Annotated in this window: 60 protein-coding genes, 1 pseudogene and 1 other annotated feature (1 of these 62 running past the window's edge); of the genes and pseudogenes, 34 read left to right on the top strand and 27 right to left on the bottom strand. The window is 50.8% G+C overall.

From position 1 onward, the window contains the following. From trpD to trpL, 3 genes are all read right to left on the bottom strand, one after another. Positions 1-1,059, bottom strand: the 5' portion of a protein-coding gene (gene trpD / locus OGY08_RS04560) for a bifunctional anthranilate synthase glutamate amidotransferase component TrpG/anthranilate phosphoribosyltransferase TrpD (RefSeq protein WP_125363577.1). The gene continues 537 nt to the left of window position 1, outside the view; 1,059 of the gene's 1,596 nt are visible here — the first part of the coding sequence; the start codon lies at positions 1,057-1,059; its stop codon lies beyond the left edge, outside the window. Beyond that, positions 1,059-2,621 (bottom strand): anthranilate synthase component 1, encoded by a 1,563-nt coding sequence (locus OGY08_RS04555; protein ID WP_032943611.1) that lies wholly within the window; start codon positions 2,619-2,621, stop codon positions 1,059-1,061. The genes trpD and OGY08_RS04555 overlap by 1 nt, the downstream gene beginning before the upstream one ends. 23 nt (positions 2,622-2,644) lie before the next feature. Continuing rightward, positions 2,645-2,739: a sequence feature (Trp leader region), on the bottom strand. Continuing rightward, the gene (gene trpL, locus OGY08_RS04550) at positions 2,716-2,760 is read right to left on the bottom strand and encodes a trp operon leader peptide (protein ID WP_012905981.1); all 45 of its coding nucleotides are present in this window, start codon (positions 2,758-2,760) and stop codon (positions 2,716-2,718) included. It overlaps the preceding feature by 24 nt. A gap of 135 nt (positions 2,761-2,895) precedes the next feature. Between trpL and rnm the strand changes: the two genes are divergently transcribed. From rnm to rluB, 3 genes are all read left to right on the top strand, one after another. Then, entirely contained in the window at positions 2,896-3,774 is an 879-nt protein-coding gene (gene rnm / locus OGY08_RS04545) for an RNase RNM (protein ID WP_060682125.1), read from the top strand. Beyond that, on the top strand, positions 3,771-4,391 hold the full coding sequence (locus OGY08_RS04540) for an L-threonylcarbamoyladenylate synthase (RefSeq protein ID WP_003833336.1): 621 nt from the start codon (positions 3,771-3,773) through the stop codon (positions 4,389-4,391). The genes rnm and OGY08_RS04540 overlap by 4 nt, the downstream gene beginning before the upstream one ends. Before the next feature lie 100 nt (positions 4,392-4,491). Continuing rightward, positions 4,492-5,367: a 23S rRNA pseudouridine(2605) synthase RluB gene (gene rluB, locus OGY08_RS04535; RefSeq protein WP_003020625.1), complete on the top strand. Its 876-nt coding sequence runs from the start codon at positions 4,492-4,494 to the stop codon at positions 5,365-5,367. Positions 5,368-5,450: 83 nt separating this feature from the next. On the opposite strand, the gene cobO is transcribed toward rluB, so the two are convergent. Together cobO and OGY08_RS04525 are read right to left on the bottom strand one after the other, a co-directional pair. Then, positions 5,451-6,041 (bottom strand): cob(I)yrinic acid a,c-diamide adenosyltransferase, encoded by a 591-nt coding sequence (gene cobO, locus OGY08_RS04530; RefSeq protein WP_032943609.1) that lies wholly within the window; start codon positions 6,039-6,041, stop codon positions 5,451-5,453. Continuing rightward, entirely contained in the window at positions 6,038-6,799 is a 762-nt protein-coding gene (locus OGY08_RS04525; protein ID WP_008784935.1) for a YciK family oxidoreductase, read from the bottom strand. The genes cobO and OGY08_RS04525 overlap by 4 nt, the downstream gene beginning before the upstream one ends. A 221-nt stretch (positions 6,800-7,020) precedes the next feature. On the opposite strand from OGY08_RS04525, the gene sohB reads away from it, so the two are divergent. Further along, positions 7,021-8,067, top strand: coding sequence for a protease SohB (gene sohB / locus OGY08_RS04520; RefSeq protein ID WP_286565743.1), 1,047 nt, complete (start codon positions 7,021-7,023; stop codon positions 8,065-8,067). A 108-nt stretch (positions 8,068-8,175) separates the two neighbouring features. On the opposite strand, the gene OGY08_RS04515 is transcribed toward sohB, so the two are convergent. Continuing rightward, complete coding sequence (locus tag OGY08_RS04515) at positions 8,176-8,427, bottom strand: YciN family protein (RefSeq protein WP_003020616.1); 252 nt, start codon at positions 8,425-8,427, stop codon at positions 8,176-8,178. Between the two features lie 398 nt (positions 8,428-8,825). Between OGY08_RS04515 and topA the strand changes: the two genes are divergently transcribed. From topA to acnA, 5 genes are all read left to right on the top strand, one after another. Further along, entirely contained in the window at positions 8,826-11,423 is a 2,598-nt protein-coding gene (gene topA / locus OGY08_RS04510) for a type I DNA topoisomerase (protein WP_003833325.1), read from the top strand. Between the two features lie 208 nt (positions 11,424-11,631). After that, complete coding sequence (cysB, locus tag OGY08_RS04505) at positions 11,632-12,606, top strand: HTH-type transcriptional regulator CysB (RefSeq protein WP_003020610.1); 975 nt, start codon at positions 11,632-11,634, stop codon at positions 12,604-12,606. Between the two features lie 311 nt (positions 12,607-12,917). After that, positions 12,918-13,058, top strand: coding sequence for a YmiA family putative membrane protein (locus OGY08_RS04500; RefSeq protein ID WP_213732144.1), 141 nt, complete (start codon positions 12,918-12,920; stop codon positions 13,056-13,058). 2 nt (positions 13,059-13,060) lie between these two features. Further along, complete coding sequence (locus tag OGY08_RS04495; RefSeq protein WP_164079415.1) at positions 13,061-13,231, top strand: YciX family protein; 171 nt, start codon at positions 13,061-13,063, stop codon at positions 13,229-13,231. Positions 13,232-13,539: 308 nt separating this feature from the next. Beyond that, the gene (gene acnA / locus OGY08_RS04490; RefSeq protein WP_125363573.1) at positions 13,540-16,215 is read left to right on the top strand and encodes an aconitate hydratase AcnA; all 2,676 of its coding nucleotides are present in this window, start codon (positions 13,540-13,542) and stop codon (positions 16,213-16,215) included. Positions 16,216-16,264: 49 nt separating this feature from the next. Here the strand turns inward: acnA and ribA are convergent, their stop codons facing one another. Beyond that, the gene (ribA, locus tag OGY08_RS04485; protein ID WP_003020601.1) at positions 16,265-16,855 is read right to left on the bottom strand and encodes a GTP cyclohydrolase II; all 591 of its coding nucleotides are present in this window, start codon (positions 16,853-16,855) and stop codon (positions 16,265-16,267) included. A 201-nt stretch (positions 16,856-17,056) separates the two neighbouring features. Here ribA and pgpB point away from each other — a divergent pair, with 201 nt between their 5' ends. From pgpB to yciH, 5 genes are all read left to right on the top strand, one after another. Beyond that, on the top strand, positions 17,057-17,821 hold the full coding sequence (gene pgpB / locus OGY08_RS04480) for a phosphatidylglycerophosphatase B (RefSeq protein WP_125363572.1): 765 nt from the start codon (positions 17,057-17,059) through the stop codon (positions 17,819-17,821). Between the two features lie 149 nt (positions 17,822-17,970). Then, positions 17,971-18,279, top strand: a complete 309-nt coding sequence (locus OGY08_RS04475) for a LapA family protein (RefSeq protein ID WP_003020595.1) — start codon at positions 17,971-17,973, stop codon at positions 18,277-18,279. Positions 18,280-18,285: 6 nt separating this feature from the next. Next, the gene (gene lapB, locus OGY08_RS04470; RefSeq protein WP_008784929.1) at positions 18,286-19,455 is read left to right on the top strand and encodes a lipopolysaccharide assembly protein LapB; all 1,170 of its coding nucleotides are present in this window, start codon (positions 18,286-18,288) and stop codon (positions 19,453-19,455) included. A gap of 190 nt (positions 19,456-19,645) precedes the next feature. Further along, entirely contained in the window at positions 19,646-20,383 is a 738-nt protein-coding gene (gene pyrF, locus OGY08_RS04465; RefSeq protein WP_125363578.1) for an orotidine-5'-phosphate decarboxylase, read from the top strand. After that, the gene (gene yciH, locus OGY08_RS04460) at positions 20,384-20,710 is read left to right on the top strand and encodes a stress response translation initiation inhibitor YciH (protein WP_003833315.1); all 327 of its coding nucleotides are present in this window, start codon (positions 20,384-20,386) and stop codon (positions 20,708-20,710) included. 91 nt (positions 20,711-20,801) lie between these two features. Here yciH and osmB read toward each other — a convergent pair whose 3' ends face one another. The 7 genes from osmB to fabI all read right to left on the bottom strand — a co-directional run bounded on the left by osmB (position 20,802) and on the right by fabI (position 28,931). Further along, the gene (gene osmB, locus OGY08_RS04455; protein ID WP_003020583.1) at positions 20,802-21,020 is read right to left on the bottom strand and encodes an osmotically-inducible lipoprotein OsmB; all 219 of its coding nucleotides are present in this window, start codon (positions 21,018-21,020) and stop codon (positions 20,802-20,804) included. Between the two features lie 268 nt (positions 21,021-21,288). After that, positions 21,289-22,041, bottom strand: coding sequence for a DNA-binding transcriptional regulator YciT (gene yciT / locus OGY08_RS04450; RefSeq protein ID WP_003020580.1), 753 nt, complete (start codon positions 22,039-22,041; stop codon positions 21,289-21,291). Positions 22,042-22,136: 95 nt separating this feature from the next. Next, positions 22,137-22,319 (bottom strand): YciZ family protein, encoded by a 183-nt coding sequence (locus OGY08_RS04445; RefSeq protein WP_003833313.1) that lies wholly within the window; start codon positions 22,317-22,319, stop codon positions 22,137-22,139. A gap of 183 nt (positions 22,320-22,502) precedes the next feature. Then, positions 22,503-24,494 (bottom strand): cyclic di-GMP phosphodiesterase, encoded by a 1,992-nt coding sequence (gene pdeR / locus OGY08_RS04440; protein WP_008784927.1) that lies wholly within the window; start codon positions 24,492-24,494, stop codon positions 22,503-22,505. Between the two features lie 265 nt (positions 24,495-24,759). After that, entirely contained in the window at positions 24,760-26,694 is a 1,935-nt protein-coding gene (locus OGY08_RS04435; RefSeq protein ID WP_125363571.1) for an exoribonuclease II, read from the bottom strand. 89 nt (positions 26,695-26,783) lie between these two features. Further along, the gene (locus tag OGY08_RS04430) at positions 26,784-27,929 is read right to left on the bottom strand and encodes a carboxymuconolactone decarboxylase family protein (RefSeq protein WP_103015355.1); all 1,146 of its coding nucleotides are present in this window, start codon (positions 27,927-27,929) and stop codon (positions 26,784-26,786) included. A 213-nt stretch (positions 27,930-28,142) separates the two neighbouring features. Next, positions 28,143-28,931 (bottom strand): enoyl-ACP reductase FabI, encoded by a 789-nt coding sequence (gene fabI, locus OGY08_RS04425; RefSeq protein ID WP_020996373.1) that lies wholly within the window; start codon positions 28,929-28,931, stop codon positions 28,143-28,145. 442 nt (positions 28,932-29,373) lie between these two features. On the opposite strand from fabI, the gene OGY08_RS04420 reads away from it, so the two are divergent. Beyond that, positions 29,374-30,066, top strand: coding sequence for an EAL domain-containing protein (locus tag OGY08_RS04420; protein ID WP_032943595.1), 693 nt, complete (start codon positions 29,374-29,376; stop codon positions 30,064-30,066). Between the two features lie 38 nt (positions 30,067-30,104). Here the strand turns inward: OGY08_RS04420 and sapF are convergent, their stop codons facing one another. From sapF to sapA, 5 genes are read right to left on the bottom strand one after another with little or no spacing between them, the layout of a single operon-like run. Next, a complete protein-coding gene (sapF, locus tag OGY08_RS04415; RefSeq protein ID WP_003020558.1) occupies positions 30,105-30,911 on the bottom strand; it encodes a peptide ABC transporter ATP-binding protein SapF in 807 nt (268 codons plus the stop codon). 1 nt (position 30,912) lies between these two features. Next, the gene (gene sapD, locus OGY08_RS04410; protein WP_003020556.1) at positions 30,913-31,905 is read right to left on the bottom strand and encodes a peptide ABC transporter ATP-binding protein SapD; all 993 of its coding nucleotides are present in this window, start codon (positions 31,903-31,905) and stop codon (positions 30,913-30,915) included. Further along, positions 31,905-32,795, bottom strand: a complete 891-nt coding sequence (sapC, locus tag OGY08_RS04405) for a peptide ABC transporter permease SapC (protein ID WP_003833291.1) — start codon at positions 32,793-32,795, stop codon at positions 31,905-31,907. The genes sapD and sapC overlap by 1 nt, the downstream gene beginning before the upstream one ends. Further along, positions 32,782-33,747 (bottom strand): peptide ABC transporter permease SapB, encoded by a 966-nt coding sequence (gene sapB, locus OGY08_RS04400; protein WP_003020545.1) that lies wholly within the window; start codon positions 33,745-33,747, stop codon positions 32,782-32,784. The genes sapC and sapB overlap by 14 nt, the downstream gene beginning before the upstream one ends. Then, a complete protein-coding gene (gene sapA, locus OGY08_RS04395) occupies positions 33,744-35,387 on the bottom strand; it encodes an ABC transporter substrate-binding protein SapA (RefSeq protein WP_003833288.1) in 1,644 nt (547 codons plus the stop codon). Before sapA ends, sapB begins: the two co-directional genes overlap by 4 nt. A gap of 534 nt (positions 35,388-35,921) precedes the next feature. Here sapA and OGY08_RS04390 point away from each other — a divergent pair. Next, positions 35,922-36,374 (top strand): SgcJ/EcaC family oxidoreductase, encoded by a 453-nt coding sequence (locus OGY08_RS04390; RefSeq protein ID WP_003833285.1) that lies wholly within the window; start codon positions 35,922-35,924, stop codon positions 36,372-36,374. A gap of 41 nt (positions 36,375-36,415) precedes the next feature. Here OGY08_RS04390 and OGY08_RS04385 read toward each other — a convergent pair whose 3' ends face one another. Beyond that, positions 36,416-37,060 carry a quinolone resistance pentapeptide repeat protein QnrB13 gene (locus OGY08_RS04385; RefSeq protein WP_063865782.1) on the bottom strand — a complete coding sequence of 215 codons (645 nt, stop codon included), beginning with the start codon at positions 37,058-37,060 and terminating at the stop codon, positions 36,416-36,418. Between the two features lie 94 nt (positions 37,061-37,154). Further along, positions 37,155-38,144, bottom strand: coding sequence for a phage shock protein operon transcriptional activator (gene pspF, locus OGY08_RS04380; protein ID WP_161495982.1), 990 nt, complete (start codon positions 38,142-38,144; stop codon positions 37,155-37,157). Between the two features lie 155 nt (positions 38,145-38,299). Between pspF and pspA the strand changes: the two genes are divergently transcribed. Genes pspA through pspD form a run of 4 tightly spaced genes read left to right on the top strand, consistent with a single transcriptional unit; the run spans position 38,300 to position 39,845 of the window. Beyond that, positions 38,300-38,968 carry a phage shock protein PspA gene (pspA, locus tag OGY08_RS04375; protein ID WP_003020532.1) on the top strand — a complete coding sequence of 223 codons (669 nt, stop codon included), beginning with the start codon at positions 38,300-38,302 and terminating at the stop codon, positions 38,966-38,968. A gap of 54 nt (positions 38,969-39,022) precedes the next feature. Continuing rightward, complete coding sequence (gene pspB / locus OGY08_RS04370) at positions 39,023-39,247, top strand: envelope stress response membrane protein PspB (protein ID WP_003020509.1); 225 nt, start codon at positions 39,023-39,025, stop codon at positions 39,245-39,247. Next, entirely contained in the window at positions 39,247-39,606 is a 360-nt protein-coding gene (gene pspC / locus OGY08_RS04365) for an envelope stress response membrane protein PspC (protein WP_003020497.1), read from the top strand. The genes pspB and pspC overlap by 1 nt, the downstream gene beginning before the upstream one ends. Before the next feature lie 8 nt (positions 39,607-39,614). Continuing rightward, positions 39,615-39,845: a phage shock protein PspD gene (gene pspD, locus OGY08_RS04360; protein ID WP_003833267.1), complete on the top strand. Its 231-nt coding sequence runs from the start codon at positions 39,615-39,617 to the stop codon at positions 39,843-39,845. Positions 39,846-40,010: 165 nt separating this feature from the next. On the opposite strand, the pseudogene OGY08_RS04355 reads toward pspD, so the two are convergent. Further along, positions 40,011-40,136 (bottom strand): annotated as a pseudogene (locus OGY08_RS04355) (LacI family DNA-binding transcriptional regulator); the annotation flags it as partial. A gap of 155 nt (positions 40,137-40,291) precedes the next feature. Here OGY08_RS04355 and pspE point away from each other — a divergent pair. The 4 genes from pspE (at position 40,292) to tyrR (ending at position 44,899) form a co-directional block, all read left to right on the top strand. Further along, positions 40,292-40,609, top strand: coding sequence for a thiosulfate sulfurtransferase PspE (gene pspE / locus OGY08_RS04350; protein ID WP_008784913.1), 318 nt, complete (start codon positions 40,292-40,294; stop codon positions 40,607-40,609). A 142-nt stretch (positions 40,610-40,751) separates the two neighbouring features. After that, a complete protein-coding gene (locus OGY08_RS04345; RefSeq protein ID WP_125363826.1) occupies positions 40,752-42,149 on the top strand; it encodes a YcjX family GTP-binding protein in 1,398 nt (465 codons plus the stop codon). Further along, entirely contained in the window at positions 42,146-43,207 is a 1,062-nt protein-coding gene (locus OGY08_RS04340) for a YcjF family protein (protein ID WP_125363827.1), read from the top strand. The genes OGY08_RS04345 and OGY08_RS04340 overlap by 4 nt, the downstream gene beginning before the upstream one ends. Positions 43,208-43,354: 147 nt before the next feature. Continuing rightward, complete coding sequence (gene tyrR / locus OGY08_RS04335; RefSeq protein WP_008784910.1) at positions 43,355-44,899, top strand: transcriptional regulator TyrR; 1,545 nt, start codon at positions 43,355-43,357, stop codon at positions 44,897-44,899. A gap of 53 nt (positions 44,900-44,952) precedes the next feature. Here the strand turns inward: tyrR and tpx are convergent, their stop codons facing one another. Beyond that, complete coding sequence (gene tpx / locus OGY08_RS04330; protein WP_003020437.1) at positions 44,953-45,459, bottom strand: thiol peroxidase; 507 nt, start codon at positions 45,457-45,459, stop codon at positions 44,953-44,955. Between the two features lie 115 nt (positions 45,460-45,574). Here tpx and ycjG point away from each other — a divergent pair, with 115 nt between their 5' ends. Next, on the top strand, positions 45,575-46,540 hold the full coding sequence (ycjG, locus tag OGY08_RS04325) for an L-Ala-D/L-Glu epimerase (RefSeq protein WP_103285288.1): 966 nt from the start codon (positions 45,575-45,577) through the stop codon (positions 46,538-46,540). On the opposite strand, the gene mpaA is transcribed toward ycjG, so the two are convergent. Further along, complete coding sequence (gene mpaA / locus OGY08_RS04320; RefSeq protein ID WP_125363832.1) at positions 46,515-47,243, bottom strand: murein tripeptide amidase MpaA; 729 nt, start codon at positions 47,241-47,243, stop codon at positions 46,515-46,517. The genes ycjG and mpaA overlap by 26 nt on opposite strands. A 184-nt stretch (positions 47,244-47,427) precedes the next feature. Here mpaA and mppA point away from each other — a divergent pair, with 184 nt between their 5' ends. Both mppA and OGY08_RS04310 read left to right on the top strand, forming a co-directional pair. Beyond that, positions 47,428-49,041 (top strand): murein tripeptide ABC transporter substrate-binding protein MppA, encoded by a 1,614-nt coding sequence (mppA, locus tag OGY08_RS04315; RefSeq protein WP_212025626.1) that lies wholly within the window; start codon positions 47,428-47,430, stop codon positions 49,039-49,041. A gap of 194 nt (positions 49,042-49,235) precedes the next feature. Next, a complete protein-coding gene (locus tag OGY08_RS04310) occupies positions 49,236-49,811 on the top strand; it encodes a hypothetical protein (protein ID WP_048235285.1) in 576 nt (191 codons plus the stop codon). A gap of 530 nt (positions 49,812-50,341) precedes the next feature. Here the strand turns inward: OGY08_RS04310 and OGY08_RS04305 are convergent. Both OGY08_RS04305 and OGY08_RS04300 read right to left on the bottom strand, forming a co-directional pair. After that, positions 50,342-50,506 (bottom strand): hypothetical protein, encoded by a 165-nt coding sequence (locus OGY08_RS04305; RefSeq protein ID WP_158654536.1) that lies wholly within the window; start codon positions 50,504-50,506, stop codon positions 50,342-50,344. Positions 50,507-50,586: 80 nt separating this feature from the next. Beyond that, positions 50,587-51,150: a MarR family winged helix-turn-helix transcriptional regulator gene (locus OGY08_RS04300; protein ID WP_125363828.1), complete on the bottom strand. Its 564-nt coding sequence runs from the start codon at positions 51,148-51,150 to the stop codon at positions 50,587-50,589. Between the two features lie 114 nt (positions 51,151-51,264). Between OGY08_RS04300 and OGY08_RS04295 the strand changes: the two genes are divergently transcribed. Then, on the top strand, positions 51,265-51,495 hold the full coding sequence (locus tag OGY08_RS04295) for a glutaredoxin family protein (protein WP_008784905.1): 231 nt from the start codon (positions 51,265-51,267) through the stop codon (positions 51,493-51,495). Positions 51,496-51,561: 66 nt separating this feature from the next. Further along, a complete protein-coding gene (locus OGY08_RS04290; protein ID WP_125363833.1) occupies positions 51,562-51,846 on the top strand; it encodes a Rho-binding antiterminator in 285 nt (94 codons plus the stop codon). On the opposite strand, the gene OGY08_RS04285 is transcribed toward OGY08_RS04290, so the two are convergent. Next, positions 51,843-52,613 (bottom strand): DeoR/GlpR family DNA-binding transcription regulator, encoded by a 771-nt coding sequence (locus OGY08_RS04285; protein WP_008784903.1) that lies wholly within the window; start codon positions 52,611-52,613, stop codon positions 51,843-51,845. The genes OGY08_RS04290 and OGY08_RS04285 overlap by 4 nt on opposite strands. Before the next feature lie 120 nt (positions 52,614-52,733). On the opposite strand from OGY08_RS04285, the gene OGY08_RS04280 reads away from it, so the two are divergent. The 5 genes from OGY08_RS04280 to tnpA all read left to right on the top strand — a co-directional run bounded on the left by OGY08_RS04280 (position 52,734) and on the right by tnpA (position 56,092). After that, complete coding sequence (locus tag OGY08_RS04280; RefSeq protein ID WP_008784902.1) at positions 52,734-53,117, top strand: VOC family protein; 384 nt, start codon at positions 52,734-52,736, stop codon at positions 53,115-53,117. A gap of 172 nt (positions 53,118-53,289) precedes the next feature. Further along, on the top strand, positions 53,290-53,919 hold the full coding sequence (locus OGY08_RS04275; RefSeq protein WP_125363829.1) for a carboxymuconolactone decarboxylase family protein: 630 nt from the start codon (positions 53,290-53,292) through the stop codon (positions 53,917-53,919). Positions 53,920-53,951: 32 nt separating this feature from the next. Continuing rightward, positions 53,952-54,359, top strand: coding sequence for a cupin domain-containing protein (locus OGY08_RS04270; protein ID WP_125363830.1), 408 nt, complete (start codon positions 53,952-53,954; stop codon positions 54,357-54,359). Between the two features lie 43 nt (positions 54,360-54,402). Continuing rightward, the gene (locus tag OGY08_RS04265; RefSeq protein ID WP_125363831.1) at positions 54,403-55,455 is read left to right on the top strand and encodes an NAD(P)-dependent alcohol dehydrogenase; all 1,053 of its coding nucleotides are present in this window, start codon (positions 54,403-54,405) and stop codon (positions 55,453-55,455) included. A gap of 178 nt (positions 55,456-55,633) precedes the next feature. Then, positions 55,634-56,092 carry an IS200/IS605 family transposase gene (gene tnpA / locus OGY08_RS04260; protein WP_057069660.1) on the top strand — a complete coding sequence of 153 codons (459 nt, stop codon included), beginning with the start codon at positions 55,634-55,636 and terminating at the stop codon, positions 56,090-56,092. Positions 56,093-56,201 lie beyond the last annotated feature (109 nt).

Raw genomic sequence — 56,201 nt, 5'->3', positions numbered from 1 at the left:
ATATTTCGGCGCAAACAGGAAGCACACCCCGAGGTCGTCTAGCGCCTGACGGGATTTATCAGCGTTCATATCCAGATTGATGCCAAATGCCGCTAACAGATCCGAAGAGCCAGACTTGCTGGAGACACTGCGGTTGCCGTGTTTGGCAACTTTCAGTCCGCAAGCCGCCGCAACAAAGGCGCTGGCGGTAGAAATATTGATGCTGTTGCTGCCGTCGCCGCCGGTACCGACAATATCGGCAAACAGATAATCAGGGCGCGGGAACGGGGCGGCGTTTTCCAGCAGCGCGGTTGCCGCACCGGCAATTTCATTCGGGTGTTCGCCACGAATTTTCATGCTCACCAGCGCTGCAGCCAGTTGTTCCGGCTTCAGTTCACCGCGAACGACTGCGGAAAACAGCTGGTGACTTTCCTGCTGGGACAGCGTCAGGGCCTGATACAGTTTCTCCAGAATGGGTTGCAGCGTATTGGTTTGTTCAAGCTTCTGTTGCGCCCAGGCCAGCGTTTGTTCCAGCAAACGCGCGCCCTGGGTGGTCAGAATTGATTCCGGATGGAACTGGAAGCCGCAGACGCGATCGGTATCGTGACGCACCGCCATCACCATGCCGTTAAAGTGGGCGTTAATGGTCAACCCAGCAGGTACGTTGCTGCCAACCAGTGAATGATAGCGTGCCACCGGCAGCGGATTCGCCAGACCAGCAAACATCGCCTGACCGTCGTGTTCAATGCTGGACGCTTTGCCGTGCAGGATCTCTCCGGCCTGGCCCACATATCCACCATAGGCTTCAACAATGGCCTGGTGTCCCAGACAAATACCGATGATTGGCAGCTTGCCGCGCAAACGGGTTAACAGCTCCGGCATGCAACCCGCTTCGCTTGGCGCGCCTGGTCCTGGAGAAAGCATCAGCACCGGATTTTTCATGGTTGCTAAGCGGTCAATCAACGTCTGGGCCGGAATATGGTTGCGGTAAATCACCACGTTGTGACCATTAGTACGCAGCTGATCCGCCAGGTTATAGGTAAAAGAATCGATGTTATCAAGCAGCAGAATGTCAGCCATTAGAAGGTCTCCTGTGCGTGGTGCGCGGTAGCGATAGCACGCAGAACCGCGCGCGCTTTATTACGGGTTTCATCGGCTTCAGACTGCGGTACAGAATCCAGAACAATCCCGGCACCGGCTTGTACGGTGGCAATACCGTCTTCCACGAGGGCGGAGCGAATGACAATACAGGTATCTAGATCGCCATGCGCCGTGAAGTAACCTACCGCACCGCCGTAACTGCCACGGCGACGACCCTCTGCCTCGGCGATAAGCTGCATGGCGCGAACTTTTGGCGCTCCGCTTAACGTGCCCATATTCATACAGGCGCGGTAAGCGTGCAGCACATCCAGATCGCTACGTAGTTCGCCGACCACGCGCGAAACCAGGTGCATAACGAAGGAGTAACGATCGACCTTGGTGAGGTCAGCAACATAGCGGCTGCCAGGCGTACAGATGCGCGCCAGGTCGTTACGCGCAAGGTCAACCAGCATCAGGTGCTCAGAAAGCTCTTTATGGTCGGTACGCATCTCCAGCTCGATACGGCTGTCGAGATCGCGATCAAGCGAACCGTCCGCACGACGACCGCGCGGGCGAGTACCAGCAATCGGGTAGATCTCAATCTGGCGGCTGGTGGCATCGTATTTCAGCGAGCTTTCCGGGGAGGCGCCAAACAGCGTGAAATCGTTGTCCTGCATGAAAAACATGTATGGGCTGGGGTTACTTTTCTTCAGCACATAGTAGGCCGCCAGCGGAGATGGGCAGGGCAGCGAGAAACGGCGGGATGGCACCACCTGGAAAATTTCGCCCGCGCGAATCGCTTTTTGCATGCCACGAACTACGGCGCCAAACTCTTCATCGCTCTGATTGCACTCGCAGCGCATCTGCGGGACTTCAGTGACCGGCAACGGCGGCGCAGGCTCGGTAAGCTGCTGGCTCAATTGCGCCAGACGAGCATTAAGTCGCTGTTTTTCCGCATCATTGGGGGTAAAAATACTGGCCTGAATACGGGTGCTTTTTGTCTGGTGGTCGATAACCATCAGCGTTTCTGCCAGATAGAAGCAGTAGTCAGGGCAACGGTTGCCCGCTTCAAGCTGAGGTAAATCTTCAAAACCGGCAACCAGATCGTAAGAAAACAGACCGCCGAAGAACATCGCTTCACGTTCTTGCGCTGGAACATTAACCAGCTCCTGCAATAAACGGAATGCATCAAATACGGACAGGGAGCATAAGCGGGCGTCTTCATCGAGCAGAGGGCTGACGGCAGGGAATCGCAGATGACGACCATTCGGCTGTTGTTCGTTCTCAACGCCAGCGGGCAGGGCAACATCCAGCAGCGACAGCAGCGATGCGCCGTTTGCGGACAATGCCTGAATAGTGACAGTGTCACCGAGAGCGGTAATGCGTAATGCGCTGTCGACCAGCAGCAGGCTCTTCAGATCGTCTTTGCTGTCGATATCTGCAGATTCCAGCAGCAGTGTTGCTGGACGTGCGCCACACACTTGATGAAACAGCGCCGTCGGATTCTCACGGTAGGCGGCATCGCAGGCAAGCAGTTCGAGTGTCGGTTTTTGAGTTTGCATCGTTATTCTCATTAATTTTGTTCAAAAAAAAGCCCGCTCATTTGGCGGGCCGGGTATCTGGTTGCATATTGCAGACGTAAGACACTGCCCGAAATCAGGAAGTGCGCCACCAACCGTGCAGAACAAATGTTGCTTTCATCTCAGATACCTTCTTCATGTGAACTTGCGTACTAGTTAACTAGTTCGATGGAATAAAGTCAACACCTGATTTCAGTATATTTGTCGAAACCGCTATGATGGGCGTGATACGACATTTATTGAAACGGGAGCCGCCTTGAGCGACACGAATTACGCAGTGATTTATGACCTGCACAGTCATACTACAGCCTCCGATGGGCGATTAACGCCAGAAGCCTTAGTACACCGTGCGGTAGAGATGCGAGTCGGTACACTGGCGATCACCGATCATGACACCACGGCCGGCATTGCGGCGGCAAGAGAAGAAATTTCACGTTCAGGTTTAGCCTTAAATTTGATCCCTGGCGTCGAGATATCAACGGTCTGGGAAAACCATGAGATCCATATAGTGGGTCTGAACATTGATATCGCCCATCCCATGATGTGTGAGTTTCTGGCGCAACAAACGGAACGTCGTCAGCAGCGTGCACGCCTGATTGCCGAACGACTCGACAAAGCGCATATCCCCGGCGCTTGGGAAGGGGCGTTACGCCTGGCCGATGGCGGGGCGGTTACGCGGGGCCATTTTGCGCGTTTCCTGATGGAATGTGGAAAAGCCACAACCATGGCGGATGTCTTTAAAAAATATCTTGCCCGTGGGAAAACCGGTTACGTTCCGCCACAGTGGTGTACAATAGAACAAGCTATTGATGTCATTCATCATTCTGGCGGTAAGGCTGTTCTGGCTCATCCTGGGCGGTACGATCTTAGCGCTAAGTGGCTGAAAAGACTGGTTGCACATTTTGCTGAACATCGCGGCGACGCGATGGAAGTAGCACAGTGCCAGCAGTCTCCCAATGAACGCACCCATCTGGCGACGCTTGCGCGTTCGCATCAACTGTGGGCATCGCAAGGGTCTGATTTTCATCTACCCTGCCCATGGATTGAGTTGGGCCGTAAACTTTGGTTGCCCGCAGGCGTAGAAGGCGTCTGGCAACTTTGGGAGCAGCCCGCGATCACAGAGAGGAAAGTATGAGTCAGTTTTTTTATATTCATCCCGAAAACCCGCAGCAGCGACTGATCAATCAGGCCGTTGAAATCGTGCGTAAAGGTGGGGTGATCGTCTATCCAACCGATTCCGGCTATGCGTTGGGCTGCAAAATTGAAGATAAAGGCGCCATGGAGCGCATTTGCCGCATCCGTCATCTGCCGGACGGGCACAACTTTACGCTGATGTGTCGTGACCTGTCCGAACTGTCGACCTATTCTTTTGTCGACAACGTGGCATTCCGTTTAATTAAAAACAACACGCCGGGTAACTACACCTTCATCCTGAAAGGGACGAAAGAAGTTCCGCGCCGTTTGTTGCAGGAAAAACGTAAGACCATCGGCCTGCGTGTGCCATCGAATCCGATTGCGCTGGCGCTGCTGGAAGCACTGGGCGAGCCGATGCTCTCTACATCGCTGATGCTGCCGGGCAGTGAATTTACTGAGTCAGACCCGGAAGAGATTAAAGACCGTCTGGAAAAACTGGTGGATTTGATTATCCACGGTGGCTATCTCGGTCAGCAGCCGACCACGGTCATCGATTTAACCGACGATTCCCCGGTGGTGTTGCGTGAAGGCGTCGGCGACGTTAAACCTTTCTTATAAGGGCGCGAACCGCTATACTACGCGGCCTTAAAATGGCGCTGACTGGCGCCGTTGATTCTCCTGTTCGACGCCTGTGAAGGCGACATCTAAAGGAAGCTCTATGAGCGAAAAGTTACAAAAAGTGCTGGCGCGCGCTGGCCACGGTTCTCGCCGTGAAATCGAATCTATTATTGCCGCGGGTCGCGTGAGCGTTGATGGCAAAATTGCCACGCTCGGCGATCGCGTTGAAGTCACTCCGGGTCTGAAAATCCGTATCGACGGTCATCTGATTTCGGTTAAAGAGTCTGCAGAGCAAATCTGCCGCGTTCTGGCCTATTACAAGCCAGAAGGTGAACTGTGTACCCGCAACGACCCGGAAGGTCGTCCGACCGTGTTCGATCGTTTGCCAAAACTGCGTGATGCGCGCTGGATTGCCGTAGGGCGTCTGGACGTGAATACCTGCGGTTTACTGCTGTTTACCACCGATGGTGAACTGGCTAACCGTCTGATGCACCCAAGCCGTGAAGTCGAACGTGAATATGCGGTACGTGTGTTTGGTCAGGTTGATGATGCAAAACTGCGCGATCTGAGTCGTGGCGTACAGCTGGAAGATGGTCCGGCGGCATTTAAAACGATCAAGTTTAGCGGTGGTGAAGGGATCAACCAGTGGTATAACGTCACGCTGACCGAAGGGCGTAACCGTGAAGTCCGTCGCCTGTGGGAAGCTGTAGGTGTACAGGTAAGCCGTCTTATTCGTGTTCGTTACGGTGATATCCCGCTGCCGAAAGGCCTGCCGCGTGGTGGCTGGACAGAGCTTGACCTCGCGCAAACCAACTATCTGCGTGAACTGGTGGAACTGAAGCCGGAAACGACATCTAAAGTTGCCGTCGAGAAAGATCGTCGTCGCATGAAGGCAAATCAGATCCGTCGTGCGGTGAAGCGGCACTCACAGGTCGGTAGCAGCCGTCGTCCGGGTGGTCGTAGCAACAACGGTTAATTATGAGTGGGCCTGATAAGCAAAGCGCCATCAGGCCTTAGCGTGGAGCCGGATGCGGCGCAAGCGCCTTATCCGGCCTACTGTCAGTAATCAATCCCTATCTGGGCCTTCACGCCCGCTTCAAACGCATGCTTGACCGGGCGCAACTCGCTGACCGTATCCGCTAACTCCAGAATATCGCGATGACATCCACGGCCGGTGATAATCACCGTTTGATGGGCAGGGCGCGCGTTTAGGGCAGTGATGACCTCTTCAAGCGGCAGATAGTCGTATGCCACCATATAGGTCAGCTCGTCCAGCACCACCATATCCAGTTTATCGTCGGCCAGCATCCGCTTACCGTGTTCCCACACGGCCATACAGGCCGCGGTGTCGGACTCACGGTTTTGCGTTTCCCAGGTAAATCCTGTCGCCATAACCTGAAACTCTACGCCGTGGGGTTCAAGTAAGTTACGTTCTCCGTTTGGCCACGTACCTTTAATAAATTGTACGACGCCGACTTTTTTACCGTGGCCCACCGCGCGCGTGGCGGTACCGAATGCGGCGGTGGTTTTACCCTTACCATTTCCAGTGAATACGATGATGATCCCGCGCTCGTCCGTAGCGGCGGCAACGCGTGCGTCAACCCGATCTTTTACGCGCTGTTGACGTTGTTGATAGCGTTCTTCACTCATTGGGCAATTCCTGGTTTACGGCCCGGCTGGGCGTCAAAAGTCATACCGGTTTTACGGCGGCTGTCATCGCCCATCAGCCACAGGTAGAGCGGCATAATATCGGCGGGAGTTTTCAATTTTTGTGGATCTTCCGTGGGGAATGCGCTGGCTCGCATGCCAGTTCGTGTTCCACCAGGATTGATACAGTTTACGCGCAGATGACGGTTTTGATACTCATCAGCCAGAACCTGCATCATCCCTTCGGTAGCAAATTTTGAGGTGGCATACGCCCCCCAATTGGCGCGTCCCTGGCGGCCAACGCTGGAAGAGGTAAAGACCAGCGATCCGGCATCGGATTTGAGTAACAACGGCAGCAATGCCTGAGTCAGCATAAAAGTGGCATTCACATTTACCTGCATCACATCCTGCCAGACCTGCGGGTTTTGTTCACTCATTGGGCAAATATCGCCGAGTAATCCGGCGTTATGCAGTACGCCATCCAGACGTGGGAAATGTGCGGCAATGCGCTGTGCAAGCTGGTGACATTCTTCAGAGGTACAGGTCAGTAAATCCAGTGTAAACCACTGTGGTTGTGTTCCGTTTTCATCGGCGATAGTGCGGGCAACCTGACGCAGTTTTTCTTCGTTACGCCCAAGCAGGATAACGGTCGCGCCATAGCGTGCATAGGTCTGCGCGGCTTCGCGTCCGATACCATCGCTGGCACCGGTGACAAGAATAATGCGGCCCTGTAAAAGGTCTTGTTTAGGTTGGTAATGCACGGCTACTCCTCGGCGACGCCCTGGCCATCTCGTTCGCAATAACTTTTGGGCTTTATGCCTTAAACCCTGTTCTTTTTCAATCAGCCAAAGGCAATAACACCGCAAAATGAACGCTTTGTCATGCTTTTTACTGATTCAGCACTGGATGTATGAAGCAAGACGAGGTGACACGCCTGTTGTACACTGAGCGGAAGTCGCGTTGTTTAACCAAGGTGGGTCTCGTGGAATTGTTGTCTGAATATGGGCTGTTTTTGGCAAAAATTGTCACTGTCGTGGTGGCTATTGCAGTGGTGGTGATGCTGATCGTAAACGCGACACAACGCAAACGTCAGCGTGGGGAATTGCGGGTTATTAACCTCAGCGATCAATATAAAGAGATGAAGGAAGACCTGTCGCTGGCCTTATTGGATGGGCATCAGCAAAAATTCTGGCATAAGGCGCAGAAAAAGAAACAGAAGCTGGAGGCGAAGGCTGCCAAGGCAAAAGCAAAACTGGGTGACAGTACGTCATCAGATAAACCTCGTGTATGGGTGCTTGATTTTAAAGGCAGTATGGATGCCCATGAGGTCAGCGCATTACGCGAAGAGGTGACGGCGGTGCTGGCGGTTGTTAAACCTCAGGATCAGGTGGTGGTTCGTCTGGAAAGCCCGGGCGGTGTGGTACATGGTTATGGCCTGGCTGCGTCCCAGTTACAACGCCTGCGCGATAAGCAGATCCCACTGACCGTCACGGTAGATAAAGTCGCTGCGAGCGGCGGATATATGATGGCCTGCGTGGCAGATAAAATTGTTTCGGCGCCGTTTGCTATCGTCGGCTCAATTGGCGTGGTGGCGCAGATCCCGAACTTTAACCGCTTCCTGAAAGGGAAAGATATTGATATCGAACTGCACACCGCCGGACAGTACAAGCGTACGCTGACGCTGCTTGGCGAGAACACGGAAGAAGGGCGGCAGAAATTCCGTGAAGATCTGAATGAAACACATCATTTGTTTAAAGATTTTGTCCATCGTATGCGCCCGACTCTGGACATTGAGCAGGTTGCCACGGGTGAACACTGGTTTGGTCAACAGGCGCTGGCAAATGGGCTGGTGGATGAGATCAACACCAGCGATGAGGTGATCCTCGGGCTGATGGAAGGTCGTGAAGTGTTGAACGTTCGCTATCTGCAGCGTAAAAAGCTGATGGATCGTTTTACCGGTAGTGCGGCGGAGAGCGCCGATCGTTTGCTGATGCGCTGGTGGCCGCGGGGGCAGAAGCCACTGATGTAAAATTGTCATTGCCGGATAGCGATGCTCACATATCCTATCCGGCCTACAAATAAGCATCAATGTAGGCTGGATAAGGTGTTGCCGCCATCCGGCAAATTATTTCTCGAGTTAATCGATCAAGTGATACTTTTCAGAAAGTACGTGCGCCAGGTGTTTAAACATATTAAACACAGCCGTACTTTTGGGCGTTGGTAGCCCTTGCTCGTCTAAAAAGTAATCTCCGCTGAAAACCAGCACGCCGTTTCGCTGCGTAACGCCGGTGGCGACAATCCCCGCCAGCGTGTCCTCATGCTCACGAATGATTTTGTTGGCTTCAATCAGCAGTGTTTCGCGATCGATGGGTTGAGTGTCTTTATGCATGATTTACTCCTTAAACAAGGACATTAGTCTACGCTGAGCCCGCCTTATGGGCAAATATTCCCTGACATAAATGAAGGTTTTACGACAGTGTTACAACTGGCGAGATTTGTTTTTGCATGCTAATAAAGTTGCGTAACGCATTTTATCAGGTACAGTGTGACGCTTTCGTCAATCTGGCAACAGATTTGCTTGACATTCGACCAATACTTCGTCGTGCTAGAGCGTTTGTGAGAAAAAAAGCCTGTTAACTCAGTTACATGAGAGTTACATTACAAGCGCGAAACAGTTTAAGGGGTTGATATCCGCCGACGCAGAGACCATATCGATGTCTCGTCGCCAGTGGAAGGTGAATCAACGTGCGACGCATTCTGGAAGAATCAAATTAGGTAAAGGTGAATATGGGTAAAGCTCTTGTCATCGTTGAGTCCCCGGCAAAAGCCAAAACGATCAACAAGTATCTGGGTAATGACTACGTGGTGAAATCCAGCGTCGGTCATATCCGTGATTTGCCGACCAGTGGCTCAGCAACTAAAAAGAGCGCCGACTCAACCTCCACCAAAACGGCTAAAAAGCCCAAAAAGGATGAACGTGGCGCTCTCGTCAACCGTATGGGTGTTGACCCGTGGCACAACTGGGATGCGCGCTATGAAGTGCTGCCTGGTAAAGAGAAAGTTGTTTCTGAACTGAAGCAACTGGCTGAAAAAGCCGACCACATCTATCTCGCAACCGACCTTGACCGCGAAGGGGAAGCCATTGCATGGCACCTGCGGGAAGTCATCGGTGGCGACGACACCCGCTACAGCCGCGTGGTGTTTAACGAAATTACCAAAAATGCTATTCGCCAGGCGTTTGAAAAACCGGGCGAGTTGAACATCGATCGTGTTAATGCGCAACAGGCGCGCCGCTTTATGGACCGTGTTGTGGGCTATATGGTGTCGCCACTGCTGTGGAAAAAAATTGCGCGTGGTCTGTCTGCCGGTCGCGTACAGTCTGTGGCTGTGCGTCTGGTGGTTGAGCGTGAACGCGAAATCAAAGCATTTGTTCCAGAAGAGTTCTGGGAAATTGATGCTAATACGACCACGCCGGGCGGTGACGCGTTGCCGCTTGAGGTGACGCATCAAAATGATAAACCGTTCCGTCCTGTAAATCGGGAACAAACGCTTGCCGCGGTTAGCCTGTTGGAAAAAGCGCGCTATAGCGTCCTGGAACGTGAAGATAAACCGACCAGCAGCAAGCCGAGCGCACCGTTCATTACCTCCACGCTACAGCAGGCTGCGAGTACGCGTCTGGGCTTTGGTGTGAAGAAAACCATGATGATGGCGCAGCGCTTGTATGAAGCGGGTTACATCACTTACATGCGTACTGACTCAACCAATCTGAGCCAGGATGCTGTCACCATGGTTCGCGATTACATCAGTGATAATTTTGGCAAAAAATATTTGCCGGAGAGCGCGAACCAGTACGCCAGCAAAGAGAACTCGCAGGAAGCACACGAAGCTATCCGTCCTTCCGATGTCGCCGTACTGGCGGAGTCGCTGAAAGATATGGAAGCCGATGCGCAAAAACTGTATCAGCTGATCTGGCGCCAGTTTGTTGCTTGTCAGATGACGCCAGCGAAATATGACTCTACCACCCTGACCGTGGGTGCGGGTGATTTCCGTCTGAAAGCGCGTGGTCGTATTCTGCGCTTCGATGGTTGGACCAAAGTGATGCCAGCGCTGCGTAAGGGCGATGAAGATCGCATCTTACCGGCGGTGGATAAAGGCGATACCTTGACGCTTATCGAGCTGACACCTGCGCAGCATTTCACCAAGCCGCCTGCGCGCTTCAGTGAAGCTTCGCTGGTTAAAGAGCTTGAAAAGCGTGGCATTGGTCGTCCATCCACCTATGCGTCGATCATCTCTACGATTCAGGATCGCGGTTATGTTCGCGTTGAAAACCGTCGCTTCTACGCTGAAAAAATGGGTGAAATCGTCACCGATCGTCTGGAAGAAAACTTCCGCGAACTGATGAACTACGATTTTACCGCGCAGATGGAAGACAGCCTCGACCAGGTGGCGAATCACGAAGCCGAATGGAAGGGCGTACTCGACAACTTCTTCACTGATTTTACTCAGCAGTTAGATAAAGCCGAGAAAGATCCTGAAGAAGGCGGTATGCGTCCGAACCAGATGGTGCTGACCAGCATTGATTGCCCGACCTGCGGACGCAAGATGGGTATTCGTACCGCCAGTACCGGCGTTTTCCTTGGTTGCTCCGGCTACGCACTTTCCCCGAAAGAGCGTTGCAAAACCACCATTAACCTGGTGCCGGAAAACGAAGTATTGAACGTGCTGGAAGGCGATGACGCGGAAACGAACGCATTGCGCGCCAAACGCCGCTGCCAGAAGTGCGGTACAGCAATGGACAGTTATCTCATCGATCCTAAGCGTAAATTGCATGTGTGTGGTAATAACCCAACCTGCGACGGCTACGAGATCGAAGAGGGTGAATTCCGTATCAAGGGTTATGACGGTCCTATCGTAGAGTGCGAAAAATGTGGTTCTGAAATGCACCTGAAAATGGGACGTTTCGGCAAGTACATGGCGTGTACTAACGACGAGTGTAAAAACACCCGTAAGATCCTGCGTAACGGTGAAGTTGCTCCGCCGAAAGAAGATCCGGTTCCGCTGCCGGAACTGCCGTGTGAAAAATCTGACGCGTATTTCGTGTTACGTGATGGTGCTGCAGGTATCTTCCTGGCGGCCAATACGTTCCCGAAATCACGTGAGACTCGTGCGCCGTTGGTGGAAGAGTTGTACCGCTTCCGCGATCGCCTGCCGGAAAAACTGCGTTATCTGGCAGATGCGCCGCAAACTGACCCGGATGGTAACAAGTCTATGGTTCGTTTCAGCCGTAAAACCAAGCAGCAATACGTTGCCGCTGAGAAAGACGGTAAGGCGACTGGCTGGTCCGCGTTCTTCGTTGACGGTAAATGGGTAGAAGGGAAGAAATAACAGCGTTTCGGCTGAATTTCTCCTCAAAGGGTCGCGTAAACGGCCCTTTTTGTTTCTGGCATATTATTTTTTGTCATACCTATACAGCGTTCATATAAATGATATAGTGGTTATAGTTAACAGACTTTTTATTATTAAATCGTATTAGCAGCGCCCACGAGCCTGCACTGAAACGATGATTTGATGGCGCGAATCGGGATGGCATAACATGAAATTACAGCAGCTTCGCTACATTGTTGAGGTGGTGAACCACAACCTTAATGTCTCCTCAACGGCGGAAGGGCTTTATACCTCTCAGCCCGGTATCAGTAAGCAAGTTCGTATGCTGGAAGATGAACTTGGCATCCAGATTTTCGCCCGTAGTGGTAAGCATCTGACCCAGGTTACGCCAGCGGGGCAGGAAGTCATCCGTATTGCGCGCGAAGTACTGTCTAAGGTAGATGCTATTAAGTCCGTTGCTGGCGAACATACCTGGCCGGATAAAGGCTCGCTGTATATCGCCACCACGCACACCCAGGCACGTTACGCTTTGCCGAACGTGATTAAGGGTTTTATTGAGCGATATCCTCGTGTTTCATTGCATATGCATCAGGGATCGCCGACGCAAATTGCCGAAGCCGTCTCGAAAGGGAATGCGGATTTTGCCATCGCGACGGAAGCCCTGCATCTGTATGACGATCTGGTGATGTTACCTTGCTACCACTGGAACCGTTCGATTGTCGTCACGCCGGATCATCCGCTGGCGGGAAAATCCTCGGTTTCTATTGAGGAACTGGCACAGTATCCACTGGTGACCTACACCTTTGGATTTACCGGGCGTTCGGAGCTGGACACCGCGTTTAACCGTGCGGGTCTGGAGCCGCGTATTGTTTTTACCGCGACCGATGCCGATGTTATTAAAACCTATGTCCGTCTGGGTCTCGGCGTGGGTGTAATTGCCAGTATGGCGGTTGATCCTGTTTCCGATCCTGACCTGGTACGTGTGGATGCGCACGATATCTTCAGCCATAGCACCACCAAAATTGGTTTTCGTCGCAGCACCTTCTTACGTAGTTACATGTATGATTTCATTCAACGTTTCGCGCCGCATCTGACGCGTGATGTGGTGGACACGGCGGTGGCGCTGCGTTCCAACGATGATATTGAAGCCATGTTTAAAGATATTAAATTGCCTGAGAAATAATAACGGTTGTTACCTCGTCGGTATCTGTAAGCATAAAGTGATACCGACGGGGGAGTCTGAATTCATTATTTCTCCTCCTATATATTAACCATATATTATTTATGGAAAAAGTTCTCTAAAGTAGTTTCAAATTAGTCAGCTTGCCAAAAATCACTCTCAAATATTCATAATTGATCAAACAATTGATTTATTTATCAGATCGAATCCGAAAATTAACTGGCTTTTTTTCGCCTTTTTTATTAGGATTCCTCCTATCTGATGATTAATTGTACCAATTGTTTGGTGCCTAAATGATAAGTGATTTCGATAGTATGAGGTTAGCGATGCCTTCAGGAAACCAGCCTGCACGCCGGGATCCCGCGATGAAACGTAAAGCCTGGTTCGCCGTGTTTCTTGGCTCTGCGATATTCTGGATTATTGTCGCACTCGTGGCCTGGAACGTGTGGGGGTAAGTATGTCCGCACCGGAGCAGCACTCTACCGTGACGCCAGCGTCTCATGACCATGAGCAAGAGAGCAAAACCGCAGCCGAGAAAGATCCAAAGATACCCGAATCCTGGAATCTTTCTCCTGAACAACGGGCGTTTATTGATCTGTTAACCGATGATGATAAACAGAAACAATAATTCGTACGTATTTTATAATAATAACGATTACCTCGTGGCCTTAAATATCGAATCGTTTATCCCATGTATTCACCATCAGCCACCTAATCAACGTATTATCGATTGCGCTATTGCCTGCTGAATATTCATCCTATTCATCTACACGGCTAGACCTTACTCCCTACCATTGACCTCACTTCGCGCTTTTGTATCGCGCGCTACTTTTATCAATTTGAGTTGTTATCAAAGCGTTACATTTTGTTTGTGTTATCTTTAATACTAACCCTGAGGAAATCAGGGGATCCAACCCTGTCATTTAAGGAGGAGCTATGTCGTCGACCCTACGAGAAGCCAGTAAGGACACATTGCAGGTTAAAGATAAAACCTACCGCTACTACAGTTTACCTCTGGCCGCTAAATCACTGGGTGATATCACCCGACTACCAAAATCGCTGAAAGTGTTACTGGAAAACCTGCTTCGTTGGCAGGATGGTAATTCCGTAACCGAAGATGATATTCATGCGCTCGCGCATTGGCTGAAGACTGCCCATGCCGATCGTGAAATTGCCTATCGACCCGCTCGTGTTCTGATGCAGGATTTTACCGGCGTGCCGGCGGTGGTCGATCTGGCCGCCATGCGCGAAACGGTGAAACGTCTGGGTGGGGATACGGCAAAAGTGAATCCGCTTTCGCCAGTGGATCTTGTCATTGACCACTCGGTAACTGTGGACCGTTTTGGTGATGATGATGCTTTCGAAGAAAACGTTCGCCTGGAAATGGAACGTAACCATGAGCGTTACGTGTTCCTGAAATGGGGACAGCAGGCATTTAGTCGCTTCAGCGTTGTACCACCAGGAACGGGGATTTGCCACCAGGTTAACCTTGAATACCTCGGCAAAGCCGTCTGGAGCGAGTTACAGGACGGTGAGTGGGTGGCTTACCCTGACACGTTGGTCGGAACCGATTCCCATACGACAATGATTAATGGTCTCGGTGTGCTGGGATGGGGCGTTGGAGGCATTGAAGCTGAAGCAGCAATGCTGGGTCAACCGGTCTCTATGCTTATCCCGGATGTTGTGGGCTTCAAACTGGTGGGCAAACTGCGGGAAGGCATCACCGCTACTGACCTGGTTTTAACCGTCACCCAGATGCTACGTAAGCACGGCGTGGTCGGTAAATTCGTTGAATTCTACGGTGATGGGCTGGACACCTTACCGCTGGCCGATCGGGCAACCATTGCGAACATGTCACCGGAATACGGTGCAACCTGCGGTTTCTTCCCGATAGATAGCATCACTCTTGAATATATGCGTCTGAGTGGGCGCAGTGAGGAGCAGGTTGAGCTGGTCAGCGCCTATGCCAAAGCGCAGGGAATGTGGCGTAATCCGGGGGATGAACCCGTATTTACCAGTTCACTGGAGCTGGATATGGGCAGTGTGGAAGCTAGTCTTGCCGGACCGAAGCGTCCGCAGGATCGGGTGGCACTGGCTGATGTCCCGAAAGCGTTTTCGGCGAGTAATGAACTCGAAGTGAATAGCTCGCTGAAAGATCGCCAGCCAGTGGATTATACAATGAACGGTCACCAGTACCAGCTGCCGGATGGTGCTGTGGTTATTGCAGCGATCACTTCCTGTACCAACACCTCTAACCCAAGCGTATTGATGGCGGCGGGGCTGCTGGCGAAAAAAGCAGTGACTCTTGGTCTGAAACCTCAGCCGTGGGTGAAAGCCTCGCTGGCTCCAGGATCGAAGGTGGTGTCTGATTATCTGGCGCAGGCTGGGTTCACGCCATACCTTGATGAGCTGGGATTTAACCTTGTAGGTTATGGCTGTACCACCTGTATCGGTAACTCGGGTCCGTTACCCGATCCTATCGAGACAGCTATCAAAAAAGGCGACCTCACCGTTGGTGCTGTGCTTTCCGGCAACCGAAACTTTGAGGGGCGTATCCATCCGCTCGTGAAGACCAACTGGTTGGCGTCTCCGCCGCTGGTGGTGGCCTATGCTCTGGCGGGGAATATGAATATCAATCTGACGAAAGATCCGTTAGGGCATGACAGAAAGGGCGATCCCGTATATCTGAAAGATATCTGGCCGACGGCTCAGGAAATTGCCCGTGCCGTGGAGCAGGTTTCTACCGCCATGTTCCATAAAGAGTATGCTGAAGTGTTTGAAGGCACGCCGGAATGGAAAGCAATCCAGGTTGATCGGGCTGATACTTATGGCTGGCAGTCTGACTCAACCTATATCCGCTTGTCGCCGTTCTTCGATGGTATGCAGGCGACGCCGGATCCGGTCCAGGACATTCATGGTGCGCGTATCCTTGCAATGCTTGGAGATTCCGTCACCACTGACCATATTTCTCCTGCAGGTAGTATTAAGCCGGACAGCCCGGCGGGGCGTTATCTGCAAAGCCACGGCGTGGAGCGTAAAGATTTTAACTCCTACGGTTCACGACGCGGGAATCATGAAGTCATGATGCGTGGTACCTTTGCCAATATTCGTATTCGCAATGAGATGGTACCCGGCGTGGAAGGTGGGATGACGCGTCATTTGCCGGGAACTGAGGTAGTGGCTATCTATGATGCGGCTATGCAATATCAACAGGAGAATATTCCCCTGGCGGTTATTGCCGGGAAAGAGTATGGCTCTGGCTCCAGTCGCGACTGGGCGGCAAAAGGCCCGCGCTTGCTGGGGGTTCGCGTGGTTATCGCTGAATCCTTTGAGCGAATTCACCGTTCTAACCTGATTGGTATGGGGATTTTGCCGCTGGAATTCCCACAGGGCGTCACGCGTAAAACGCTGGGACTAACCGGTGAGGAAACGATCGATATTACGGATCTGCAAAACATCAAACCGGGTGCAACAGTGCCGGTGAGTATGGTTCGCTCAGATGGACGTAAAGAAGTTGTTTTATGCCGCTGCCGTATCGATACCGCGACGGAGCTAACGTACTACCAAAACGATGGCATTCTGCACTACGTGATTCGTAATATGTTGAGCTAGAATGTAAAAAGCCTGCGAGAGCAGGCTTTTTTATCGGCGGTAACAATTATTACTTGCCCAGCAAATGTCCCATCTTGGCGGCTTTGGTGTCCAGGTAATGTTCATTGTTCGGGTTACGACCCACAATCAGCGGCACGCGTTCAACAATATTGATTCCAGCTTCGGTCAGAATTTCCACTTTTTTCGGGTTATTGGTCAGCAAACGAACTTCGTCCACGCCAAGCAGCTTGAACATATCCGCACACAGCGTGAAATCACGCTCATCTGCCGCAAAGCCCAACTGATGGTTAGCCTCAACGGTATCATAACCCTGGTCCTGCAACGCGTAGGCGCGGATTTTATTGAGCAGGCCGATATTGCGTCCTTCCTGACGATGATAAAGCAGGATACCGCGCCCTTCTTCAGCAATATGGGTGAGAGCCGCTTCGAGCTGGAAGCCGCAATCGCAACGCAGGCTAAACAATGCATCGCCAGTCAGACATTCGGAGTGGACACGCGCCAGGACAGGCGTTTGGCCTGTGATATCGCCAAAAACCAGTGCGACGTGATCGTGTCCGGTTGCCAGTTCTTCAAATCCCACCATCAGGAAATCACCCCAGGGGGTTGGCAGTTTGGCTTCTGCCACACGTTTAAGCTGCATGTAATTCTCCAGATTATGCTGGCACTGTCGTGCCGTCGCCTGTTGGCTTCTGTTCTATATTGCACTATTTTGCCATAAGGCAACGATGTTCACCTAATCGCGACAACGGATTCGCTTTTGGAATGGCACAAAATTGTCAATTTCCCCGGCATGCGCTTTTTTCAGTTATGATTGTGAGACTTATCGACGAAAGGAGAGGCAATGCTGTCAATTGCAAAGCGCACTGCGGTCGGGGCCGGGCTGCTACTTATTATGCCGGTTGCCGTATGGGTATCGGGCTGGAGCTGGCAGCCGGGACATAACGCTTGGTGGCTAAAATCTCTGTACTGGATAACGGAAACGGTGACGCAGCCGTGGGGCATTATCACTCACGTTGTTCTCTGTGCATGGTTTCTGTGGTGTCTGCGTTTTCGTCTGAAAGCTGCGGTAATGCTGTTTGCGATCCTGGCTGCGGCAATTTTAGTCGGTCAGGGCGTGAAGTCATGGGTTAAAGACAGGGTGCAGGAACCTCGGCCCTTTGTCGTGTGGCTGGAAAAAACGCACCATATTCCGGTTGATGAGTTCTACACTTTAAAACGTAAAGAACGTGGTCACTTAGTTAAAGAGCAATTGGCCGAACAACAGGATATTCCGACGTTTCTACGTAAGCACTGGCAAAAAGAAACAGGGTTTGCCTTTCCGTCAGGGCATACGATGTTTGCCGCCAGTTGGGCTTTACTGGCAGTAGGGCTGTTATGGCCACGCCGACGTACGCTGACGATTGTGTTTTTACTTATCTGGGCTACGGGCGTTATGGGCAGCCGCTTGCTATTAGGCATGCACTGGCCCCGTGATTTGGTCGTTGCAACGCTGATTTCATGGTTGCTGGTAACACTGGCGACATGGCTTGCGCAGCGGGTATGCGGACCATTAACGCCGCCTGTGCAGGAGGAAAAAGAAATCGCTCAGCGTGAACAAGAAAGTTAGCCATGATTGATTTTTCGAATTTTGCCCTTAAATCAGAAAGGGGAAAGCGCTTTTCCGTTTCGCACTCGTTGTGAAAATGGTAATTTAAAGGGCTCAACGCGGTAAGTTGTACACGATTTATTCGCTCAAACCACATAACGGGAAGTAATGTGAAATATTTACTCATTTTCTTACTGGTGTTGGCGATTTTTGTTATTTCGGTGACATTAGGTGCGCAAAACGATCAACAGGTTACGTTTAATTACCTGCTGGCTCAGGGTGAGTATCGTATCTCTACGCTGCTTGCTGTATTGTTTGCCGCAGGTTTCGCGATTGGTTGGTTAATTTGCGGCCTTTTCTGGCTGAAGGTTCGTGTGTCTCTTGCGCGCGCCGAACGTAAAATCAAACGACTGGAAAACCAGCTTACGCCTGCGACCGACGTTGCGGTTTCTGCCGATTCGTCGGTTGTGAAGGAATAATTATTTATGTTGGAGTTGTTGTTTCTGCTTTTGCCTGTAGCCGCTGCCTATGGGTGGTATATGGGTCGCAGAAGTGCGCAACAAACCAAGCAGGATGAAGCTAACCGTCTTTCCCGTGACTATGTCGCCGGGGTTAACTTCCTCCTGAGCAACCAACAAGACAAAGCGGTGGATCTGTTCCTCGATATGCTAAAAGAGGATACGGGCACCGTTGAGGCTCATCTCACCCTCGGAAACCTGTTTCGCTCGCGCGGTGAAGTCGACCGTGCAATCCGCATCCATCAAACGTTAATGGAAAGTGCTTCGCTAACCTACGAGCAGCGTTTGTTGGCCGTACAACAGCTGGGGCGCGACTACATGGCCGCAGGTCTGTACGACCGCGCGGAAGACATGTTTAATCAGCTTACCGATGAAACAGATTTTCGCGTCGGTGCATTACAGCAACTGCTGCAAATTTATCAGGCAACCAGCGAATGGCAGAAAGCGATTGATGTTGCAGAACGCCTGGTGAAGCTCGGTAAAGATAAACAACGTATCGAGATAGCTCACTTCTACTGCGAACTGGCCTTACAGCAGATGGGCAGCGACGATATGGATCGCGCCATGACGCTGTTGAAAAAAGGGGCTGCGGCAGACAAAAACAGTGCACGTGTTTCCATCATGATGGGCCGTGTGTACATGGTGAAAGGCGATTACGCGAAGGCCGTTGAAAGTCTGCAACGCGTGATTTCTCAGGATAAAGAACTGGTCAGCGAAACGCTGGAAATGCTGCAAAGCTGCTACCAGCATCTGGGGAAAAACGATGAGTGGGCCGAGTTTTTACGTCGGGCCGTTGAGGAGAATACTGGCGCCGCCGCAGAGCTGATGCTGGCCGATATTCTTGAAGCGCGTGAGGGGACTGATACCGCTCAGGTTTATATTACCCGCCAGCTACAACGCCATCCTACGATGCGCGTGTTCCACAAGTTGATGGATTACCATCTTAACGAAGCAGAAGAAGGGCGCGCGAAAGAGAGCCTGATGGTTCTGCGCGATATGGTCGGGGAGCAGGTGCGCAGCAAGCCTCGGTATCGTTGCCAGAAGTGCGGATTTACCGCATATACACTGTACTGGCACTGCCCATCCTGTCGCTCATGGTCAACCATTAAGCCTATTCGCGGACTTGATGGGCTGTAATTTTTAAAAAAACTTCACTTTAGTTACAACATACTAATGAACTGTAACCAATCCATCCTCAGCCACCGTTGCCAAATTCGCCTAGCAGAAATGTAATCGCGCCTGTTAATTTTCTATTGCCGCAGGTAGAATGCACGCCGTTTACCCATTTTGCGCCGCCGATGGCGCCCATCCTCAGGAAGGTCTGGTCATGACGTTTACTGCTTCATCTTCTTCTCGTGCTGTTACTGATTCTCCTGTCGTTGTCGCTCTCGATTATTCCAATCGTGATAAAGCATTAGCTTTTGTCGACAGAATTGACCCTCGTGATTGCCGTTTGAAAGTGGGCAAAGAGATGTTCACGCTTTTTGGACCTCAGTTGGTTCGCGATTTACAACAGCGTGGCTTTGACGTTTTTCTTGATTTGAAATTTCATGATATTCCCAATACTACCGCGCATGCCGTTGCGGCGGCGGCTGAGCTTGGCGTGTGGATGGTTAACGTTCATGCTTCAGGTGGGGCGCGTATGATGGCCGCCGCACGTGAAGCCCTGGTGCCTTTTGGCAAGGATGCGCCGCTGCTGATTGCAGTAACAGTTCTGACCAGTATGGAAGCCAGCGATCTTGCCGACCTAGGCGTGACGTTGTCACCTGCGGAGCATGCGGAAAGGCTGGCGCGCTTAACCCAACATTGTGGTTTGGATGGCGTCGTATGCTCCGCGCAGGAAGCAGTGCGTTTCAAGCAGGCATTTGGCCAGGCATTTAAACTGGTTACGCCGGGTATTCGCCCTGAAGGTAGCGAGGCAGGCGACCAGCGTCGCATTATGACGCCGGAACAGGCACAGTCAGCTGGCGTGGATTATATGGTTATTGGTCGTCCGGTCACACAGTCGGCAGATCCGGCTCAGACGCTGAAGATGATCAATGCCTCCCTGAAACGAGGTGCGTAAATGAACGACTCAAATTCTCGTCTGGTCTACTCAACTGACACCGGGCGTATTGATGAACCGAAAGCCGTCCCAGAGCGTCCCAAAGGCGACGGCATTGTCCGTATCCAGCGACAGACCAGTGGCCGCAAAGGTAAGGGCGTGTGCCTGATTACTGGAATAGATCAGGACGATGCTGAACTGACCAAATTAGCTGCGGAACTGAAGAAAAAATGTGGTTGCGGCGGGGCAGTGAAGGATGGCGTGATTGAGATACAGGGTGATAAACGCGACCTGATTAAATCGCTGCTGGAAGCCAAAGGAATGAAAGTTAAATTGGCTGGCGGTTAATAAAAAAAGCCACGGAATTTTTCCGTGGCTTTTTAATAATACAGACCTGAAAAAGTAAACGTATTATTATATCGAGCCGTTTAACCGTAAATTATTTACCCACCTGGTGGCCAATAATACCACCTACTGCAGCACCACCCAGCGTGCCTAGCGTGCTGCCGTCAGTCAGGACTGCACCACCGATTGCACCAGCACCAGCACCAATTGCGGTGTTACGGTCACGTTTGGACCAGTTAGAGCAGGCACTCAGCGACATTGCCAGAGTAATCGCCAAAATGGCAGCGGTCATTTTTTTGCTCGTTACTAACATAATACTTTCTCCTGAATTATTGATTCACGGAATCCAGTGTTCTTTAAGAATAGCGCTAAATTTAGGCTAACGAAGATATTTCCGTGAAACCGTTTAGCGAAGGCATGACAAACACTATCCTGAGATTGGAGGTTCGTTCCTGTTATATCGCTAACATTAATTTTACGACTTAATCCTGTTAACGACAGGTAAAAAGTCTTAATTGGACTGTCAGATAACTCTCAGAGAGGGGATGATTTGCCGACTGACAAATCATCTGCTGAAGATTTTATGCGTGCGCATCAATGATATTGACGGTTAATCCTGAATGCTCGAGCTGCATTTGTACGCTGGCGCTGAGTCTGGAATCCGTGACTACGCGGCTGAATCGCTCTAATGGACCCAGCGTGTAAGGGTGAATGGCTTCGAATTTTGAGCTGTCAGTAAGTACAATAACTTCTGCACCTTTTTCCAGCACCGCGTTAACCACATCAGAACGCATCATGTCGCGTCCGGTGAAGCCGGTGTCAGCCTGCCAGCCATCAATGCCGATAAAGGCCTTGCTGAAGTGTACCTGCTGGATAAACTGGCGAGTTAAGGGCCCCACCATGCTTTCGCTTTTTTTCTGATAGATGCCGCCAAGGAGAATCACTTCGCAGGGGGTTTCTTTCAGCAGATGGGCTATATAACTGCTGACGGTAATGATGGTGACATCTTTTTGCTCCGCCAGCGTTCTGGCCAAGAGCGCATTGCTGCTGCCGTTTTCAATGAATACGGACTCGCCAGGGCTTACCAAAGATGCGGCAAATTCGGCCAGTTCACGCTTCAGCGTAAAATTAGTCATCATGCGCGTTTCCACATCATCACTGTTCAATGAAACGGCAAAACCGTGCGCACGGCGTAAATAACTCTGTTTTTCCAGTGTGTTCAGATCCTGTCGAATCGTCACTTCTGAGACACCGGTGATTTTTGCCAGTTCGGCAACGCTCATCTGACCTTTATCAGTCACCATCTGCAAAATAGATTGTTGTCGGGAATTCATAATATTAATTTTATTGCGATATCGTATCGGAAATTAAACGGAAACTGCCTCACGTGCAGTTTGCTGATAGCAGCGACATTAAAGGGTTAATGTCATCAGATCTCCCAGGGAGCCTTGTGCTTTTTGGGCAAAGATTCGGCATCTTCTTTGGCCGTGTCTAGCAGCTCAGCCTTCAGAATTTCGAGATTGTGGATGGCTGAGTGGTAATCACCTGCAACGAGGATATCCAGCACGGTATCAATGCGTTCGGCCAGACGCTGAGCGTCGATATCAGACATGGTTATCATCCTAATAGCAATAGAGTTTGAATTTCATGATGCAGAATTTCATGGCAAAAGAGAAGGGAAAAATAGTATTAACTATCAATGATAGAAGAATATTATATATTCTGTGATTACATGCAGATAGGATCGTTACGTAATGTCCATTTATGGCTATTAACGACGTTTGATCCCACTGCGTTAGCGCGTTTTTTTATTCAGATGTCGTCGATACCAACGTTCAAATGCAGCCGCTGGCATTGGTTTGGCAAACAAAAAACCCTGACGCTCGTTGACACCATTTTTGGTTAAAAACGCATCCTCTTTCGCGCTTTCAACACCTTCGGCGATGACCTGCAGATTGAGTGCCTGTGCGACCGCAACAATGGCACGTACCAGCGACTGCGAAATAGGTTGTTTGTGTACATCCCTGACAAAGGTCTGATCCAGTTTAATTGCATCAAGCGGGAAGCGGGCCAGTTGAGACAGTGACGAATATCCAGTACCAAAATCATCCAAATGGATTTGCGCCCCCAACTGGCTAAACTGCTGAATGACGGACAGTGCCAACTGCTCATTTTCAATCAAACTGCTTTCCGTTAACTCGACATCGATGGGGCAATATTCAAAGTCGAGTTCATGAAGCACCTGTTTGAGATCGGTAAATAGCGTCTGATCGGCGAGCTGGCGGGCAGAAACGTTTACCGCCACGCGCAGATTGATTCCCTTGGCGCGCCATTTTGCGACCTGACGCACAACGTCCAGAATAACCCAGCGACCCAGCGGAACGATAAGCCCTGACTCTTCGGCGTAGGAGATAAATTCCAGTGGTGGAATGAGGCCGCGTTCCGGAGACTGCCAGCGTACCAGCGCCTCCAGGCTGCGCACTTCGCCTCGCCAGGTTATCTTTGGCTGATAATGGATAACCAGTTGATCGTTTTCCAGCGCCTTGCGCAGGTTAGTATCCAGCCACAGGTATTCAAATACCCGCTGATTCATTTCCGGAGAGAAAACACAAAACTGTCCGCGGCCGCCTTCTTTCGCGGTGTACATGGCCGTATCGGCGTTACGAATGACGCTCTCGCAGTCCTGACCATGCTGTGGAGCAAGGGAAATACCAATAGAGCAGCCTGTATAGACTTCAATCAGGCCAATGCGAAAGGGCTGACGCAGGCGTGTCAGAATGCGCGATGCGGTAGCTTCCAGAGTGCTCTGGGACGTTTCGGTGGCAAGGACGATAAATTCATCACCGCCAAACCGAGCCAATAGCTGGTTGTCGTCAAGACAACTGAGGATTGCAAGCGACACACTCTGTAATAGCTGATCGCCAAACATATGCCCGTAGGCATCGTTCACCTTTTTGAAGTTATCCAGATCGAGATATACAATCCCAACCTGAGTATCACCTGCGTTCTCAATCGCGTCGCTTATCAGCTCATGAATGGCGTTACGGTTCGGTAATCCGGTGATGGAGTCGGTATTAGCCAACATACGCAGGCGTTCCTGCGCGCGGCGTTCTTCAGTGATATCGGTGCCGGAACAGATCAGAAATATTTCGTTCTTGCCGCTACCGTTATGTACAAACTTATTGCGAAAAAGAAACAGGCGCTGACCTTTGCAGGTCTTCACCCAACGTTCGACTTCATATGAGTTGCCTTCGCGAAAAAAGACCTCGATGTTGCGTCTGGAGGCTGCGGCTTCACGTCGACTCATAAACAGTGTGAATACGCTTTGGCCAATGACTTCACGTTCTCTGAGTCCGGTGTACTCTTCGCACAGACGGTTAAAACGCTGAATGTTGCCCATGCGGTCAAGAATGACAATAACGGAGTTGGCTTCTGAAACCACCTGCTCGGCAAAAGAGAGACCTTGAGCCAGATCGCGTGCGACGGAAGGGGTGTCATCCCAGGCTGATGCGCTGCCGGCCCATTCGCGCTTATTGATTTTCCGCCCGACCAAATGTACCGGAATATCGTCATCTTCAATAGGTAATGTCATCAACAGGCTTGACGTAATTACCGTCATCTCGCGAATGCGGTCGGCCTGCTCGGGTGATAATTCGATGGTCTGCTCAGCGTCTGCTGTTTCGTCAATAGAGAAATGCAGGATGTTGCAATCCTCTGACAAACGCCAGTAGGGGTTATGAGTGCCCACATAGCTATACAACGTAACCAGCTCCCGGACGTCTTTCATGATGTGTACTATCCCGTTTAAAGCGCATAAAGCCTCAAAAGTAAGGGTAGCCATGATTCATTCAGGGTGATTATGGCTGAACGTATTGTTTTATTTATATATTTATATGTAATCCAGAATCCATAAAAAGCAAAGCCAGCGGAACTGAAAAATAGTAAAAAAAAATTTTGACTGGATAAGAGAAGTGTAGTGTGTGGTTGAAATTTGGCCGCTAAAAAAAGAAAACGACCTTTCAAAAAAGAGAAAGGTCGTTGGATTTGTCAGTTTACGCTGCTGGACGCGCGATAACGCTACGGGTTTCCATGCGAACTTCGGCGATAGTTACGTCAATCACATCAGTGACTTTGTAAACCACTTCACCTTTGATTTGTACGGTACCACTTTCCTGGCTGCAGACCAGTTCATCACGCACGGCGTGCAGGAAGGGTGCAGGAATAAAGGCAACAGCGCCATTATCAACCAAACGTACGCGCATGCCACCGCGGCTGACGTCGATGATCTCGGCCGCAAAGCGGGTGTCAGTTCCGGCTTTATCACTCAGGAAACGGGCGTATAGCCAGTCACCCACATCACGCTCAGCCATCCGGTTCAGGCGACGACGTTCTGCCATCTGCGCGGTGGTATCATCCTGAGGTCGGGCGACGGTTTCGCCTTTGATGACGGCCTTAAGCAGACGGTGGTTGATCATATCGCCGTACTTACGGATTGGGGAAGTCCAGGTGGCATATGCCTCCAGACCCAACCCAAAGTGTGGACCTGGCTCAATACTAATTTCAGCGTAAGACTGGAAGCGGCGAATTCGGCTGTCGAGGAAGCCGGATGGCTGTGCATCCAGTTCGCGGCGCAGTTTGCAAAAACCTTCCAGTGTCAGTACTTCTTCGGCATCGACGTGCATACCGTGGGTTTTCAGCAGCGCGGCCAGAGCGTCGGCGTTGGTCGGGTCGAATCCCATATGGACGTTGTAAATACCGAAGCCCAGCTTGTCGCGAAGCACACGGGCGGCGCAAATATTTGCCGCAATCATGGATTCTTCCACGATACGGTTTGCGATGCGGCGTGGCTCAGCGACGATGTCCAGTACTTCACCTTTTTCACCGAGAACGAAACGGTAATCCGGGCGATCTTTAAAGACCAGCGCGTGGTTATGACGCCACTCTCCTCGGCTCAGGCAAATACGATGCAGCAGACGGATTTGTTCCGCAATCGCGTCGTTTTCTGGTTGCCACTCGCCAGTACCTTCCAGCCAGTCGGAAACATTGTCATAGGCCAGCTTCGCTTTAGACTCGATGGTTGCGGCGAAGAAGGTGATGTTGTCTTCAATCGTGCCATCGGCGGTAATGCTCATACGACAAGCTAAAACCGGGCGCACTTCGTTCGCGCGCAGAGAGCAGAGATCGTCAGACAATTCACGTGGTAACATCGGGATATTGAACCCCGGTAAATAATTGGTGAACGCGCGAATTTTAGCCGTTTTATCCAGCTTGCTGCCTTCTGCAATCCAGGCTGTTGGGTCGGCAATGGCGACGGTTAATTGTAGCGTGCCGTCAGCTTGTTCTTCAGCATACAGCGCATCGTCCATATCTTCGGTGCTGGCGCTGTCGATGGTGACGAAATTGAGGGCGGTTAAATCTTCACGAACCAGGCCTTCGTCCAGCATTTCGGTTGCTACACCGTCTGGTGCTTCTTTTTCCAGATTATGGCGTGCCAGTGTGACCCACCACGGGACAAAGTGGTCATCAGCAAAAGTGATAAATTGGGTTAACTCGGCGTAGAAGGTGCGATCGCCTTTCAGCGGATGGCGGCGCATTTCTGCAACAGCCCAGTCGCCTTCTTTAAATTCATGTTCAACGCCGCGGGCTGCACGACAAGGAATAGCATCTTTCAGTAACGGATGATCCGGCACAATGGACAGACGGTCATTTTTGCCCTGAACTTTACCCACGAAGCGCGTCAGGAAGGGTTCGATCAGTTCTTCCGGCTCAGCAGACTCACGATCTTTTTCTGTATGGATAACCGCAACAATACGGTCGCCATGCATCACTTTTTTCATCTGCGGCGGTGGAATGAAATAGCTTTTTTGTGCATCGACTTCCAGGAAGCCAAAGCCTTTTTCCGTGGCTTTTACCACCCCTTCAGCACGTGGCGTCTGGGAATGTAGTTGCTGTTTAAGCTGCGCTAGCAGCGGGTTGTCCTGAAGCATAATTGTCTATTTTCGTGGCTAAAAGAGCGGCTGACAGTTTTACGCGATTCTGCCAGTGGCAGCAAGCGCTCTTTCAGTAAGTGGATCGGTTAATCAGTGTCGCCCAGCGCGATTTTCAAGCGATTCAACCATCCGCACAATCCACTCCAGGCTAGCAGGTTAATGGCCTGCTCTGAAGAGATTCCCTGATCGAACAAAGGCGTTAACAGTGCGGTGCTAAAGCGGTCGGGCGCCCGGGTCAGCCATTGTACCGCCTGTAGGGTGACGCGCTCAACCGGATGTCGTTGTTCCCAACGTTGTAATTCACGTTCATCCTGACGAAGAACGGTAATGGCCTCGGTTAATTCATGAGCTGAATACGCATGTTCATTAAAACAGGCCACGCTGCCATTAATCCGTGAAGTCATCAGCGTCGCCAATGAAAATGCCTGCACTGGTATTCCGCTATGTTGCGTGCTGGAAATGAGCGACCCGAGTAAATCCAAAATGACGGGGGAATGTATCAGTAATGGCAGTAACGCTTGCAGTTCCTCGGGATAACGTCTGTCTATCGACTCATCATGATTAAGATGTTTTTCTATCGGGAATGGCGCAGCGTGCCAGGTTGTGTTTGTTGCATTAAATGGCGCAGCGTGAGCGAATTGTTGTATATCGAGACCCGGAATTCGGCGCACCGGATGTCCACACCAGGCCTGAAACAGGGCCACGATACGGGCCTGAAAACCGACGAATCCGATAATTTGATTCATCAGAATGCTATCGCTGGTGGTTAGCCCTACTGCATCCAGATGCTGGCGATCGCGCGCGCCTATCACGGCTGGAGAGCTGGCAAGTTGACGAGCATATTGGGTGATTTGCGCCAGTCGATGGTTACTTTCCCGCGAGGAGTCCGGCCCAGGAAGCGGTGTTAGACGCGCGGCATAGTGATTACATAATCGCTGGACGCCATATACCTGAGCGACGGTTAACGCCGTACTCATCCGTTCATAGGCACTGAATGTGTGCATCTGACTCAGATTTACGTGGGTCGGGAAGAGGATCTGTGCAAGTTTACGGGCAGGGATTAACCAGGATTGAAAAGGTAAAAGGGCGTCATCAGATATCGCCAGATCCAGTAAAAAGCAGTCGTCGACATGAGCGGCTTCCGGCACCAGCGGCAGAACATCTTGTGGATACATGCTGGATTGCGTCTCATGATACCAGTGGCTTTTGCCTTCAATTCGGCGTTGTTCCATGGGCGGTCCTTGGTCTAAAAAGTGGCGACCCGGACACGTCGTCATACCACTACGCCGGATCGTTTGCGCTGCAATATCCTGACGTAAGCAGAAGAGGGGATGAAAGATTGTTACGTGATAATAAATATCAGAAAAGCATATATGGGACAGGGTAGAGGGGAATTAAAAACGAGCATCATGGGCGACAGTGGGCCGCCCAGAAAGATTGGTAGATTATTTCAGTTCTAGTTCATTCATTGCAGCGATGCTGAAACCACCGTCAACGTGTACGACTTCACCAGAGATACCGGCAGAAAGATCGGAACACAGGAATGCCGCAGAGTTGCCCACATCTTCAATGGTAACAGTGCGGCGAATCGGCGTAACAGCTTCGCAATGGGCCAGCATTTTACGGAAATCTTTGATACCGGAAGCGGCGAGGGTGCGGATTGGACCTGCGGAAATTGCGTTTACGCGTACGCCTTCAGGCCCCATTGCGTTAGCCATATAACGGACGTTTGCTTCCAATGAGGCTTTCGCCAGGCCCATCACGTTATAGTTAGGGATTGCACGCTCTGCGCCCAGATAGGACAACGTCAGTAGTGCAGAACCAGGGTTTAGCATGGAACGACATGCTTTTGCCATTGCAACAAAGCTATAAGCGCTAATGTCATGCGCAATTTTAAATCCTTCGCGGGTAACTGCGTTCACATAATCGCCATCCAGTTGGTCAGCAGGTGCGAAGCCGATGGAGTGTACGAAACCGTCGAATTTCGGCCAGGCTTTGCTCAGTTCAGCAAACATGGCGTCAATGCTGGCATCTTCAGCTACATCACACTGCAAAACAATGTTGGAGCCTAATTGCGCTGCAAATTCTTCCACACGACCTTTCAGCTTGTCGTTCTGGTAGGTGAACGCCAGTTCGGCACCTTCACGATGCATCGCCTGAGCGATTCCCCATGCGATAGACAATTTACTGGCAAGGCCTGTCACCAGAATGCGCTTACCTGATAAAAAACCCATGGCTTTAATCCTTTTGGTTAACACTTATCTTTTATCAATCAATGAGTTATGATTGATACATTAAATGCACTCGAAATTGGCCTGAAATTATATCCCACGCTTTTTCCCTGGAGAATGGTTATCCGCCTCACGTGACCTGTCACTTCATTACATGTGAGGAGTATATCATCCCCCTCCGCTTATGCTTCGTTCAGGCATCTAACGTCGGTGAATCAGAGAAAATACGAGGTTTCAAAGGCATTGAAATGGTATTATTTCATTGCTAGCTGATGTTAATAAACATAGCAAGGTAGGAACTTTCTTAAAACAAAAAATATGACAATATTCAGCTTGTTATGATATATTGTTTTTATCGATCAATATCGATTCATTGATCGATATTATTGATTGATTGTGATTAGAAGTGCATTATCAGGATGTTATGATCAATTGGAGTGGTCTTATGCACTATCATTTCATCGCGGAACCGATGAGAGACACAACAGATAAATTACTGGGTGTAGAGATTAACGCCCGGTTTACTTCAGATACGGTTCACCCGTTGCATCCAGATTTCATCATTTCAGCGTGGGATAGCGAACAAAAGCGTAATTTCATGCTCGAGCAAATTCGACTAATTGCCGAAAAACGTGACTGGTTTGAGCGCAACAGCCTTATTTGCACCCTGAACCTCATTGACGAAATGGCACTGCTGGCGATTGGTGATCCAGCCATCAAGTCGGCCTTACATGCTCTACCATTTATTGCACTGGAACTTTCAGAACGTTTTCTGTCGAATACCGTGTGCCTGAATAATTTGCTGATTAATTCACTTCGCGACGGCCCAAACGCATTGTGGTTGGGCGATCTTGGCTCCGGCAGCGTAGGGGCCAGTCCGCTGGTTTGCGGTCATTTTGACGTTGTGAAACTGGATCGCGGTTTCTTCCTGGAACAGGTAGAAAAACCGATGTTCCCGGTGCTGATCAAAAATATCAGGGAATATTGCGACCGTGTTGTGGTGAAGGGAGTAGAAACAGTACGACTTATCGACGAGGCCAGTACCGCAGGTGTCTGGGCAATGCAAGGTGGTGCCCTTTACCCGTCAGTCGCGTTTACCGAAGTTGATACGCTGCTCTTACCCACGTTGTGTCACTGATGACAGATTGCCCCCCGGTTGAGGAGGGCAGCCGTTTGCTAACGATCTTTTCGCCAGGCATCAGCGGTGAGCGCTTCGCCGAAATGACCTGCAATCAGGCGGCGGGTAAGCTCATGAAGCGGGGACGCCAGAACATCCGCTGTACTGCCGCGTTCTACCACTTCGCCCTGATGCATGACTAATACCTGATCGCTGATGTGCTTCATCATGCCAATATGTTGGGTCACATAGATATACGAAATCCCCTGTTTTTCCTGCAATTCCAGCATCAGATTGATGAGCTGTGAACGCATCGACATGTCCAGAGAGGCCAGGGCTTCGTCGGCGATAATGACTTTGGGGCGTAAAATGAGCGCACGGGCAAGGCCCAGACGCTGTTTTTGCCCTGGGGCCAACATATGTGGGTAATAGCTTACGTGATCGGGCAGCAGCCCGACCATGCGCATGGTCTCCACGATCTGTTTACGACGCTGCTCAGGCTCGAGGTCGGTATTCAGACGTAGCGGAAAATCGAGGATTTGCGAGATACGTTGCCGCGGATTAAGCGATGTTGACGGATCCTGGAAAATCATACGGATCCGCTGACTACGAAATGAATAATCGCCATATTTTAACGGATGATCGTCAATCAGCAGCTCACCGCTGGTGGGTTCAATCATACCCGCCAACATTTTAGCCAGCGTAGATTTCCCCGAACCGTTTTCACCAATGACGGCGAGCGTCTGACGTTCACGCAGGGTGAAACTCAGGGGCTTAACGGCCTCAACGGTCTGGCGGCGAAATAAACCTGTCCGGTAGCGAAAGGTTTTGCTCAGATTACGAACTTCGAGCAGGGTTTCTACCATCTCACTCTCTCTCCATGTTCAGCGGGAAATGACAGGCGTAGAGATGATTTTTTGCTCCGGTCAGTCTTGGGGTTTCAATACATTCGCGTTGTGCATAAGGACAGCGTGGCCCCAGACGGCAGCCGATGGGTAATTGTTCCAGCAATGGAATAGCTCCTGGCATGGTATTCAGGCGGCTTTTGTGCGGCATTGCGCTACCAAAATCCGGAATAGCGCGAATCAACGCTTGAGTATAAGGATGATGAGGAATGGTCACCAAATCTTTACTTGGCGCGGTTTCGACCGTTTGCCCGCAGTACATCACGTTGATTTTGTCAGCCCACTGGCTGAGCATTTGCAGGTCATGGCTTATCAACAAAATGGTGGTATTGCTGTTTTGATTCAGACGGGTTAGCAGACGGAAAATTTGCGCCTGGGTGGTTGGCTCCATCGCGTTCGTTGGTTCATCGGCAATCAGCAAACGCGGCTGATTCGCTAATGCGATAGCGATCATGACCTTCTGGCATTCGCCATCGGTCAGCTCATATGGAAAGCTGCGCATGGCGTCTTTATGGTCTTTTATCCCGACGCGGTGCAAGAGTTCAATCGCACGGCGTTTGCGCCAACCGATGCGCTGCCACCAGCGACCTTTGTAGGTCCATGCCGGAATATTTTGCATCAGTTGACGTCCGATACGCTCGGACGGATCGAGACATGACTGCGGCTCCTGAAAGATCATGGAGACGTTATGACCGACCAGTTTGCGTCGTTCACGCGCGGAAAGGCGTAGCAGATCGATATCATCAAAACGCATACGGTCTGCGGTTACGCGCCAGTTATCTTTAGCGACGCCGCAAATGGCCTTAGCGATCAGACTTTTGCCGGAGCCAGATTCGCCGACCAGCCCGCGGATTTCACCCTCATTCAAGGTCATGCTGACACGATCAACAGCCTTTACCCAGTCGTCACCGGTCCTGAATTCAATGGTCAGGTTGCGGATATCCAGTAATGGCATTACTCCACCCCCGCAATAATTGCGCGGCGCACGCCGTCACCCAGTAGGTTAACCAGCAACACGCTTATCATAATTGCCGCGCCTGGCAGCATCACCGTCCACGGTGCGACATAAATCAGCTCCAGCGCGTCGCCGAGCATGGCTCCCCATTCCGGGGACGGCAGCTGTGCGCCAAGATCGAGAAAACCCAGCGCGGCGATATCCAGAATCGCCATCGACAGTGCGCGGGTGATTTCAGTAATAAGGCCAGCGGTAATATTGGGCAGAACGGCGAACCACAGAATATTCAGTGTGGTTGCACCGTCCAGGCGAGCGGCAATGACGTACTCTTTCTCCAGCTCGTCATGCACCATGCTGTAAACGGAGCGCACCATGCGCGGCAGCAGCGCCAGCCAGACGGCAAACATGGCGTGTGTCAGATGCGGCCCGGCAAAGGCCACCACAATAATCGCCAGCAGCAGAGAAGGGATCGACAGCAGGGTGTCCAGAATGTGGTTCAGCACCGCAGAGCGCAAGCCGTGCGTCGCACCGGCAACTACGCCCAATACCAGGCCACACAGCGTGGCGGCAAGAGTGACGACAAACGCGCCGCCAACGGTCGGGGCCGCACCGCTGAGCAGACGACTTAAAACGTCACGTCCCAGATCGTCAGTCCCGAGGAAGAATGAGACTTCGCCATAGCGCGACCATGACGGCGGTAAAAGCTGATAGCCGAGAAATTGCTGATCGATGCCGTAAGGGGCAAACCAACCACCAAAAATACACAGAATAGCCAGTCCCGCACAGCCGTACAGGCCGATCATCGCAGTCGCATCGCCATAGAAATTGCGCCATGCGGTGCGCAACGTACCTGGCGGGCGTTTTTCGCTGTAGACGCTATCGTAAGGCATACCATTCCTTATGTTTCAGAGGGTTAGCCATAGCACCCAAAATATCAGAGATGACGTTAACGATAATAACCAGTGAGCCAATCACCATCACGCCCGCTGAAATCGCCGCGTAATCCTGCTGGCGAATCGCGTTAATCAGCCAACGACCAAGACCGGGCCAGCTAAAGACCATCTCGGTGATCATCGCCAGCGTCAGCATGGTGGAAAACTGTAATCCCAGACGCGGGATCACTGGCGGAAGGGCATTGTGCAGGACGTGACGACGCAGAATCGTTAATCGTGACAGACCGCGCGTGGCCGCCGCTTTGACGTAGTTCTGGTCAAAGACCTCAATGGTGCTGATACGCATCAGGCGGATAACTTCTGTGGTGGGCGCAACGGAGAGCGTCAGCACCGGGAGCACCATATGACGGATAGCGCTGACCAGCATTTCATCGCGCCAGGGCGAGTCGGAGATCCACGCATCAATAATGGCAAAACCGGTAACAGGTTTCACCTCGTAGAGAAGATCAAAACGCCCGGAAACGGGTAACCAGCCGAGGGTCAGCGAGAAGAGCAATGTCAGCAGCAGCGCCAGCCAAAAAACGGGGATAGAAAACCCCATCAGAGCCAATGCGCTGATGCAGCGGTCCTGCCATTTGTTCCGCGTGATACCGGCCAGCATACCAACGGGGATCCCAACCATTAGTGCAAAACCAAAGGCAAGAATGCACAGCTCCATTGTGGCCGGGAACACCTCTTTCAGCTGCTCTGAGATCAACTGGCCGTTGATACTGGATACGCCGAAATCCCAGTGAATGAGACCATTGAACCAGAATACCCATGCGTTCCACAGCGATGCACCCTGTAACGGCGCATGAGGCGTGAAGTAGCTCAGGCTGAAGCCAATAAAGGTCAGGAAGAACAGGGTTACCAGTAGCAATAAAAATCGACGCAAGGTGAAGATAATCATGGTTTTTTCACCTCATCTTTCTTTTCCCTGGACACGCCGGCAAAAGAGGCATTACCGAATGGACTGAGTACCAACCCTTTGATGTCGTAGCGGTAAGCCTGTAGACGCAGTGAAGAGGCCAGTGGCAGGATCGGTAACTCTTGGGCAAGAATATTTTGCGCTTCGTCATAGGCATCAATTCGCGATGAAAGCTGCTGCGAAGAAAGAGCCTTGCGCAGAATGCTGTCAAACTGCGGATTACACCAGTGGGCAAAGTTGGTCTGTGAATTGATGGCGGCACAGCTGAGCAACGGCCGGAAAAAACTGTCAGGATCGTTACTGTCCGTCGCCCAGCCGGATAACGTCAGATCATGGTTCATATCCATTAATCTCGCCTCCTGAAAACGACCTTCTACCGGGATGATCTTCACTTTCACACCCACCTGAGCCATATCTGCCTGAATCAGCTCGGCGGTTTTCAGCGGACTGGGGTTCCAGGCCTGAGAGCTGGTAGGGACCCAAAGTTGTAACGTCAGATTCTCCAGCCCCAGCGCTTTTAGCTGCTCGCGCGATTTTGCCGGGTTGTATTCTGTAATTTTAGCTTCGTTATCATAAGCCCACGAGGCGCGAGGCAAAATAGATGCCGCGGTTTCTGCCGTCCCGTAGTAGATAGACTGCATTAAGCGCTGGTTGTTGATCGCTAGCGCCAGCGCATGCCGCACGGCAGGGTTATTCAACGGCGGTTTATTGGTGTTGAACGCCAGATAGGCAATGTTCATCCCCGGGCGCAGCGTCAAACGCAGGCGAGGGTCATCACGCAATATGCTGAGCTGGCTGGCGGCAGGCCAGGCAAGGACGTCACATTCGCCAGTGAGTAATTTCGATAAGCGTCCGGTTCCACCAGAACCGAGATCCACTACGACCTGCGGCATCAGAGGAGTGCCACGCCAGAATTTTTCATGTCGCTGCAACCGAATATATTGGCCGGCACGATTCTCCGAAAGCTGATACGGGCCTGTGCCGACGGGTTGTCTGTCGAGCAACTCCTGGCGATCCTGTTTTGCCAGATTAGCGGCATATTCCGCCGACATTACGGAGGCATAGTGTGTGGCAAGGTGCCACATAAAGGAGGCATCCGGTTGCGTTAAGCGGAATTCAACGGTGTTGTTGTCCAGTTTGCGCACGCTTTGGACGTTATCGGCAAACTGCAGGCTGTCGAAGTAGGGGAAACTGCTGCCGTTCACATTGTGCCACGGATGGTGGCGATCAAAGATGCGCTCGAAGGTAAACACCACATCGTCTGCATTCAGTTTGCGGGTGGGGGTGAACCAGGCCGTCTTCTGAAACTGAACGTCACGACGCAGATGGAAGCGGTAGGTTGCGCCGTTATCCAGCACCTCCCAGCTTTCAGCAAGCTCAGGCACCAGCCGATAGGTGTAGGGATCTACATCAAGCAGTCGGTCATACAATTGGGCCGCTAACGTATCGACGATGAGACCGCTGCTCGTTTTTTGTGGGTTGAACGTATTGACTTGCCCGCTGACGCAATAGACAAACCCACTGTCACGGATATCAGCGTGCGGAGCTTGCTCAGGCGCAGCAGCAGCCTGACCACTCAGAAATCCAGCCATCACGATCAGAGATGATAAAACCAGGCGCATAATTTTAATGGATTATATAAAGAGGCTATCTTACTAATACTTAATGACATTTGCCATTACCGTTTGTTTTTGGGAGTAACAGGCTCGATAAGCGCGAGTTCAACACCGCGACATGGTCAAAATTCATACCTGCTATCCACTTTGAATCTACTCTGTTAACTATCTTAGCATTTTCATGGCCCATCTGACTTGCTATAAACGTGGGGGCGTACCTGTCGTTGTTTACTGATTGATATCAGTGTGTGCTCGGAAGATGGAGTATGGCATCGATAACGAAGTGTGGAGCGAGCATTTAGAGTGTCACTATCAATGCTGAACTATAATCATTCAGGAAGCAGTACACGTTATGTGAGTTGTAATAGCTAAAGTATCTATAATTATTTCAATATGTTAATTCCATTTTTTCTTCATGGCATCTTAATCTTCTCACCCATTTATGGTGATGATTTCCATTGGTTATTAAATGCATTTTGGCTTTGATCCTGGTTATGAACGGTTTTCTGTTGCCATTTAACTTCTAATGGAATGAATTGTATGAATAAATTACTGAGCCTTGTTGTTTCACTTGCCCTATTGCCTGGAGCCGTTTTTGCAGCGTCGACTCCAGACTGTGTGAAGGTGAATAAAGCGCAAATCGAAGCGCTATTTGATAAGTGGAACGAGTCATTGAAAACAGGTAACGCGCAGACGGTATCTGAAAATTATCTTAGCGATGCGGTATTGTTGCCTACTGTATCCAATAAAGCGCGTTTAACGGACGCTGAACGTGTTGATTATTTCGAGCATTTTCTTGCGAAAAAGCCGACCGGGAAAATTGACATGCGTACCATTCGCCTGGGGTGTAATAAGGCGATAGACACCGGTACCTACACATTTACCTTCGCGGACAAATCAACGGTTTCAGCCCGCTACACATTCACTTATGCATGGGACGGTAAAGAGTGGAAAATTTCCACACACCACTCTTCAGCGATGCCTGAAGGGTAAAAAGCTGTGCAGGGGGCGGAATATTCACCGCTCCCTGAAGACTAGCCAATAATCGCGATGCCAAGACGTTCCATGAGCAACGATGCCTGGTAGTTGTCCAACTTAACGCCTTGTAAATCAACGCGCCGAATATCTAAGTCACCCAACTCCGAATTGGTCAGATCGCAATGTGTGAAGTTTGCTGCTCGCCAGTCGAAAGTCGAAAACTCGCCGCCGGAGAGATCTGAACCACTGAACGTCGCGCCCAGTACCTGGGCCCCCATCCAACGGTTTTCCCACAGCTCACACTTTTCCAACACGACTTTCGAAAAATTGGCGTAGCTTAGATTTGTGTTAGTGATATATGCACTGCAAAACCAGGTGCGAGTAGTGATCATATTCATAAAACTTGCGCCGCGAAAATCTGCGCCTTGCGCACGACAGTGGCGAATTTCAATGCCAAGCGCACTGGCATTGCGAAAATCCGCCATGGATAAATCACAGCTTTTAAAAATGGCATCTTTCAGCATCGCACGACTAAAATTGCACCCTTTCTGGCTTTCACGATCATAGAACTGACAGCCGATAAATTCAGTGCCGCTCAGGTCGGCACCTGAAAAATCACAGTTAAAAAATGTACTATTTTCAATTTTCTCACCGGTGAAGCGGTTTCTGTCAATTTTTTCGCCAACGAGTGCCAGAGCCATATTTGTACCTGTTTTTATATACAGTAATGGCGTCATGGTAAACCCTGATGAGGTTATGCGTCAAATCCGCCAATATGACATCTGCAAATGTGCGTTAAATCTGGTGTTTTTTCAGCAAAGCGCGAAGCTGATGGTAAGTCAGACCCAGTAATTCAGCGGCTTTTTTCTGGTTAAATTTTGCCTGCTGTAAGCTGGTTTGTAGAAAGTCTTTCTCTTGCTGCTGCTGGAATTCACGCAGATCCAGCGGTAAACCTACAGACATCGGTTTAGTTTCCGGCGCCTGCGGCTGAGTAGTGTGGCGGCGGAAGGGGTCAATGATTATCTCATCCAGCGGGTAATCACTGGTTCCATGCCGGTAAACGGATCGCTCCACGACGTTTTTCAGTTCACGAATATTGCCCGGCCAACGGTAGTGGAGGAGAGTTTCTCTGGCCTCGGCACTAAAACCCGGAAACAGAGGTAATCCGATCTCGCGGCACATCTGAATGGCAAAATGCTCGGCCATTAACATAATGTCACTTTGACGCTCGCGTAACGGTGGGAGTTGCACCACGTCAAAGGCCAGGCGATCCAGCAGGTCAGCGCGGAAAGTGCCTTCGCTGACCATGCGAGGTAAGTCGGCATTGGTCGCACAAACAAGTCGTACGTTAACTTGCAACGGCTGGCTGCCACCAACGCGCTCCAGCTCGCCATATTCAATAACCCGCAGTAATTTTTCCTGTACCAACATCGGGGCGGTTGCCAGTTCATCGAGAAACAGCGTACCGCCGTCGGCGCGTTCGAAACGTCCTGGATGGCGTTTTTGCGCGCCGGTAAAGGCACCCGCTTCGTGACCAAACAGTTCGGAATCAAGCAAATTTTCGTTTAGAGCCGCGCAGTTAAGCGAAATAAACGGGCCTTGCCAGCGGGTGGAGAGGTAGTGCAGGCGGTTGGCAATAAGTTCTTTCCCGGTCCCGCGCTCACCTATAACCAGTACAGGTTTATCCAGCGGCGCGAGATGAGAAACCTGCTCCAGCACTTCAATAAAGCTGTTCGCTTCACCCAGAAGATTATCTTTGTATCCAGCCATGATGAAATTCACCATTTGTTAGTGTTATTCACCAATTTACGCTAATTAGCCTGGCAGGTAAAATTATATAATTACATTAAAATCAATTATATAAAAAGTTGGCACGCCAAGTGCATAACGAAAACAGCAGGGCATAGCCCGATATCAGAACAGTAAGTGAGGATTACATTATGGGTATTTTTTCTCGTTTTGCCGACATCGTGAACGCCAACATTAATGCGTTGCTGGAAAAGGCTGAAGATCCGCAGAAACTGGTGCGGTTGATGATCCAGGAAATGGAAGACACGCTGGTTGAGGTACGTTCTAACTCAGCGCGTGCGCTGGCAGAAAAGAAACAATTATCTCGCCGTATCGAACAGGCCAGTGCCCAACAGGCAGAGTGGCAAGAAAAAGCAGAACTTGCGCTGCGTAAAGAGAAAGAAGATTTGGCGCGTTCTGCGTTAATTGAAAAGCAGAAACTGACCGATTTAATTGCCTCTCTGGAGCATGAGGTGACGCTGGTTGACGATACGCTGGCGCGTATGAAAAAAGAGATCGGTGAGCTGGAAAATAAACTCAGTGAAACCCGTGCTCGTCAGCAGGCGTTGATGCTGCGTCATCAGGCAGCGAGTTCTTCGCGTGATGTTCGTCGTCAACTGGACAGCGGTAAACTCGATGAAGCGATGGCGCGCTTTGAATCTTTCGAGCGTCGTATCGATCAGATGGAAGCCGAGGCTGAAAGCCATAACTTCGGTAAACAGAAGTCTCTGGATCAGCAATTTGCTGACCTGAAAGCAGATGATGAAATCAGCGAGCAGCTGGCGCAACTTAAAGCCAAAATGCAGCAAGACAAGCAATAATAACATCTGGCGGCGCCCGAACGCGCCGCCGCTCATCACCTGTAAGGAGTACTCATGAGCGCGCTATTTCTGGCTATCCCGTTAACCATCTTTGTGTTGTTCGTTTTACCGATTTGGCTCTGGCTGCACTACAGCAACCGTTCCAGTCGTGGCGAACTGTCGCAAAGTGAACAGCAACGCCTGGTTGAACTCAACGATGACGCACAGCGGATGCGCGAGCGCATTCAGGCGCTGGAAGACATTCTTGATGCTGAACATCCAAACTGGAGGGACCGCTAATGGGAGGCGTTAATCTGAACAAAAAACTGTGGCGTATTCCGCAGCAGGGCATGGTGAAGGGGGTTTGCGCAGGTATTGCGCATTATCTCGATGTGCCTGTGAAGCTGGTACGGATCCTGGTGGTGTTGTCAGTCTTTTTTGGCCTGGCCTTTTTCACCTTCGTCGCCTACATCGTGCTGACCTTTGTGTTGGACCCGATGCCGGACAATGTGGTTTCTGGCGAGCAGCAGCCATCAAGCGGTGAGCTGTTGGATGCCGTCGATCGCGAGCTGGCTGCTAGTGAAAAGCGTTTACGTGAAATGGAACGTTATGTGACGTCCGATACTTTTTCCTTACGTAGTCGCTTCCGTCAATTGTGAGGACAGAAATGAACAATCGCTGGCAACGTGCCGGGCAAAGGGTTAAGCCGGGCTTTAAAATAGCAGGTAAGCTGGTGCTTCTGACCGCGCTGCGCTACGGCCCGGCGGGTGTAGCAGGGTGGGCGGTGAAGTCCGTCGCCCGACGCCCGCTAAAAATGCTGCTGGCGTTGGTTCTGGAACCGGTGTTGAGTCGGGCTGCGGCAAAATTGTCGAAACGCTATTCAGGTAATCAACCCTGATATTTGAATCAGCAAAAGCAAGCAACAATTAATCAACATTCCCTCAGTTAATTTGCGGCAGCTCACAAATATAATTTTGGGGCTGTCAGAATTCTTTTGGATCGTTACCACGGGTATTGAGGGTGAACTAAAAAATCTATTTCGCAGAGCATTAATACCCAGGTTTTATATCAGGAAGTCGGTCAGCAATATTTGTGTTCCTATCGTGATATTCTGTAATCCTTTCTCACCTGCAATCAGATTAAATAATAAATTACAGCTTTGCTCACCTAATTGTTGGGTAGGAACATCAAATGTGGGTAGAAAAATCAACAGGCTAACTGCAGCATGGGTAACCTGAGGAACAATCGTCCGCGCCTGCAGACGGTGATAATGCGGTCGCAATATTTTCTTAAGAACTGGCGTATAGTGTAGAGGTAAATCCAACTATCAGTCAGGAAGATATTATGTTGAAAAAAGGTGTATTAGCGTTGGCTCTGGTCATCGGCATGCCGGTTTACGCAGCCGAACACTGGATCGATGTTCGCGTTCCTGAACAGTACCAACAGCAGCATATTCAGGGAGCCGTCAATATTCCGTTAAAAGAAATGAAGGCACGTATTGCAGCTGAAGTTCCTGATAAGAACGACACTGTGAAGCTGTACTGCAACTCCGGGCGTCAATCGGGACAAGCGAAGGATATGTTGACTGAAATGGGCTATACGCAGGTGACGAATGAAGGTGGCATCAACCAGATCTCGCTTCCTAAAGTAGAGAATAAATAAGCCGTACACAGTTCTTCTGCTCCTGGCGGTAAGAATAATGCCGCCAGGTACCGCCCAGGTAGTTGATAAGTAAGAATTGACCCCTATCTTTACTTCCTGTTTGTTATAATTTCTTCGGTTCCTTCAGCAAAACGGGATGGCGATGAAGCGACTTAAAAATGAACTCAATTCGCTGGTTAATCGCGGCGTAGACCGGCATTTACGCCTGGCTGTCACCGGACTTAGCCGCAGCGGTAAGACGGCGTTTATCACTGCGATGGTAAACCAGTTACTCAATATTCATGCCGGTGCGCGTCTGCCGTTGCTCAGCTGCGTGCGCGAAGAGCGTTTGCTCGGCGTGAAACGGGTTCCTCAACGCGATTTTGGCATTCCGCGCTTTACCTATGATGAGGGACTGGCGCAACTGTACGGCTCTCCGCCGACCTGGCCGACGCCTACGCGCGGCGTGAGTGAAATACGTCTGGCGCTGCGCTATAAATCCAATGACTCTTTACTGCGCCACTTTAAAGACACCTCCACGCTGTACCTGGAGATCGTCGATTACCCGGGGGAGTGGCTGCTCGATTTACCGATGCTGGCCCAGGATTATCTGAGCTGGTCGCGGCAAATGACCGGATTATTGCAGGGGCAGCGGGGCGAATGGTCGGCAAAATGGCGGCAGTTATGCCAGGGGCTGGATCCGTTGGTGCCTGCTGATGAAAACCGTCTGGCGGAAATTGCCGCCGCCTGGACGGAGTATCTGCATCAGTGTAAACAGCAGGGCCTGCATTTTATTCAACCGGGCCGTTTTGTCCTGCCCGGGGATATGGCGGGCGCGCCTGCGCTGCAATTCTTCCCGTGGCCGGATGTCGATGCCTGGGGGGAATCAAAGCTGGCGCAGGCTGACAAACACACAAACGCGGGCATGTTGCGCGAAAGATTCAATTATTACTGCGAAAAGGTCGTCAAAGGGTTTTATAAGAATCACTTCCTGCGCTTTGACCGCCAGATTGTGCTGGTAGATTGCCTGCAGCCGCTCAACAGCGGGCCACAGGCGTTCAACGACATGCGCCTGGCGCTTACCCAGTTGATGCAAAGCTTCCATTACGGGCAGCGTACGCTGTTTCGTCGGCTATTTTCTCCAGTGATCGACAAGCTGCTGTTTGCCGCCACCAAAGCCGACCACGTCACAGTCGATCAGCACGCCAATATGGTGTCGTTATTGCAGCAGCTGATCCAGGACGCATGGCAAAACGCGGCGTTCGAAGGTATCAGCATGGATTGTCTGGGGCTGGCATCGGTGCAGGCAACCACCAGCGGCTTGATCGATGTGAAAGGTGAAAAGATCCCGGCGCTGCGAGGTAATCGTCTGAGCGATGGCGAACCGCTGACAGTTTATCCGGGCGAGGTTCCCGCGCGACTGCCCGGACAGGCATTTTGGGACCGCCAGGGCTTTCAGTTTGAGGCGTTTCGCCCGCAGGTTATGGATGTCGATAAACCCTTACCGCATATCCGCCTTGATGCCGCGCTGGAGTTTTTAATAGGAGATAAATTGCGATGAGCGAGCCGTTAAAACCGCGTATCGATTTCTCAGGTCCGCTGGACGTGGAACAAAACACGGCGTTTAAAGCGCAGCAAATGTTCAACGAAACGGAGGCGCAGACTTTTTCTCCGGCGAAAGTGGATGAACCCCTGGAAGACGAAGGTCAGGCGGAGGCCGTCATTGATGCGGCCTTACGCCCCAAACGCAGTCTGTGGCGCAAGATGGTGATGGGCGGGCTGGCGCTGTTTGGCGTAAGCGTTGTTGCTCAGGGTGTGCAGTGGACCATGAACGCCTGGCAGACTCAGGACTGGGTCGCGCTGGGAGGATGTGCCGCAGGCGCATTGATTATCGGCGCAGGTGTCGGATCGGCGGCGACCGAGTGGCGCAGATTGTGGCGATTGCGTCAGCGCGCGCACGAACGTGATGAAGCGCGAGACTTGCTCCACAGCCATGGAACCGGAAAAGGTCGTGCATTTTGTGAAAAACTGGCGCAGCAGGCGGGTATCGATCAGTCGCATCCGGCGCTACAGCGTTGGTATGCCTCAATTCATGAAACACAGAACGATCGCGAAGTGGTCAGCCTGTATGCCCATCTGGTGCAGCCGGTGCTGGATGCGCAAGCCCGGCGTGAGATCAGTCGTTCAGCAGCAGAGTCCACGCTGATGATTGCCGTCAGTCCGTTGGCGCTGGTGGATATGGCGTTTATTGCCTGGCGAAATCTGCGGCTGATTAATCGCATTGCATCGCTGTATGGCATTGAACTTGGTTATTACAGCCGTCTGCGCTTGTTCCGCCTGGTGTTGTTGAATATCGCTTTTGCCGGGGCCAGTGAGCTGGTGCGGGAAGTAGGGATGGACTGGATGTCGCAGGATTTAGCCGCCCGATTATCAACGCGTGCCGCACAGGGCATTGGCGCGGGGTTATTAACGGCGCGTCTGGGCATTAAAGCTATGGAGCTTTGCCGACCGCTGCCGTGGATCGATGATGATAAGCCACGACTGGGCGATTTTCGCCGTCAACTGATTGGTCAGGTGAAAGAGACCTTACAAAAGAACAAATCTCCGCGCGAAAGTTAGCTAAAAAACAGGCGCCGATCGTATAACTTTACGCCCCGGCGCCCAATTTTCCAGCGCGCTGTCAATATTTGTTGACAGAGTTCTTCCTGCGAACCAAATACTGTCTTATCATTTACTACATAATCCCTTGTCCTGATGAAGGTTCCTATGCGTTTGGAAGTCTTTTGTGAAGACCGTCTTGGTCTGACCCGCGAATTGCTCGATTTACTGGTGCTGAGAAGCATTGATTTACGCGGTATCGAGATTGACCCCATCGGGCGGATTTACCTTAATTTTGCGGAGCTGGAGTTCACCAACTTCAGCAGCCTGATGGCTGAAATTCGCCGTATTTCGGGTGTTACGGATGTGCGCACCGTGCCCTGGATGCCTTCTGAACGTGAACATCTGGCGCTAAGTGCGCTGCTTGAAGCGTTGCCAGAGCCGGTCCTTTCTCTTGATATGAAAAGCAAAGTTGAGATGGCGAACCCTGCGAGCTGTCAACTTTTTGCGCACACCCAGGAGCGGATGCGCAACCATACCGCAGCCCAGTTAATCAATGGGTTTAACTTCCAGCGCTGGCTGGAAAGCAATCCGCAGGATTCCCATAGCGAACATGTCGTGATTAACGGGCAGAATTTCCTGATGGAAATTACGCCTGTCCATTTGCAGGGCGAAAATCAGGAGCAGATGCTGACCGGCGCGGTGGTGATGTTGCGCTCCACCATTCGAATGGGACGTCAGTTGCAAAATATGACTACGCAGGATCTCAGCGCGTTTAGCCAGATTATTGCCGTCAGCGCCAAAATGAAACACGTGGTGGAACAGGCGCGCAAGCTGGCGACGCTGAGCGCGCCGCTGCTGATTACTGGTAATACCGGCACCGGCAAAGATCTCTTTGCTCACGCCTGCCATCTGGCAAGCCCACGTGCGTCGAAACCGTATCTGGCGCTGAACTGCGCGTCAATCCCTGAAGATGCGGTTGAAAGCGAGCTGTTTGGCCATGCGCCGGAAGGTAAAAAAGGGTTCTTTGAGCAGGCGAATGGCGGTTCGGTTCTGTTAGATGAAATTGGCGAAATGTCGCCGCGTATGCAGACCAAATTGCTGCGTTTTCTCAATGACGGTACGTTCCGTCGCGTGGGAGAAGATCACGAAGTTCATGTTGATGTCCGTGTGATTTGCGCGACGCAAAAGAACCTTGTGGAGCTGGTGCAGAAAGGACTTTTCCGTGAAGACCTCTATTATCGTCTGAATGTACTGACGTTAAACCTGCCGCCGCTGCGCGATTGCCCACAAGATATTATGCCGCTCACCGAACTGTTCGTAGCGCGTTTTGCCGATGAGCAGGGCGTGCCGCGTCCGAAGCTGTCCGCCGATCTCAGCACGGTGTTAACCCGTTACGGTTGGCCGGGCAACGTGCGTCAGCTTAAAAACGCTATCTACCGGGCGTTGACCCAGCTTGAAGGCTATGAGCTGCGGCCGCAGGATATTTTACTGCCGGATTATGATGCGGCAACGGTTGCGGTCGGAGAAGAGGTGATGGAAGGGTCGCTGGATGAAATTACCAGCCGCTTTGAACGCTCCGTGCTGACGCAGCTGTATATGAATTATCCCAGCACGCGCAAGCTGGCCAAGCGCCTCGGCGTTTCGCATACCGCGATTGCCAATAAATTGCGCGAGTACGGCCTGAGCCAACAGAAAAAAAGCGAAGAGTAATGCCGTAAATGAAAATGCCTCCATCCGGAGGCATTTTTGTATGCAAACGCAGCTTACGCTTTCAGTACGTCCAGCGCCGCTGTGTAGTCTGGTTCGTTGGTGATTTCATTGACCAGTTGGCTGAAGACGACGTTGTCATTTTCATCGATAACAACTACGGCACGTGCGGCCAGACCTTTCAACGGGCCTTCAGCGATTTCAACACCGTAGTTTTTCAGGAATTCTGCGTTGCGCAGGGTGGACAGCGTGATAACGTTGCTCAGACCTTCCGCGCCGCAAAAACGAGAGTGGGCGAATGGCAGGTCGGCCGAAATACACAGTACGACGGTATTGTCGATTTCTGTCGCCAGTTGGTTAAACTTACGTACCGATGCCGCGCAAACGCCAGTATCGATGCTAGGGAAAATATTCAGCACTTTGCGCTTGCCTGCAAACTGGCCCAGCGTAACGTCAGACAGGTCTTTAGCCACAAGGGTAAAAGCCTGAGCTTTGCTTCCAGCCTGAGGAATGGAGCCGGCAACTGCAACCGGGTTGCCCTGGAAATGAACGGTTTGTGACATGGTTATCTTCCTGTTTACATATAGTTAACGTCGAGGCTAGTTTATGCCATCAACAGTTAACACGGCAAACGCTATTTGCGGATATCCGCTTCAGGGACTGCATTAAGGAAAACAAATGAGAACAGTTAAGGTATATGAGGAAGCCTGGCCGCTGCACACTCCCTTTGTCATCGCCCGTGGGAGCAGGACCGAAGCGCATGTGGTTGTCGTTGAATTGACAGAAAATGGCGTCACAGGTATTGGCGAGTGCACACCGTACCCACGCTACGGTGAAAGCGATGCCTCTGTTCTGGCGCAAATTATGAGCATTGCGCCACAGCTGGAAAACGGACTTAGGCGTGATGAGCTGCAAAAGCTGCTGCCAGCAGGGGCTGCGCGAAATGCCGTAGACTGCGCGTTGTGGGATCTAAGTGCGCGTCAACAGCAGAAGTCGCTGGCGGAATTGGTGGGAAGTGAACTGGCGGAAGTGGTGACGACGGCGCAAACAGTGGTGATTGGCTCGCCGGAACAAATGGCTGCGAGCGCGGCTGCGCTGTGGGGAAATGGCGCAAAACTGCTGAAAGTTAAACTGGATGCTCGCTTGATTAGTGAGCGGATGGTTGCCATTCGTGCGGCTGTTCCTGACGCTACGATTATTGTCGACGCCAATGAATCCTGGCGGGCAGAAGGCCTTGCGGCACGCTGTCAGCTGTTGGCTGATTTAGGGGTGGCAATGCTGGAGCAGCCGCTGCCGGCTCAGGATGATGCCGCGCTGGAGAATTTTGTGCATCCGCTGCCCATCTGCGCAGATGAAAGTTGCCACACTCGCAGTAGCCTGAAAGCGCTGCACGGACGCTATGAAATGGTCAATATCAAACTGGACAAAACAGGCGGTCTGACGGAAGCACTGGCGCTGGCAACGGAAGCCCGCGAGCAGGGATTTGCGCTGATGCTGGGCTGCATGCTGTGTACCTCCCGGGCTATCGGTGCGGCGTTACCGCTTACGCCGCAGGTTAACTTTGCCGATCTTGATGGCCCTACCTGGCTTGCCAGCGATGCGGAGCCAGCCCTGCATTTTACGACCGGGCAGCTCCATCTCTAGGGTGCCAGCGCAACAGATTGGACATGGCCATCAGGTATTTTTCGCTCGCTTCATCCGATGAAATGGGCGGAAATTCGGCGGTTATGCAGTGTAAATTCAGGTCTGCGCACCAGCTCCCAAAAGAGCCGGGCGTTTCATAACCTACGCTGGTGACCAGAGGCAATTCAAACGACTGTGCCAGCCACGCACCCAGCTCGCTGCTTCTGGGATCTTCAATACAGGCCAGTGGATCGTGAAAAGAGACTACCCAGGCGGGATGAATTCGGTGAATAAGCTGACACAACGCCTGGGTTTCTGGTTCCGAACCCGGACTTTCTCCGGTCAACAACACCACATCACGCTCTTCTGCGCTACTGTTCCAGCGATACACCGTTTCGCCCGCTCTCCAGTTTGCGGCGGGAAAATTACGGTTCAGATCGACGCCGTTCGCATTTGCGCGCAGCCCAAGCTGGCAACCGTCAGGGTTTACGGCCAGCACCACATGGTGGCGACGCAGGGAAGGGTTAAGCGTACGCAATGCGCAAGAAAGGGTAACGATCGAGGAGTTTTCGTCGCCGTGCGTTCCCGCCAGTATCAGGCCGCTTTCACGATCGGCTGCCAGTGCAGGAAACCAGATTAGCGGTGCGCCTAACAATGAACGTCCGTAATGTTCGGTTCCAGGTGGGAATGCGCCGCGCTCGGCACGGGGACGGGTAACGGTCATAGTCATCTCTGAATGCTTGGATTGTTACTCGCAGTGTTGTGCAAAATGTATGGATAATCAAATCGTTTTCACACACTTATCTTTTCAGGTGTAATATCACTTTCTTGTCGGAAGTTAATTGCATTTCCTGCTGGCGATACAAATAATTACACATTCACTTAGTAGCCGGAATTGAGGGTATCTTATGCAGCATTCTGTTTCAGTAACCTGTTGTGCGTTGTTGGTTAGCAGCATTTCTTTATCCTGGGCTGCTGATGTTCCCAGCGGAACGGTACTGGCAGAGAAACAAGAACTGGTGCGTCATATAAAAGACGAACCGGCGTCGCTTGATCCGGCAAAAGCCGTAGGGTTGCCTGAAATACAGGTTATTCGTGATCTATTTGAAGGGCTGGTCAACCAGAATGAGAAGGGTGAGATCGTACCTGGCGTCGCTACCCAGTGGAAGAGTAACGATAACCGCATCTGGACGTTTACGCTGCGTGACAATGCGCAATGGGCGGATGGTACGCCGGTAACGGCGCAGGATTTTGTCTATAGCTGGCAGCGTCTGGTTGATCCAAAAACGCTGTCGCCGTTTGCCTGGTTTGCGGCGCTGGCGAGAATTAATAATGCTCAGGCTATTATCGATGGCAAAGCCACGCCTGATAAACTTGGCGTTAGTGCTGTCGATGCACGGACATTGAAAGTTCAACTGGATAAACCGCTGCCCTGGTTTGCCAATCTGACAGCGAGTTTTGCATTCTATCCGGTACAAAAAGCTAACGTTGAGAGCGGCAAAGAGTGGACCAAACCAGGCAATCTTATTGGTAACGGCGCCTATGTGCTCAAAGATCGCGTCGTGAACGAAAAACTGGAAGTGGTACCAAACACACATTATTGGGACAACGCCAAAACGGTGCTGCAAAAAGTCACCTTCCTGCCGATCAACCAGGAATCAGCTGCGACCAAGCGCTATCTTGCTGGTGATATTGATATCACGGAATCCTTCCCGAAAAATATGTATCAGAAACTGTTGAAGGATATCCCGGGTCAGGTTTACACCCCGCCGCAGCTTGGTACTTATTATTATGCTTTCAATACCCAGAAGGGACCGACCGCCGATTCACGCGTGCGGCTGGCACTCAGCATGACTATCGATCGTCGTCTGATGGCGGAGAAGGTATTGGGTACAGGTGAGAAACCGGCATGGCATTTTACACCGGATGTAACGGCAGGATTTGTGCCGGAACCTTCACCGTTTGAGCAAATGAGCCAGGAAGAGCTGAACGCGCAGGCAAAAACGCTGCTGCGTGCGGCGGGCTATGGCCCACAGAAACCGCTTAAACTGACGCTGCTGTACAACACCTCAGAAAATCATCAGAAGATTGCTATTGCAGTGGCTTCTATGTGGAAGAAGAACCTCGGTGTTGACGTAAAACTGCAGAATCAGGAATGGAAAACGTATATCGACAGCCGTAATACCGGTAATTTTGATGTGATCCGCGCCTCATGGGTGGGTGACTACAATGAGCCATCTACGTTCTTGTCGCTATTAACATCGACCCATACGGGCAATATCTCCCGCTTTAATGATCCGGCGTACGACAAAGTGTTGACCCAGGCAACTCTGGAGAATACAGAGAAAGCGCGCAATGCCGATTATAACGCCGCGGAGAAAATTCTGATGGAACAGGCACCTATTGCACCGATTTATCAGTATACCAACGGGCGTTTAATTAAACCGTGGCTGAAAGGGTATCCGATTACTAACCCTGAAGATGTGGCCTATAGCCGCACAATGTATATCGTTAAGCACTAGTTGAATACACCCTCCTGATAACCTTCGTTAACCTCATCTAAAACCAGAGCTGGCGCGGATTTCAGCGCCAGCACCTCTCGTATAATCGTAGTGGATGATGGCTTCTTTGAAACAGAGCGACGGGAAGAGGGTCATTGGATGCCACTACCAGCAGCACCGCAGCTGGACTGGGATAATCAGGTGAAGATTACTCTATGGGCGTATTCGCAAGGAAGATGAGAAAAATATTAATGATAATAAGGTTGCCAACAAAGATAGAGTTGATTTCATTCTGCTGTGCAGTCATTTGGGTTATTTGGTGTGCATGGGCAGACAAAATCACTCACGACACGTACCTTTTTGATGAGGGGCTTTATAAGTCAGTAATTGTTGGGACTTCCTTCCTAATAGGAATGTTCATTGCTTGGCGTGTGTACCTAAAGAATAAGTTCGCTGCAGGTATGGTTAAGAGGCTTTTTGGCGTTTGCCTCACCGTTATGATGTACCTGACTTTTATCTTTTGGAACGTTCCAGAGTTACTAATGATCTCATCAGCTAATAAGCATGTGAGTGACAATTACCGATTCAAGATGAGATACCCAACACAATCTGGAGGAAAAACCAGGTCATGTAAGGCTCATGTTATCTACTATGACACATATCTGAAGCGTGAAATCGCACTCTGTCACTGGGATGATGCTCCATCTTTTTTCTATACGGATTATATTCGCGTAGATAAGCTGATTTCAGGTATGGGCGCACAGATTATTTATCACGAAGCAGTTCATTGAGAAAATCCTATTCAAAGTTTAGCGGTCGCCATATGTCGGCCTTTTCTACTTCAGACTCACGGGAATCAACCACTACGTGCTTTGTTGATAAATCCAGCCGGTGAAGCCTGATCCTCTACACACAGAATAACTATGTCTGAGCCAATCATAATTGCCAGTGGGGTGACCTCCGCTACGGTAGGGATCACTTTCGCCACTATGTTCTTGGATTTAAGGGATTGATCCTTAATCTGATTGCAATGTAACTCAGACTCGAAGTCTGTATCTCGCAGGACCAGTATGTCGTAGCTATCAGCGTAAGCCCCCCATTTAAAACGGGCTAAATGTTTAGACTCACCATTAGGGTCGGTTAAATATAGGACACCATCCACCATTCCTGCGTCGTACTTGTATAGCGTTTTTAACGCCAGCACGGGTGATCATCAGAGGCATATCCTGACCACGTTCATCATACCTCGCACAGCCAGTATTGATTCACCACTCCCGTTGGCGTTAGTACAATTCCAGGCATTCAGTACAGAATTGAAGCCTTATGCGATGATGTTATGTTGTTCTTTAGCCGCTTGAGTTTGAGCACTGCGGGCCAGCGCTTTCTCTTCATCGTAGTGAGAGCCATAGCCAGCAAGGACAGTCGTCGCGGCAAACAACAACATTAATTGACGATATTGGTTGTCTGTATTCGTAATTTTATCCATTTAGAACAATGAAATACCATGTTCATTTATAATCAAACACTAACAGAGATAATGGCTGGTGTGATTTTGCACCAACCATTTTATGTTTCCGGCGGCTGATGCTCCCGGCAAATCAGCAATGAATCTTCTTCACTCAATCTCTCTTTCGTCAGATTACAAAATCCCTGACCATCAATTTTTTGGTGGAACCGACAGCTATGGCAAAGACCAAAGCCAGGCACATTGTTGGTCCTCTGGATCCCGCGTAACAGTTCTAACAGCAGCTCTCTGAGCACGATCGCCCGTTCACCCATTGCCGATTCACTCTCCACTAAAAACGTGGGGGGCAGCAGGGCTTCCAGTAAGTTATTGGCCGACTCACTTAAGTGTAGATGGACGCTACGTTTATCACGGTCATCCGGCTTGCGAACAATCAACCCTTTGTTTTCCAAAAGCTTCAGCGATTGTGACACGGTACCTTTGGTGAGCCCAAGGTAGTCTGTCACGCCAAGCGGCGTATTGGAATAACGGTTGCAACGGGCCAGATACATTAACGCGCTAAGTTGTACTGGCTGGAGATCCGCCAGTAAAGGATGCTGGCGAAACCACATCCTTGTCAGGCTGGAAAGCCGGTCAAGTACGTCGAAAAGTGACATGTCGGGCATAACAAATCCTCCTCGGCATATAGTATCGATTAAAAACTATATTGACAAAGAATAAAAGCAGCGTAGCATAAATTATAGTATCGATTCGATACTATAATTTAAAGGAGATGTATCATGACTAAAGCTCGTTTCTATCATGCAGGTTGCCCGGTTTGTGTTTCCGCAGAACAGACACTTTTGCAGCATTTGTCTGCGGATGTTGAAATCGATGTGGTTCATCTGGGAGAGCAACCTGATCGGGTTGCTGAGGCTGAAGTGGCTGGCGTGAAATCTGTTCCGGCGCTGGTGATTGACGGCAATGTGCTGCATATTAATTTTGGCGCTCCCATTGAAGCGTTGAAATAGCTGGAAAGTTCGGGAAGTTGCGTTGGCGATTTCCCGAATATACAAGACGTTGGGGAAGGTAGCATGATGAAAACGACCGAAGAGTATCACCCGATAGATTGCGATCTTCATGATTATCTGGAAATCGCCTGCATGTACCACTATTGGTTGCGCATTGAACTAACGGATGGCACATGTTTTGATGCTAAAGCGCTGACGACGTGTACCACCGTGGAAAAAGAAGAATTTCTGGTAGTGGATCAATCTGAAAACCAGCAAGAAATCCGTCTGGATTTTCTGTCAGCGATCACCGCGCTGACGCCAGGAGCAACGTTTAGCACAGTAAATTTTCAGCGAGCCTACCGCGGTTAGACGGTATAAATTCGAATGTCGTGCGCCTGGAACGCTGTGGCGTACTCTTTGCTGATGTTGTCCTCTACAACAATCACATCGATATTGCTGCTTTCGGTAACGACATATCGGGCGACGGCTGGGATTTTTTCAGCCGTTAGCGCGACGATAGTTTCATTACATTGTTTAATCACCGCTTTTTTGAATTCACAATCCGCATAATCAAATCCCGTTAAGCCGGATTCAGGCGACATCGCGCAGCCGCCAATAAACCCCTGATCGAATAAAATGTCCTGCACTTGTGCGATGGCGGAAGCTCCCACGCACCCACCTGAAGATCTCTGCACCACGCCACCCAGCATAATGACTTCAAACAGTGGTTTTTTTAGCAAAACGGCGGCAATCTCCGGTGAATTTGTCACCACGGTTAACGCCAGTTCGGCGGGCAGAGCTTCTGCCATTGCCAGATTGGTGCTACCCGTGTCGATAAAAATACAGCTTCCAGATTTGACCAGTCGGGCACATCTCTGCGCGATGTTGCTCTTTTTGGCTACATTAATACTCTTGCGTACGTCGATGTCTTCGGATTCAGGGAGTGTAATGACCGCGCCACCATAAACTTTTTTACACACGCCATCTTTGCTCAATTCATGCAAATCACGACGAATTGTATGTTCAGAAACGCCTAATCGGTTAGCGAGTTCAGAACAAATGACCCTGCCGTTTTCTTGCAGGATCTGAAAGATAAGCGCCTGGCGCTGTTCCGGGAATGCGGCGTAATCGAGCATGGATACTCCAGGTGAAATAAAAATCGAGCAATGAAGTGCATGATCGTGCATTATGATTAACGATGTCAACATCCCATACAGGGGCCGTACTATTCTGGATACAACGGGAAGAGGTTCGCTATGAAGATTGCGCATATGGCGTTATGGACACAGGATCTCGAGCAGCAAGCTCGCTTCTGGGTCTCGTTTTTTGACGGCAAGATCAACGAGAAATACCGCAGTAAAACCAATCCTGGTTTTGAATCTTATTTTGTCAAAATTGGCGAGGAAATTGCGATTGAGTTAATGACCAAACCGGGTCTTATCGGGCAGCAACCTGACAATAATCGTTGCGGATGGGTACACCTCGCCATTTCTGTTGGCGGCAATGAAAATGTTGATGCCATTGCAATGCAAGCACAGGAACAGGGGATATTAGTCTCAGGTCCGCGCACTACTGGCGATGGTTATTACGAAGCGGTGATAAAAGATCCTGACGGCAATTTAATCGAGATTGTGGCGTAAGTCTTCAATCAATTACCTGCAAATAAAGAGTACCTGCTGCTCATTATTGATGAGCACAGCTCATAAGTTTGTCCTTCTTTTCCTCTCTAATCACCGACACATCGAGTCTCTATAATTTTACTGTTTTCAGCCCCCGGTGGTGCAATGTTGCCACCGTTTTGGAGAGTCGAATATGCAATACCAACTGGATGCCAGACAACAGGCAATCATCCCCATTGCGGCATTCACTGCCACAGGACAGATGGAAAAGCTGGACGTCGCGCTCAACACCGGACTGGATGCGGGACTCACGCTCAATGAAGTAAAAGAGATCCTGCTACAGCTCTACGCATACTGCGGTTTCCCTCGCAGCCTGAACGGTCTGTCCTGCTTTATGTCGGTGGTGAAAAGTCGAAGCGAGAAAGGGCTTTCAGACGACGAAGGTAGAACGGCCACGCCGCCACCTGCAGACTGGAACAGTGTTCAGGCTGGGAGCCTAACTCAGACGCAACTGGTTGGACAGCCTGTAAGCGGTCCGCTGTTTGACTTTGCACCCGCTATTGATGTCTGGCTTAAAGCACATCTGTTTGGCGATATTTTTCAGCGAGATGTACTTGACTGGCAGGACCGTGAATGGGCGACCGTTTCGGCGTTGGCCGTTCTGGGCGGCGTTAACAGCCAACTGAAAAGCCATTTTGCGATATGCCTTAACATCGGGATCCTCCCTGAGCAACTCAGTGAGTTTATTACGATACTCGAACAGCACTGTGGAGCCGGGATTGGGGAAAATGCCCGTACGGTTCTTGATGAATGTCTGGTATGAACACCGCGGACATTATCCATACTGGAGTCACTATGAACGAACAATTTGATGGTAACAGCGTCTTTCCACGTGGAGAGAAAAATGAAGCGTATGCGAAGTATTTCACTGGCGACAGCTATCTGACCATGCTCTCCATGGAAGGCGTGGTAATTGGCAATGTCGCATTTGAACCGGGTTGTCGTAACTTCTGGCATGTTCATCATGAGGGTGGACAAATATTGCTGGTGACCGGTGGCAGAGGCTGGTATCAGGAGTGGAATAAACCGGCACGTGAGCTGAAAACCGGCGATGTCGTGCACATTCCGGCGGGAATGAAACACTGGCACGGCGCCGCGCGTGATAGTTGGTTTGCCCATATCGCCGTGGAAATCCCGGCCCCTGGCGCGTCGAACGAATGGCTGGAACCGGTTAGCGACGCTGAGTACAACATGCTGCCCTGAACTATGCTGGTTCTGGTAACACCTAATCCCTGAGGAGATCTCAATGGTCATGAATGTGAAGGGTTATGCTGCTCTGGCGGTGAAAGAAGATTTAGTCCCCCATAATTTTGTTCGTCGCGATCCGCGTGAAGATGATGTGGTTATCGATATTTTATACAGCGGTGTATGCCACTCGGATATTCACAACGCCTACAACGATTGGGGCGGTGCTAAATATCCGATGGTACCAGGGCATGAGATCATTGGCCGCGTGGTGCATGTTGGTAAGTCGGTAACAAAATTCAAAGTGGGCGATCTCGCAGGGGTCGGCTGCATGGTTGATTCGTGTCAACACTGTAGCGCCTGCGAGCAGGGGCTAGAGCAGTATTGCGAAGAAGGTAACACGCTAACGTATAACGATATCGACCGTCATGACGGCCTGCCTACTTTCGGCGGCTATTCTGACAAAATTGTCGTTACCGAAAAGTTTGTGGTGAAGGTCCCTGAAGGGATCGATTTACGCGGTGCGGCGCCGCTGCTTTGCGCCGGGATCACAACATGGTCGCCTCTGCGCCACTGGCAGGTAGGCGAGGGCAGTAAAGTCGCGGTTGTCGGTCTGGGTGGACTCGGGCATATGGCAATCAAACTTGCAAATGCGCTGGGCGCGGAAGTTACGCTGTTTACGCGTTCACCGGGCAAAGAAGCTGATGCCAGACGTTTGGGTGCCAGTCACGTTGTGCTTTCCACTGACAGTGAACAGATGAAAGCGACAGCGAATCAGTTTGATCTGATTATCGATACTGTGCCCTACGTTCATGACCTGAACCCTTATATCCCAACCCTGGCGCTAAGCGGTACGCTGGTGCTGGTTGGTTATCTTGGTGCGTTGGATCCGTTTCTGAATACGGTTCCCCTGATCCTTGGGCGTAGGTCTGTGGCGGGTTCAGTTATCGGCGGCATTGCCGAAACGCAGGAGATGATGGATTTTTGCGGTCAGCATGGTATTACCGCCGATGTCGAAGTGATCGATATTCAGGATATTAATCGTGCCTGGCAGCGGATGTTGAAAAGCGATGTGAAATACCGCTTTGTAATTGATATTGCCTCATTGAAATAAGTACAAAAAAGACGCGGATTTCCGCGCCTTTTCTTGTGCACAGAAAACCCCCAGCTAGGCTGGGGGTTCCGGAAAGCTTTCAGCTTTGGGCCAGTTATTAAAACCCCTTTTGATTTGTTAAAACACCTTGCGGTCTGGCAACTGCAAGGGTTAAACAAGAAATCAAAAGGGGGTCCCAATGGGGGACGAAAAGAGCTTAGCGCACACCCGATGGAACTGTAAATATCACATAGTTTTTGCGCCCAAATACCGAAGACAAGCATTCTACGGGGAGAAACGTAGGGCGATAGGCAGCATCTTAAGAAAGCTGTGTGAGTGGAAAAACGTGCGGATCCTGGAAGCGGAATGCTGTGCAGATCATATCCATATGCTTGTGGAAATCCCGCCCAAAATGAGCGTATCCGGTTTTATGGGTTATCTGAAAGGTAAAAGCAGTCTGATGTTGTATGAGCAGTTTGGTGATATGAAGTTTAAATACAGGAACAGGGAGTTCTGGTGTCGTGGGTATTACGTAGATACGGTGGGTAAGAACACAGCAAGGATACAGGAATACATAAAGCACCAGCTTGCAGAGGATAAAATGGGCGAGCAGTTATCGATCCCTTATCCGGGTAGCCCGTTTACGGGCCGTAAGTAACGAAGTCTGATGCAAATGTCAGATCGTATGCGCCTGTTAGGGCGCGGCTGGTAACAGAGCCTTATAGGCGCATCAGAAAAACCTCCGGCTATGCCGGAGGATATTTATT

This window comes from Citrobacter sp. Cpo069 (assembly GCF_030332785.1).
Classification (GTDB): Bacteria; Pseudomonadota; Gammaproteobacteria; order Enterobacterales; family Enterobacteriaceae; genus Citrobacter; species Citrobacter portucalensis.
The sequence above is the reverse complement of the archived record's forward strand: the minus strand, read 5'-3'. Positions and strand labels throughout refer to the sequence as shown.

Excerpts from the sequence above, each read along its gene's own strand:
- pspE (WP_008784913.1), top strand. The coding sequence starts at position 40,292 with ATGTTGAAAAAAGGTGTATTAGCGTTGGCTCTGGTCATCGGCATGCCG.
- OGY08_RS04515 (WP_003020616.1), bottom strand. The coding sequence starts at position 8,427 with ATGCATAAAGACACTCAACCCATCGATCGCGAAACACTGCTGATTGAA.
- acnA (WP_125363573.1), top strand. The coding sequence starts at position 13,540 with ATGTCGTCGACCCTACGAGAAGCCAGTAAGGACACATTGCAGGTTAAA.
- pspA (WP_003020532.1), top strand. The coding sequence starts at position 38,300 with ATGGGTATTTTTTCTCGTTTTGCCGACATCGTGAACGCCAACATTAAT.
- pspB (WP_003020509.1), top strand. The coding sequence starts at position 39,023 with ATGAGCGCGCTATTTCTGGCTATCCCGTTAACCATCTTTGTGTTGTTC.
- OGY08_RS04390 (WP_003833285.1), top strand. The coding sequence starts at position 35,922 with ATGAATAAATTACTGAGCCTTGTTGTTTCACTTGCCCTATTGCCTGGA.
- fabI (WP_020996373.1), bottom strand. The coding sequence starts at position 28,931 with ATGGGTTTTTTATCAGGTAAGCGCATTCTGGTGACAGGCCTTGCCAGT.
- OGY08_RS04500 (WP_213732144.1), top strand. The coding sequence starts at position 12,918 with ATGAGGTTAGCGATGCCTTCAGGAAACCAGCCTGCACGCCGGGATCCC.
- tyrR (WP_008784910.1), top strand. The coding sequence starts at position 43,355 with ATGCGTTTGGAAGTCTTTTGTGAAGACCGTCTTGGTCTGACCCGCGAA.
- OGY08_RS04275 (WP_125363829.1), top strand. The coding sequence starts at position 53,290 with ATGCAATACCAACTGGATGCCAGACAACAGGCAATCATCCCCATTGCG.
- pspF (WP_161495982.1), bottom strand. The coding sequence starts at position 38,144 with ATGGTGAATTTCATCATGGCTGGATACAAAGATAATCTTCTGGGTGAA.
- cobO (WP_032943609.1), bottom strand. The coding sequence starts at position 6,041 with ATGAGTGAAGAACGCTATCAACAACGTCAACAGCGCGTAAAAGATCGG.
- lapB (WP_008784929.1), top strand. The coding sequence starts at position 18,286 with ATGTTGGAGTTGTTGTTTCTGCTTTTGCCTGTAGCCGCTGCCTATGGG.
- OGY08_RS04430 (WP_103015355.1), bottom strand. The coding sequence starts at position 27,929 with ATGGAACAACGCCGAATTGAAGGCAAAAGCCACTGGTATCATGAGACG.
- pgpB (WP_125363572.1), top strand. The coding sequence starts at position 17,057 with ATGCTGTCAATTGCAAAGCGCACTGCGGTCGGGGCCGGGCTGCTACTT.
- tnpA (WP_057069660.1), top strand. The coding sequence starts at position 55,634 with ATGGGGGACGAAAAGAGCTTAGCGCACACCCGATGGAACTGTAAATAT.
- yciT (WP_003020580.1), bottom strand. The coding sequence starts at position 22,041 with ATGAATTCCCGACAACAATCTATTTTGCAGATGGTGACTGATAAAGGT.
- OGY08_RS04290 (WP_125363833.1), top strand. The coding sequence starts at position 51,562 with ATGAAAACGACCGAAGAGTATCACCCGATAGATTGCGATCTTCATGAT.
- OGY08_RS04300 (WP_125363828.1), bottom strand. The coding sequence starts at position 51,150 with ATGCCCGACATGTCACTTTTCGACGTACTTGACCGGCTTTCCAGCCTG.
- OGY08_RS04295 (WP_008784905.1), top strand. The coding sequence starts at position 51,265 with ATGACTAAAGCTCGTTTCTATCATGCAGGTTGCCCGGTTTGTGTTTCC.
- ycjG (WP_103285288.1), top strand. The coding sequence starts at position 45,575 with ATGAGAACAGTTAAGGTATATGAGGAAGCCTGGCCGCTGCACACTCCC.
- sapD (WP_003020556.1), bottom strand. The coding sequence starts at position 31,905 with ATGCCATTACTGGATATCCGCAACCTGACCATTGAATTCAGGACCGGT.
- rluB (WP_003020625.1), top strand. The coding sequence starts at position 4,492 with ATGAGCGAAAAGTTACAAAAAGTGCTGGCGCGCGCTGGCCACGGTTCT.
- ribA (WP_003020601.1), bottom strand. The coding sequence starts at position 16,855 with ATGCAGCTTAAACGTGTGGCAGAAGCCAAACTGCCAACCCCCTGGGGT.
- OGY08_RS04445 (WP_003833313.1), bottom strand. The coding sequence starts at position 22,319 with ATGTCTGATATCGACGCTCAGCGTCTGGCCGAACGCATTGATACCGTG.
- pdeR (WP_008784927.1), bottom strand. The coding sequence starts at position 24,494 with ATGAAAGACGTCCGGGAGCTGGTTACGTTGTATAGCTATGTGGGCACT.
- topA (WP_003833325.1), top strand. The coding sequence starts at position 8,826 with ATGGGTAAAGCTCTTGTCATCGTTGAGTCCCCGGCAAAAGCCAAAACG.
- sapB (WP_003020545.1), bottom strand. The coding sequence starts at position 33,747 with ATGATTATCTTCACCTTGCGTCGATTTTTATTGCTACTGGTAACCCTG.
- mppA (WP_212025626.1), top strand. The coding sequence starts at position 47,428 with ATGCAGCATTCTGTTTCAGTAACCTGTTGTGCGTTGTTGGTTAGCAGC.
- OGY08_RS04540 (WP_003833336.1), top strand. The coding sequence starts at position 3,771 with ATGAGTCAGTTTTTTTATATTCATCCCGAAAACCCGCAGCAGCGACTG.
- pspD (WP_003833267.1), top strand. The coding sequence starts at position 39,615 with ATGAACAATCGCTGGCAACGTGCCGGGCAAAGGGTTAAGCCGGGCTTT.
- OGY08_RS04495 (WP_164079415.1), top strand. The coding sequence starts at position 13,061 with ATGTCCGCACCGGAGCAGCACTCTACCGTGACGCCAGCGTCTCATGAC.
- cysB (WP_003020610.1), top strand. The coding sequence starts at position 11,632 with ATGAAATTACAGCAGCTTCGCTACATTGTTGAGGTGGTGAACCACAAC.
- OGY08_RS04285 (WP_008784903.1), bottom strand. The coding sequence starts at position 52,613 with ATGCTCGATTACGCCGCATTCCCGGAACAGCGCCAGGCGCTTATCTTT.
- OGY08_RS04345 (WP_125363826.1), top strand. The coding sequence starts at position 40,752 with ATGAAGCGACTTAAAAATGAACTCAATTCGCTGGTTAATCGCGGCGTA.
- sapC (WP_003833291.1), bottom strand. The coding sequence starts at position 32,795 with ATGCCTTACGATAGCGTCTACAGCGAAAAACGCCCGCCAGGTACGTTG.
- sapA (WP_003833288.1), bottom strand. The coding sequence starts at position 35,387 with ATGCGCCTGGTTTTATCATCTCTGATCGTGATGGCTGGATTTCTGAGT.
- OGY08_RS04270 (WP_125363830.1), top strand. The coding sequence starts at position 53,952 with ATGAACGAACAATTTGATGGTAACAGCGTCTTTCCACGTGGAGAGAAA.
- tpx (WP_003020437.1), bottom strand. The coding sequence starts at position 45,459 with ATGTCACAAACCGTTCATTTCCAGGGCAACCCGGTTGCAGTTGCCGGC.
- pyrF (WP_125363578.1), top strand. The coding sequence starts at position 19,646 with ATGACGTTTACTGCTTCATCTTCTTCTCGTGCTGTTACTGATTCTCCT.
- OGY08_RS04420 (WP_032943595.1), top strand. The coding sequence starts at position 29,374 with ATGCACTATCATTTCATCGCGGAACCGATGAGAGACACAACAGATAAA.
- yciH (WP_003833315.1), top strand. The coding sequence starts at position 20,384 with ATGAACGACTCAAATTCTCGTCTGGTCTACTCAACTGACACCGGGCGT.
- OGY08_RS04555 (WP_032943611.1), bottom strand. The coding sequence starts at position 2,621 with ATGCAAACTCAAAAACCGACACTCGAACTGCTTGCCTGCGATGCCGCC.
- OGY08_RS04435 (WP_125363571.1), bottom strand. The coding sequence starts at position 26,694 with ATGCTTCAGGACAACCCGCTGCTAGCGCAGCTTAAACAGCAACTACAT.
- OGY08_RS04280 (WP_008784902.1), top strand. The coding sequence starts at position 52,734 with ATGAAGATTGCGCATATGGCGTTATGGACACAGGATCTCGAGCAGCAA.
- OGY08_RS04265 (WP_125363831.1), top strand. The coding sequence starts at position 54,403 with ATGGTCATGAATGTGAAGGGTTATGCTGCTCTGGCGGTGAAAGAAGAT.
- pspC (WP_003020497.1), top strand. The coding sequence starts at position 39,247 with ATGGGAGGCGTTAATCTGAACAAAAAACTGTGGCGTATTCCGCAGCAG.
- OGY08_RS04305 (WP_158654536.1), bottom strand. The coding sequence starts at position 50,506 with ATGGATAAAATTACGAATACAGACAACCAATATCGTCAATTAATGTTG.
- mpaA (WP_125363832.1), bottom strand. The coding sequence starts at position 47,243 with ATGACCGTTACCCGTCCCCGTGCCGAGCGCGGCGCATTCCCACCTGGA.
- OGY08_RS04340 (WP_125363827.1), top strand. The coding sequence starts at position 42,146 with ATGAGCGAGCCGTTAAAACCGCGTATCGATTTCTCAGGTCCGCTGGAC.
- osmB (WP_003020583.1), bottom strand. The coding sequence starts at position 21,020 with ATGTTAGTAACGAGCAAAAAAATGACCGCTGCCATTTTGGCGATTACT.
- OGY08_RS04310 (WP_048235285.1), top strand. The coding sequence starts at position 49,236 with ATGGGCGTATTCGCAAGGAAGATGAGAAAAATATTAATGATAATAAGG.
- sapF (WP_003020558.1), bottom strand. The coding sequence starts at position 30,911 with ATGGTAGAAACCCTGCTCGAAGTTCGTAATCTGAGCAAAACCTTTCGC.
- OGY08_RS04385 (WP_063865782.1), bottom strand. The coding sequence starts at position 37,060 with ATGGCTCTGGCACTCGTTGGCGAAAAAATTGACAGAAACCGCTTCACC.